This is a genomic window from Thalassolituus sp. UBA3500 (assembly GCF_002377545.1).
Taxonomy (GTDB): domain Bacteria; phylum Pseudomonadota; class Gammaproteobacteria; order Pseudomonadales; family Oceanobacteraceae; genus Thalassolituus.
Genome location: NZ_DFQB01000004.1, coordinates 47,235 through 90,329, shown reverse-complemented (window position 1 = coordinate 90,329; position 43,095 = coordinate 47,235). Strand labels below are relative to the sequence as shown.

40 protein-coding genes are annotated in these 43,095 nt (G+C 51.0%); 19 read left to right on the top strand and 21 right to left on the bottom strand.

What is annotated here, in order from left to right:
* Positions 1-332, bottom strand: a 332-nt coding sequence (locus tag B2R29_RS02110) for a transposase (protein WP_301179573.1), incomplete at its 3' end; no start/stop codon positions are given.
* Between the two features lie 363 nt (positions 333-695).
* Here B2R29_RS02110 and B2R29_RS02105 point away from each other — a divergent pair.
* From B2R29_RS02105 to B2R29_RS02095, 3 genes are all read left to right on the top strand, one after another.
* The gene (locus tag B2R29_RS02105; protein WP_156873299.1) at positions 696-920 is read left to right on the top strand and encodes a helix-turn-helix domain-containing protein; all 225 of its coding nucleotides are present in this window, start codon (positions 696-698) and stop codon (positions 918-920) included.
* Between the two features lie 422 nt (positions 921-1,342).
* Complete coding sequence (locus B2R29_RS02100; RefSeq protein WP_204995690.1) at positions 1,343-1,765, top strand: DUF1249 domain-containing protein; 423 nt, start codon at positions 1,343-1,345, stop codon at positions 1,763-1,765.
* A 143-nt stretch (positions 1,766-1,908) separates the two neighbouring features.
* Positions 1,909-2,142, top strand: a complete 234-nt coding sequence (locus B2R29_RS02095) for a helix-turn-helix transcriptional regulator (protein ID WP_156873349.1) — start codon at positions 1,909-1,911, stop codon at positions 2,140-2,142.
* Here the strand turns inward: B2R29_RS02095 and B2R29_RS02090 are convergent.
* The 6 genes from B2R29_RS02090 to B2R29_RS02065 form a co-directional block, all read right to left on the bottom strand.
* Positions 2,105-3,322, bottom strand: a complete 1,218-nt coding sequence (locus B2R29_RS02090; protein WP_156873301.1) for a tyrosine-type recombinase/integrase — start codon at positions 3,320-3,322, stop codon at positions 2,105-2,107. The genes B2R29_RS02095 and B2R29_RS02090 overlap by 38 nt on opposite strands.
* Positions 3,323-3,630: 308 nt before the next feature.
* On the bottom strand, positions 3,631-5,208 hold the full coding sequence (gene guaA, locus B2R29_RS02085) for a glutamine-hydrolyzing GMP synthase (protein WP_301179572.1): 1,578 nt from the start codon (positions 5,206-5,208) through the stop codon (positions 3,631-3,633).
* Between the two features lie 79 nt (positions 5,209-5,287).
* Positions 5,288-6,772, bottom strand: a complete 1,485-nt coding sequence (guaB, locus tag B2R29_RS02080) for an IMP dehydrogenase (protein ID WP_301179570.1) — start codon at positions 6,770-6,772, stop codon at positions 5,288-5,290.
* Between the two features lie 54 nt (positions 6,773-6,826).
* Entirely contained in the window at positions 6,827-7,741 is a 915-nt protein-coding gene (locus B2R29_RS02075; RefSeq protein ID WP_301179569.1) for an alpha/beta hydrolase, read from the bottom strand.
* Entirely contained in the window at positions 7,725-9,641 is a 1,917-nt protein-coding gene (locus tag B2R29_RS02070; protein WP_301179568.1) for a DUF4105 domain-containing protein, read from the bottom strand. The genes B2R29_RS02075 and B2R29_RS02070 overlap by 17 nt, the downstream gene beginning before the upstream one ends.
* Before the next feature lie 66 nt (positions 9,642-9,707).
* Positions 9,708-10,181, bottom strand: coding sequence for a DUF3015 family protein (locus B2R29_RS02065; RefSeq protein ID WP_301179567.1), 474 nt, complete (start codon positions 10,179-10,181; stop codon positions 9,708-9,710).
* Positions 10,182-10,332: 151 nt separating this feature from the next.
* On the opposite strand from B2R29_RS02065, the gene xseA reads away from it, so the two are divergent.
* The 3 genes from xseA to B2R29_RS02050 are packed head-to-tail and all read left to right on the top strand — an operon-like array spanning position 10,333 to position 12,734.
* Positions 10,333-11,685 (top strand): exodeoxyribonuclease VII large subunit, encoded by a 1,353-nt coding sequence (xseA, locus tag B2R29_RS02060; RefSeq protein ID WP_301179566.1) that lies wholly within the window; start codon positions 10,333-10,335, stop codon positions 11,683-11,685.
* On the top strand, positions 11,675-12,478 hold the full coding sequence (locus B2R29_RS02055) for a M23 family metallopeptidase (RefSeq protein WP_301179565.1): 804 nt from the start codon (positions 11,675-11,677) through the stop codon (positions 12,476-12,478). The genes xseA and B2R29_RS02055 overlap by 11 nt, the downstream gene beginning before the upstream one ends.
* Positions 12,479-12,491: 13 nt before the next feature.
* The gene (locus tag B2R29_RS02050; RefSeq protein WP_301179564.1) at positions 12,492-12,734 is read left to right on the top strand and encodes a hypothetical protein; all 243 of its coding nucleotides are present in this window, start codon (positions 12,492-12,494) and stop codon (positions 12,732-12,734) included.
* Here the strand turns inward: B2R29_RS02050 and B2R29_RS02045 are convergent.
* The gene (locus tag B2R29_RS02045; RefSeq protein ID WP_301179563.1) at positions 12,724-13,323 is read right to left on the bottom strand and encodes an acyl-CoA thioesterase; all 600 of its coding nucleotides are present in this window, start codon (positions 13,321-13,323) and stop codon (positions 12,724-12,726) included. The two genes, B2R29_RS02050 and B2R29_RS02045, sit on opposite strands and share 11 nt — an antisense overlap.
* Complete coding sequence (locus B2R29_RS02040; RefSeq protein WP_301179562.1) at positions 13,320-14,198, bottom strand: acyl-CoA thioesterase; 879 nt, start codon at positions 14,196-14,198, stop codon at positions 13,320-13,322. The genes B2R29_RS02045 and B2R29_RS02040 overlap by 4 nt, the downstream gene beginning before the upstream one ends.
* Positions 14,199-14,370: 172 nt before the next feature.
* On the opposite strand from B2R29_RS02040, the gene trmA reads away from it, so the two are divergent.
* From trmA to B2R29_RS02025, 3 genes are all read left to right on the top strand, one after another.
* A complete protein-coding gene (trmA, locus tag B2R29_RS02035; RefSeq protein WP_301179561.1) occupies positions 14,371-15,477 on the top strand; it encodes a tRNA (uridine(54)-C5)-methyltransferase TrmA in 1,107 nt (368 codons plus the stop codon).
* Positions 15,474-16,847, top strand: a complete 1,374-nt coding sequence (gene dbpA, locus B2R29_RS02030; RefSeq protein WP_301179560.1) for an ATP-dependent RNA helicase DbpA — start codon at positions 15,474-15,476, stop codon at positions 16,845-16,847. The genes trmA and dbpA overlap by 4 nt, the downstream gene beginning before the upstream one ends.
* 182 nt (positions 16,848-17,029) lie before the next feature.
* On the top strand, positions 17,030-18,364 hold the full coding sequence (locus tag B2R29_RS02025; protein ID WP_301179559.1) for an SLC13 family permease: 1,335 nt from the start codon (positions 17,030-17,032) through the stop codon (positions 18,362-18,364).
* A 99-nt stretch (positions 18,365-18,463) separates the two neighbouring features.
* Here the strand turns inward: B2R29_RS02025 and B2R29_RS02020 are convergent, their stop codons facing one another.
* From B2R29_RS02020 to B2R29_RS02010, 3 genes are all read right to left on the bottom strand, one after another.
* Positions 18,464-18,736, bottom strand: coding sequence for a hypothetical protein (locus B2R29_RS02020; RefSeq protein WP_297531869.1), 273 nt, complete (start codon positions 18,734-18,736; stop codon positions 18,464-18,466).
* Between the two features lie 142 nt (positions 18,737-18,878).
* Positions 18,879-20,117 (bottom strand): DUF3800 domain-containing protein, encoded by a 1,239-nt coding sequence (locus B2R29_RS02015; RefSeq protein WP_301179558.1) that lies wholly within the window; start codon positions 20,115-20,117, stop codon positions 18,879-18,881.
* Positions 20,118-20,221: 104 nt separating this feature from the next.
* Positions 20,222-20,977: a DUF6602 domain-containing protein gene (locus B2R29_RS02010; protein WP_301179557.1), complete on the bottom strand. Its 756-nt coding sequence runs from the start codon at positions 20,975-20,977 to the stop codon at positions 20,222-20,224.
* Between the two features lie 385 nt (positions 20,978-21,362).
* Between B2R29_RS02010 and B2R29_RS02005 the strand changes: the two genes are divergently transcribed.
* From B2R29_RS02005 to B2R29_RS01990, 4 genes are all read left to right on the top strand, one after another.
* A complete protein-coding gene (locus B2R29_RS02005) occupies positions 21,363-22,040 on the top strand; it encodes a DNA-3-methyladenine glycosylase I (RefSeq protein ID WP_301179556.1) in 678 nt (225 codons plus the stop codon).
* Between the two features lie 94 nt (positions 22,041-22,134).
* A complete protein-coding gene (locus B2R29_RS02000) occupies positions 22,135-22,854 on the top strand; it encodes a VC0807 family protein (RefSeq protein ID WP_301179555.1) in 720 nt (239 codons plus the stop codon).
* A 112-nt stretch (positions 22,855-22,966) separates the two neighbouring features.
* Positions 22,967-23,188, top strand: a complete 222-nt coding sequence (locus tag B2R29_RS01995; protein WP_301179554.1) for a TA system antitoxin ParD family protein — start codon at positions 22,967-22,969, stop codon at positions 23,186-23,188.
* A complete protein-coding gene (locus tag B2R29_RS01990; RefSeq protein WP_301179553.1) occupies positions 23,181-23,483 on the top strand; it encodes a type II toxin-antitoxin system RelE/ParE family toxin in 303 nt (100 codons plus the stop codon). Before B2R29_RS01995 ends, B2R29_RS01990 begins: the two co-directional genes overlap by 8 nt.
* A 3-nt stretch (positions 23,484-23,486) precedes the next feature.
* Here B2R29_RS01990 and B2R29_RS01985 read toward each other — a convergent pair whose 3' ends face one another.
* From B2R29_RS01985 to B2R29_RS01975, 3 genes are all read right to left on the bottom strand, one after another.
* Entirely contained in the window at positions 23,487-23,888 is a 402-nt protein-coding gene (locus B2R29_RS01985; RefSeq protein WP_301179552.1) for a PaaI family thioesterase, read from the bottom strand.
* A 1-nt stretch (position 23,889) separates the two neighbouring features.
* Positions 23,890-25,332 carry an exodeoxyribonuclease I gene (sbcB, locus tag B2R29_RS01980; RefSeq protein ID WP_301179551.1) on the bottom strand — a complete coding sequence of 481 codons (1,443 nt, stop codon included), beginning with the start codon at positions 25,330-25,332 and terminating at the stop codon, positions 23,890-23,892.
* A gap of 117 nt (positions 25,333-25,449) precedes the next feature.
* On the bottom strand, positions 25,450-26,469 hold the full coding sequence (locus B2R29_RS01975; RefSeq protein ID WP_301179550.1) for an alpha/beta fold hydrolase: 1,020 nt from the start codon (positions 26,467-26,469) through the stop codon (positions 25,450-25,452).
* A 186-nt stretch (positions 26,470-26,655) separates the two neighbouring features.
* On the opposite strand from B2R29_RS01975, the gene B2R29_RS01970 reads away from it, so the two are divergent.
* A complete protein-coding gene (locus B2R29_RS01970) occupies positions 26,656-29,253 on the top strand; it encodes a DUF349 domain-containing protein (RefSeq protein ID WP_301179549.1) in 2,598 nt (865 codons plus the stop codon).
* Positions 29,254-29,354: 101 nt separating this feature from the next.
* Here B2R29_RS01970 and tusA read toward each other — a convergent pair whose 3' ends face one another.
* The 4 genes from tusA to B2R29_RS01950 form a co-directional block, all read right to left on the bottom strand.
* Complete coding sequence (gene tusA, locus B2R29_RS01965; RefSeq protein WP_076518202.1) at positions 29,355-29,600, bottom strand: sulfurtransferase TusA; 246 nt, start codon at positions 29,598-29,600, stop codon at positions 29,355-29,357.
* Entirely contained in the window at positions 29,600-30,808 is a 1,209-nt protein-coding gene (locus B2R29_RS01960; protein WP_301179548.1) for an MFS transporter, read from the bottom strand. Before B2R29_RS01960 ends, tusA begins: the two co-directional genes overlap by 1 nt.
* Positions 30,792-31,433 carry a hypothetical protein gene (locus B2R29_RS01955; protein ID WP_301179547.1) on the bottom strand — a complete coding sequence of 214 codons (642 nt, stop codon included), beginning with the start codon at positions 31,431-31,433 and terminating at the stop codon, positions 30,792-30,794. The genes B2R29_RS01960 and B2R29_RS01955 overlap by 17 nt, the downstream gene beginning before the upstream one ends.
* 62 nt (positions 31,434-31,495) lie before the next feature.
* Positions 31,496-31,966, bottom strand: coding sequence for a GNAT family N-acetyltransferase (locus B2R29_RS01950; protein ID WP_301179546.1), 471 nt, complete (start codon positions 31,964-31,966; stop codon positions 31,496-31,498).
* Positions 31,967-32,072: 106 nt separating this feature from the next.
* Here B2R29_RS01950 and rlmF point away from each other — a divergent pair, with 106 nt between their 5' ends.
* Positions 32,073-32,996 carry a 23S rRNA (adenine(1618)-N(6))-methyltransferase RlmF gene (gene rlmF / locus B2R29_RS01945; protein WP_301179545.1) on the top strand — a complete coding sequence of 308 codons (924 nt, stop codon included), beginning with the start codon at positions 32,073-32,075 and terminating at the stop codon, positions 32,994-32,996.
* A gap of 378 nt (positions 32,997-33,374) precedes the next feature.
* Here the strand turns inward: rlmF and B2R29_RS01940 are convergent, their stop codons facing one another.
* Positions 33,375-34,670 (bottom strand): acetyl-CoA C-acetyltransferase, encoded by a 1,296-nt coding sequence (locus B2R29_RS01940; RefSeq protein ID WP_301179544.1) that lies wholly within the window; start codon positions 34,668-34,670, stop codon positions 33,375-33,377.
* Between the two features lie 283 nt (positions 34,671-34,953).
* On the opposite strand from B2R29_RS01940, the gene B2R29_RS01935 reads away from it, so the two are divergent.
* The gene (locus B2R29_RS01935) at positions 34,954-36,372 is read left to right on the top strand and encodes a 3-oxoacyl-ACP reductase (protein WP_301179543.1); all 1,419 of its coding nucleotides are present in this window, start codon (positions 34,954-34,956) and stop codon (positions 36,370-36,372) included.
* 86 nt (positions 36,373-36,458) lie between these two features.
* Here the strand turns inward: B2R29_RS01935 and B2R29_RS01930 are convergent, their stop codons facing one another.
* Positions 36,459-36,641 carry a tRNA (uracil-5-)-methyltransferase gene (locus tag B2R29_RS01930; protein WP_076518218.1) on the bottom strand — a complete coding sequence of 61 codons (183 nt, stop codon included), beginning with the start codon at positions 36,639-36,641 and terminating at the stop codon, positions 36,459-36,461.
* An 82-nt stretch (positions 36,642-36,723) separates the two neighbouring features.
* Here B2R29_RS01930 and hrpB point away from each other — a divergent pair, with 82 nt between their 5' ends.
* The 3 genes from hrpB (at position 36,724) to B2R29_RS01915 (ending at position 42,971) form a co-directional block, all read left to right on the top strand.
* On the top strand, positions 36,724-39,171 hold the full coding sequence (hrpB, locus tag B2R29_RS01925; RefSeq protein WP_301179542.1) for an ATP-dependent helicase HrpB: 2,448 nt from the start codon (positions 36,724-36,726) through the stop codon (positions 39,169-39,171).
* 76 nt (positions 39,172-39,247) lie between these two features.
* Positions 39,248-39,670: a hypothetical protein gene (locus B2R29_RS01920; RefSeq protein ID WP_301179541.1), complete on the top strand. Its 423-nt coding sequence runs from the start codon at positions 39,248-39,250 to the stop codon at positions 39,668-39,670.
* A gap of 532 nt (positions 39,671-40,202) precedes the next feature.
* Positions 40,203-42,971: a tandem-95 repeat protein gene (locus tag B2R29_RS01915; RefSeq protein WP_301179540.1), complete on the top strand. Its 2,769-nt coding sequence runs from the start codon at positions 40,203-40,205 to the stop codon at positions 42,969-42,971.
* The last annotated feature ends 124 nt before the right edge of the window (positions 42,972-43,095 follow it).

The window sequence follows — 43,095 nt, the reverse complement described above, 5'->3', positions numbered from 1 at the left end:
GCACTATGAGAAATCCGGGCTAGAATGGCCGCTTCGCCAGTCGCGGTCTGAAGTGCCTGGTCAGCGCGTAACGTTTCGTGATCGTTCAGATCTTCGTATCCGGCGGCTACGCCAAAGACCCGTTGCCGGATCATGGTTTGAAGCTTGTGGCGAACCAGTACCGGATTACGGGCATCGTCCAGCACCGTAGCCAGGCGCTGAGTGAGCTGGTGTTGGTTGTCGACTTCGCGAAGCAAAAGCAGGCCGGCATCGGAGGTGATATGACCACCGGAGAAATCGGCTTCAATTTGACGGCGAGACAGTGGCGAGAAGGTCAGTTTTTCAGGTACCATTTTGGATAGCGGCTGTTGGTGCTTGGTGAACGGTGTAAGGTCCTGAAACTATAGCACTTTCAGCCGCTTTCTTTTATCCCCTCATGAGAAATCCGGGCTAGGACCGCGGCTGACTAACTTCCAACGATACCCGCACACTAGAAAAATTTCTGCAGATTAGACCCAGTGTAACCATTGGGCGACTCATCACACCTTGTGACTGTATGTCAATACAGTCACAAGGTGTGATAGATCCTATAAAAGCTCGATTTCAATAGATAGCACTCATGCTTGAAATATATTTCTTTAAGGGCTGAAAACAAAAGTATGACTATCGACTAACTATATCGCTAATGTGCTCGTGACTCTTTCGGGAACCAAAATATGAACAACACCACAGCGGCTATTACTGACCGTGAACTCACCACCAAAGAGGCAGCTTCCCTACTCGGCCTGTCGCCCAGCACACTGAGAAAATGGCGCTGTACTGGAGAGCGCCCGGAATTACCCTGGTGTAAGCGGTTTCGCAAGGTTTTCTATCTGGAATCCGAGGTCATTCTTTTCAGGGAAAAAAATACTACATCCAATTGCGATGAAACCTACGTCTAGCTGTTATTTCAACCATTCTAGAAGTATCTTGATTTAAGTATGTTGGCGTTTACCGAGCTTGGCCGGGTTCGCTAATCGCTCATTCCCCGTTGGGGAACTGCCGCCCTATCAATCCCTAACGCTTCAGCCCTCCAGGCTGCAAAATCATCGAAACAGTTTTCCTCACCTTCATCCACCTCTCAGCCAAATATCAACCCAGATGCTCAAGCTACTTTGCTAAGGGGCCTTGCCCCTCGCGCATTGCAAGTGCAAGGCTCCGCGCTTCCTCACCCGTTCAGATTCCTTCGCGTTGCTCAGTCACTTAGCTGCGGCTTCCGGTGAGCCACTGGCCATTTGCTACCCCCACGCTTCGCCAGCGGTGCAGGAGCGCAGACGGGTGCTGCGCTCGTTAAGCACAATTCACGAACTCAAGGGTAACCATTATGAGAAAGACCATTTATGAAACTAACTATGACCGGCTGATTAAACTGGGTGTTATTACTAATGAGAGGGCTGTACCCAATCAATGTCGCCGCAGTCAGGTGGCGGGGTTAATGGATTGGGTGGTGGAGCGTTTACCCCATCTGGACGGTGTTTCAGGCAATGATGAGGGTATTGCGGTGTCACTGGCGCATTACTTTGAGCAGAACGGCGATCTATGCAAAGATCCGGAGATGGTTGTACTTATCTACCCATCTCAACGAATGGCAGAAGCCTTTACCTTTGAAATGTCGATACCGCCTATCTATCAGCAAGTCTTTCCAGAGCCTGGCAAGTTCCACCCTCAACAGCGTAAAGAGCTTAATTCGTTTCTTCGGCAATGGCTGAATAACCTGATTGCACAGCAGCATTCCCTATCAGAATAATTTTTTATCGCATTGAAAGATTTGCAACGGAAAGTCGATACATGAATTGTTAGTGTTCTCGCTCGACATCCGTAAATTGAGTAGATGGAATAATAGCCGTGGGTAACACCAGAGAAACCAAGCATCGGGATAATGGAAGCACCTTGAATTCAGGAAAGACGCTGATCAACCGCAGAACATTATTAACGATGATTCCGCTCTCAGATCGCACCATCTACAATCTGGAAAAACGCGGCGAATTCCCTCGCCGCATCGTATTAACAAGCCGCAATGTCGCATGGGATTTAGCGGAAGTAGAAAATTGGATTGAAGAGCGTAAACAATCAGACGCTAAAGCCATCAGGCCTGGTATGCCTCTACTTCTCGGTTCTCGCTAGTCCATTCATCAATCATATTCGCCCAGTCCTGTAACATTTCTGTTCGCTGTTCTCGGTATTCCGCTTTATTGTAAATTGCCCTAACTCCCTTCTGTTCATGGGCAAGACTTTTCTCTATCCAATCCGTGTTGTAACCAGCCTCATGCAGCAGCGTACTGGCTGTCCTGCGCAAATCATGAGGACCGAATTTAGCAAGCGACTTTCCATCTTTCTGAGCAGCTTTGTAAGTATATGTGAGCACCCTATTTAGCGTGGCATTGCTCATAGGTGTATCCGAATCATACCGCGAGGGAAGCACATACTTTGAACCAGCAGCAAATGTTTTCAATGCAATAAAGATATCCATTGCTTGTTGAGATAAAAAAACTAAATGAGGCTTACGTCTTTTCATGCGTTCTTTCGGAATAGTCCAAAGCGCTTCGCTAAAATTAATTTCATCCCAGGTTGCATTGGATAACTCTGACTTTCTCACTAGAGTGAGCAACAATAGTTTAATCGCCGCGCGGTATTGAGGTGATGTCCCTATTCGATTCATGTACTTGTACATCAGATCAATTTCAAACGGTGTTAATGCTCTTTCACGCGGTACAAATTTAGCTATAGTGGTTGGACGTACCATTTCAGCCGGATTCTCTACATTCTGTCCTCGCTCAATCGCCCAACGATAGACGTTTAAAACGACTTCGCGCGCATGAACAGCGGTTGCTGGAGCACCCCGCTCAACTATTGCGTCAGTCAAAGAGCGTAGATCTTCATGGGTAATCTCAACCAACTTCTGATTTCCAAAAACCTTCTTCAATTCTCGGTGATAGACAGACTTGCGCATATCGCGGGTTGAATCCGCCATCTGATACCCACGCAGCCATTTATCTGCCCAAGCACCAAATGTTTCGGCACCTTTCACCCGCGCCCTATCGCGTGCCTTTTCTCTCGCAGGAGACTTACCAGAAGCAATCATTTTCTTTGATTCGTTAAGACGCTCTCTAGCCTCTGCCAAGCTAATACCACCCACGCCATAGCGCCCAAAAGTCAGCGTTTCTTGGCGACCATTTAATGAGTAGTTGTATCTGAATGAGACTGTACCAGTCTTGGATACAGCGACGTAAAGCCCATCGCGGTCAACAACTTTGTACATTTTGTCTCTGGGTTTCAGGTTTCGAAGCTTGGTATCAGTCAACATAAAGGTACCCTCTCAAAACGCCCCAAATACCATGATAAAAACTAGCGATTTTTAGGGTGTTTTTCTTTTAGATAACAAAGAGTTAACGAAATCCAATACCATGAAGACCTTAAAAATCACTGCATGGTATTGTCTTTGGTCATCAACATTGAAAAAGACGATACCATGGAAAATCCCATGAAAAAAGTTTGCTTGGCGGTGCTAGAAGGTGCTTGAAATCACCATGCCTAGAAAGAAAAAACCCATTGCAAACAATGGGTTATAGTAGGTTTACTGCTTGTAGGTGCCTGGTGTTGCCAGACGTCGAATCATTCCCACTCAATGGTCGCTGGCGGCTTAGACGACACATCGTAAGCTACGCGGGAGATATGCTCGATCTCGTTAATGATACGGTTCGAGACTTTCTCCAGCAGTTCGTATGGCAGATGCGCCCAACGAGCGGTCATAAAGTCGATGGTTTCTACCGCACGCAGTGAAACTACCCACTCGTAACGACGCTGGTCACCTACGACACCCACCGATTTAACCGGCAGGAAGACTACGAATGCCTGAGAGGTTTTGTGGTACCAGTCGAAGTTGTGCAGTTCTTCGATGAAGATGGCATCCGCTTCACGCAGTACGTCAGCGTATTCTTTCTTCACTTCACCGAGGATACGCACGCCCAGACCCGGACCCGGGAATGGATGACGGTAAACCATGTCGTAAGGCAGGCCCAGTTCCAGACCGATCTTACGTACTTCGTCTTTAAACAGTTCACGCAGTGGTTCCACCAGATCCATCTTCATGTCTTCTGGCAGGCCGCCCACGTTGTGGTGTGACTTGATCACGTGTGCTTTACCGGTTTTCGCGGCAGCAGATTCAATCACATCTGGGTAGATGGTGCCCTGCGCCAGGAAAGGAACGTCTTTCAGCTTGCCGGCTTCTTCATCGAACACTTCGATAAAGGTGTTACCAATGATCTTACGCTTCTGCTCTGGGTCAGAAACACCAGCCAGCTTGCCGAGGAACAGGTCTTCAGCATCGGCACGGATCACTTTGACGCCCATGTTCTTGGCGAACATGTCCATCACCATATCGCCTTCGTTCTTACGCAGCAGACCATTGTCAACGAAAACACAGGTCAACTGATCGCCGATGGCTTTGTGCAGCAGCGCCGCCACAACCGATGAATCAACACCGCCCGACAGGCCCAGCAGAACTTTCTGGTTACCGACCTGCTCACGCACGCGTTCGATCTGATCTTCGATAATTTTTGCTGGCGTCCAGAGTGCTTCACAGCCACAGATATCCATGACGAAGTGTTCAAGCAAACGCTTACCCTGCAGGGTGTGCGTCACTTCTGGGTGAAACTGTACGCCGAAGAAACTTTTCTCAGCATGGAACATACCGGCAATCGGGCAGCTCGGCGTGGTTGCCATCAGCTCAAAGCCTTCAGGCATGGTGGCAACTTTATCGCCGTGACTCATCCATACATCGAGCAGGCTTTTGCCATCTTCACTGACATGATCTTTGATATCTTTTAACAGAGCGTTGTTCGTCTCAACCTGAATCTGGGCATAACCAAACTCACGGATGTTCGAGCCCTGCACACTGCCACCCAACTGCTCAGCCATAGTCTGCATGCCATAGCAGATACCGAGAACAGGTAAACCAAGCTCGAACACCACCTGAGGGGCACGCGGAGAGCCTGCTTCTGTCACAGACTCAGGGCCACCAGCGAGAATAATACCGGACGGGTTGTACTCGCGGATTTCCGCTTCGTCCATGTCCCAGGCGCGGATTTCAGAGAACACACCGATTTCACGCACACGACGAGCGATCAGCTGAGTGTACTGTGAACCAAAATCCAGAATCAGAATACGTTGAGCGTGGATGTCTTGTGACATTGGGCTTTCCAGAAAAAAGATTTAAAAACAAAAGCGGGGATGACTTTCATCATCCCCACATCTTAGCAATTGCCAGCGATCAGCCTAAGCGATAGTTGGGCGCTTCTTTGGTGATCTGAACGTCGTGAACATGCGATTCAGACATGCCCGCCGATGTAATACGCACAAACTCAGGTTTGGTACGCATTTCGTCGATCGTCGCGCAACCGGTGTAGCCCATGGAAGCACGGACACCACCCATCAGCTGGTGAACAATGTTCGTTAGCGGGCCTTTCACGGCAATACGACCTTCGATGCCTTCCGGAACCAGCTTATCAACACCGGCTTTTTTGTCCTGGAAGTAACGGTCAGACGAGCCCTGGCTTTGGCCCATAGCGCCGAGAGAACCCATGCCACGGTATGCCTTGTACGCACGTCCCTGGAACAATTCAACTTCACCCGGAGACTCGTCAGTACCTGCCAGCATGGAGCCAACCATCACAACACTTGCGCCAGCAACGATGGCTTTCGAGATATCACCCGAGAAACGGATACCACCGTCAGCGATCACAGGCACATCGTATTTCTTCATAGCCTCAGCCACGTTAGCTACCGCTGAAATCTGAGGAACACCGACACCAGCAACGATACGTGTAGTACAGATAGAGCCTGGGCCAATACCCACTTTCACGCCATCGGCCCCGGCTTCGGCAAGAGCAATCGCAGCTTCAGCCGTCGCGATATTGCCACCGATCACCTGAACCTCAGGGAAGTTTTCTTTCACCCAGCGCACACGATCAATAACCCCGGTGCCGCTTGGGTTCGATGTATGACCGTGTGCTGTATCAACAACAATCACGTCAACACCCGCTTTTACCAGAGCTTCGACACGCTCTTCGGTGCCTGCGCCAGTACCGACTGCAGCACCAACACGCAGACGACCCTGATCATCTTTTGCAGCACTTGGAAAAGCTTTCGCCTTCTCGATGTCTTTCACGGTCATCATGCCAACGAGCTGTTCGTTGTCATCAAGAACCAGAATTTTCTCAATGCGGTGAACGTGCAGCAGATCCTGAACGTCCTGAGGGCTGGTGCCTTCTTTCACGGTGACCAGTTGCTCTTTTGGTGTCATCACCGACGCCACCGTAGCATCCAGATTTTTCTCAAAACGAACATCACGGCTAGTGACAATCCCCACCAGCTCTTCGCCATCAACCACAGGCATACCAGAGATGCTGTGCTGTTGAGTCAGTTCGAGAATTTCGCGGATGGTGCTCGTACTCGGCACAGTGATCGGATCTTTGACCACACCGCTTTCGTATTTCTTGACCTTACGAACCTCAGCAGCCTGTTCCTCGATGGTCAGGTTTTTATGGACGATACCTAAGCCACCTTCCTGAGCAATTGCAATTGCCAGGCGCGCTTCAGTGACCGTATCCATCGCGGCAGAAATAAGGGGAACGTTCAGCTCAATGCCTTTGGTCAGGCGGGTTTTCAGACTGACCTGATTGGGCAGTACCTCGGAATAACCGGGAACTAACAGCACATCATCAAAAGTGAGTGCGTCCTGAGCAATTCGCAACATAGAAGAGCCTTCCAGAATGAGGTTGAAGGAAAGGCGGGGCATTATACCGGAAGGTCATTCGTCGGTAAATCCCGCGACGCTTTCTGTTTTAACTGTATCCGCTTCGACCTGCGGACACTCTCCCCTGACCAGAAAATCCGCCACCTGTTCCCGAAACTTGCTGTATCGAAAACTAGCGATATGCGGCCCCTGCGAAGCAATAAAACACCGTTTATCTGCAGGCAAGGCTTCGAAAAGAACCTCTCCTTCAGACAGGGGAACGATCGGGTCCATAGGACTATGCAGCTGCATGACCGGAATATGGATATTGGGAGCGCGGTCCTTCGGGTCCCAGTCTGATGGGATCAAGTAAACAAGGGGTGAGACAATGGTACCGACGACGGTACGCTGCAACATCTCTCTGGCCACACTGCGAAATCCAGCAAACGGCGCTTCGAGTATGAGTTGAGAAACGTCATAGTCGCGACCATAGTCTGCAACGAAATTGACCGCGAGCGCTGCGCCCATTGATTGGCCAAGAACAACCAGAGAGTGATCCGGGTAAGCACCCCGCAGCCAGCTTGCGCCAGCTTTTGCATCCATAAGTACATCCGGCAATATCGGCCGTCCCTGCGATGCGCCAAACCCGCGATAATCAAGAGCGAGGACAGTGTACCCCTCCTCTACCAACCAGAAGACACTGCGCGAATGCGTCGAGATATTCTCAGCATTCCCATGCAAGTAGAGAATAACCTTAGTTTTCTCAGTCGCTGGGGCAGGCTTGAGTAACCAGGCATGAAGTTCTGTGCCGTCATCCGCAGTCAGCCAGACATCTTCATAATCGATATCAAAACGGTCCGGCGTCTGTAACCAGACTTCTTGCGGGTGAAAATACAGGGTCGTCAGCGAGGCGCAACCGCTTAACGTTGCAGCCACCGCAAGCATCAAGGAAATCCGAACCAGCCTGAACGCTTCAGAAATACCAGGCATAGGTTAGCTTCCAGCTATTCACCGCCTCCGAGGACGCCCACTGACGACTGAAACCAAAGCGAAGTTGAACATCATCGAAGCCATTGAAGGCTTCTTCGATTGTCAGTTCCCGCCGCGGAGTGTCATCCCCCAGCGCAACAGGCTGCCAACGAAACTGGATCAGTTCCTGATTCAGACGCCCCTGCCATAGCCAGCCAGCACGCACGCCAGCAGATACCTGATAGCCATCGTCAAATTGATTATCAGCGCGTGCGGTCATATCGCCGAGGGCGAAGACACGTGCGCTGCCCAATCGCTTACCGTCACGTAGGCCAAACGGCAGCTGCCAGGCTCTGCCGAAACCGAGGTTAAACCGGCTGAAAAGCTCACTGTCCTCGTGATTAAACCGATCAAGACCAGCACTCACCGTCCATGCAACTGGGTTTTGAAAACGCGTTTTATGACTGAGTGACAGCACATTCACCAGCGTCAGCTTTTGCAACCGAACATCACCGTCTTCCGTGACGCGTGCATAGAAATCTCCCATTTCTATCTGAGCACCGGGTGAAAAGCCCTTCGATGGATCAAGGACGTCGTGGTAAGCAATGCGCCAGTTAATATCACCGTGCCATTGCTCTCCGGTATAACCACCACCCACACTTAAGCGCGATGTACCGTGCCCCTCATCATCACGAAACTCTGGCTTTCGTGGTGCAGGAAACACATCGCCCGCTGGCAGCTTGCTACGAGCAGACAGTATCTGCAGGGTTCGCTTTCGTAATACCGGATTCGCCTGCTTTTTCTTAACTGACAGATAGCGTGCATAACTGTATGCCAGCTCCAGGACACGAATCTGCGACTCTTCAGGCAGGCCCGCCAACAAGGCATCAATCGGGGGGTCACCCTCAACAATGGTACGGGCAAGTTCTGCTTCCTGCTCTGAGGCCAGCGCCGCATTGGACTCCATCACCGACGCAGCAGAAGGTCGATAAAACTCTCGCGACACAAAGCCAGCATCATAAAGAGCACGAATAGTATCGACCGGTACCGCCTTCATTTTAAAGTCGGCTGCCAGGTCTGACCGGGACGATGCGGCATCAAGCATCGTCAGTAACCGGTATGAGCAATTTTCATCAAAAAAGAAATAATCGAACGCCGTATCCTGAAGCTCCCAGACATGACGCACAAACTGATCCACTTCAGCGCTACCAAAGTCCAGCTCATATTCCCATGTATCACGGTACTCCATGTGCTGGTACTGGTTAGTTTTTACGTAGTATGGCATCACCGAGACTTCACCCGGATAGCCACCGGACAGACCCTTATAGCTGAACACCAACTCGTTGTCGGTTGGGTCCGCATTGGCCGCAAAATTTACGCTGTAAGCGAGCAACTTACTGCTGGACGGATCTTCTCTGTCCATTCGCACCAAGGTATGCCCGTACATCGACGATGGCGAATTAATATGAGAGGCCGGGAAGATCAGCGTCAGACGGTGGGCATTTAATTCATTGCGCCACTCATCAAATTCTGAGCATGGCTGATCAACGAAACCAACCTGCGGAAGCCTGTGTTTCAACCAATGATAACGCGCCGGAAAACGACACTGAGCGGAGGCATTATCCGCCTGATCCGTCAGCAGAAACGCATTCAGGTCGGCAACCAACTCATCGCGCGCATCACTCTTGCCCTTCTCAGCAAGAAAGAACTCAGGTGAATCATTCTGACTGATAAAACGAAAGGTATAGGGGTGTTGTCGATAGTGCAGCAGATGCAGCCACTGCTGATGCGACGCCAGAGCGCGAAGTTCATCAGCCGGAATAGCTTTGAAATGACTGGTATCAGAAGCAGCAAGAACAGATGAGGAGGAGAACATTGCCAACAAAGCGGCAAGAAGAATCAGCTTAAACTGATGACCCACGGAAAATCCTTAACAAACAACACTGAGACGCACATGATGCGCCTCAGAGTATGACAGACTGAAGTATCAGCCTACGTATTTCTGCAGAGCTTCGTCCTGAGACATTGCTTCAGTCAGAGAACGGAACGCATCACCAGCAGTCGCTTCGGTAGTAAACATGCTATCGAAGTTAGACTGAACAGTTGCGCGGAACGCTGCAGTGTCAGCCGCTTCTACGCCCATAACCTGAGCCAGCGCGTCCAGAGTTTCACCCTGACCACGTGCACTGTCAGCAGCCAGCTGATCCATATTGTCGTTCATGAACGCTTCAGCCGCTTTCAGAGGGCCATTAGCTGATTCGCAACCCAGGGTACCTGAAGTCATACCAAAGGTCTGGTTACCAGAAGTACCGTTGGTGGTCGCAGCCAGTACGTGCTCGTGCCATTCGTTAGCATCCGGGAAGACAACCGCAGTACCCAGACCACAGCCCGCAGGGCCGTTGTCAGCCATTGCAAAAGAAGACGCAGAAATCAGTGCTGCCGCAGCAATCAGTTTTTTCATGGATCATTTCCTTGTTCTGATCAAATTAGGTCGTTTCGAAACGACCCGTCTAACCTAGAATGCTTTTACGCCCCTGTCTACAGGTAAGACAAAAACTGGCCAAAAACACCGCCTTATGTCAGCCTTTGACCATCGAACCAGTAGATTGTTTATGTATCAGACAGACCACCCCCGTGATCCCGGTATTTTTACCGTATCCGACCTCAACCGCCGGGCTAAACAAATGCTCGAAGTATCGTTTGCGTCTGTGCGCGTCGAAGGCGAAATATCCAACCTTGCACGACCATCTTCGGGTCACTGGTATTTCACGTTAAAAGACAGCGGTGCTCAGGTGCGTTGTGCCATGTTCCGTTCACGGGCAGGCATGGTGAAATTTCAACCAAAAGAAGGCGATAAAGTTGAAGTCCGCGCCAAGGTCAGTCTGTATGAAAACCGCGGTGATTATCAGCTGATTGTCGATGCGATGAAGCCAGCCGGTGAAGGTGCCCTGCTTCTCGCGTTCGAACAACTCAAGCGCAAACTAACTGCAGAAGGCTTGTTCGCTGAAGAGCGTAAAAGGCCACTCCCCTCGGTCAAACGTGTAGCAATTATCACCTCACCCACCGGCGCTGCCATCCACGACATGCTAACGGTACTGAAACGCCGCTGGCCCTTGCTCGAGGTCGATCTTTACCCTGCTGCAGTTCAGGGGGAAGAAGCGCCACAGCAGTTGATCAACGCGCTGTACCGGGCAAACCGCGACAACACGGCCGACGCCATAATTATTGGTCGTGGAGGCGGCTCACTTGAAGATCTCTGGGCATTTAACAATGAGGTTCTAGCGCGCGAAATTGCCAACTCTCAATTGCCTGTTATCAGTGCTGTGGGTCACGAAGTCGATTTTACCATCGCAGATTTTGTCGCCGACATGCGGGCACCGACTCCGTCAGCAGCAGCCGAACTCATCAGCCCCGACGGCCAGCAGATGCTGCGCTACGTTAATGACCTTCAGCAACGTCTGGTCCGCAACCAACGGGAGCGCTTTCATCACGCCCAACGCTCGCTGACGCAACTGCAATCCCGGCTACGCGGCCCGCGACAAGCGCTGCAATCAAGAGCCCAGCATCTCGACCAGCTGGAGATACGTTTGCAACGTGCAATGACGTCACGACTGAAAGAGCCTCAACAGCGCCTGCAGCGACTCCAGACATCATTAGCGCACCTACACCCACAGCGTGGACTGACACAAAGCCAGAACACCTTGAATCAGATCCGTAGTCGCCTCGAGCGCGCGATGCAGCAACAACTGCAGAAAAAGAAAACGGAACTTGGTGCCGGTATGCGGCTTCTCAACTCCGTCAGCCCGCTTGAAGTCCTCAGTCGCGGCTATTCGATAACCCGCAAAAACGATGGCTCCGTCGTGCGTGACACGAGCGAACTGAACACCGGCGACCAGATAGAAACTCTGATTCGCTCCGGCAAACTCACCAGCACGATTATTGATATTCAAAACGATGATGATTAAACAATTAAGCGTTGCCCTGCTCTCTCTTTCAGCGTTACACACATTAGCCGAAATACCGAATAATCCAATTGCTGGCGGCATCATTTCACTGCCTGTAAAAAGTACCAATGCGGTGACCTTAAACGACAAGCCGGTTCTCACGACCGTCATTGACGGGCAACGTTACGCTGTTATTGGCGTGCCACTCAGAGCCGAAGGCGCGCTGACATTGGAAATCGATGGCAAAGAACAGCCTCAAATCCTTGAGGACTTCGCCTACGAAGAGCAGCACATCGAAATCAAGAATAAGCGCAAGGTAAATCCGCAGAAAAACGACATGGATCGTATCGGGCGTGAATATAACCAGATGACTCCGGTGTACACGAGCTTCTCTGCTGATTTAACTCCTGACTGGAATCAGATGATTCTGCCGACCACCGGGCCATACAGCAGCGCATTCGGACTCAAGCGCTTCTTTAATGGTCAGGCGCGCAACCCTCATAGCGGGATTGATATAGCCGCCCCGGAAGGCAAAGATATCGTTGCTCCGGCAGGTGGCACCGTTGTGTTAACGGGTGATTTTTTCTTTAACGGTAAAAGCGTCTTTATTGACCACGGCCAGGGACTGATCAGCATGATGTGTCATATGAGTCGTGTCGATGTAAAAGAAGGTGATGTGATCAAGCAAGGCGATTTACTGGGAGCCGTCGGAAAAACAGGCCGGGCCACGGGCCCACATCTGCATTGGACCGTCAGCCTCAATAACGCCAGGGTGAATCCGAAGCTGCTACTACGTGAAGATCAGCCGAAATAAACAAGGTACTGATATGAAAAAGTCGCCAGGAACTTCCGGTTTAATGCCAGTAAAAGGCAGTGGATGTGGCATACGCCCGAACATTGAAGAGATGGAGGATTCTGAAGGCTTCGATTTTTCTGCAGCAAGCGAACTACTGCAGAAAAATGAAAGCGATGATCAGGCGTCAGAGGAAAATTCTGACCATCGTCTTCAAACGAAAATGGAAACCAAAAAGAAGCTGGCAAAAAACCTTAAGGAAGAACCTAAGGAATAACCTTCTCGTCTTCGGAATCTTTTTCGGCCTCTGCCTGGGCTCGCGCCAGTTCAGCGTCACGCTTCAAGGTCAGCAGATCAATTTTGGCCTGAATTTCAGGCGTTGGTTCAGGGGCGATGTATTCCCCCGGCTCTCGGCCATGATACTTATCAATGGATTGCAGTAGCGAACTGAAACTGCGCACACGACCACCACGAACCAGAGCAATTCGCCCCAGCGCTTTGCAATGCAGCTTGCCTTCCACCAGAAAACGATGCTCTGAATAGAGGTACTTTCTGTCCCAATACAGAACCCGGCTCTCGATATCCACCTTAGTGAACGGCTTAATCTCACGCACAAAGGTCACCGTCTGACTGGCAACCACTGTGCGCCAGCCGTTGCTCATAATCAGTGGCAACAAGCCAATTTCTGCAAACCACTGCACCCGGCCAACGTCGATAAACGCAGGGTAACGTGTATTCGTCAGATGCAGGTTCAGATCCATGTCCCAGGGCATTACCCGGAAACTATAGGTCGTCAGAGCAAGAGGATCTTTATTGTCGTTCCATTTCTGGCGGAAAAAAATAAAGATAAAACGAAGCAACATCATGATTTTTCTTCCGGTTCACGGTAACGGATCAACCCTTCCTGCGCGACAGACGCTACCAGCTCACCTTTCTGATTAAAAACCTGACCGCGGCAGAACCCTCGACCTCCACCCGCATTCGGGCTATCAATCGCATACAGCAACCACTCGTCCATTCTGAACGGACGGTGGAACCAGACACTATGATCCAGACTCGCCATCTGCATACCTTTCTGGCCATATGAACGCGCATGAGGGTGAAGCGAAGTCGGCAACAGATTAAAGTCAGACGCATACGCGAGTAACTTAGCGTGGAGATCAGTATCCTCTGGGAGCGAGCCGTCGGCTTTCATCCAAAGATACTTCACTGGGTCTTTCCTGGTCGGCGCGAAAATATTCACCGGATCGAGCACACGCATCTCGATGGGCTTGTCGGCGGTATAAATGTCGCGGACTTTTTCAGGAAAGTAATCCCGGAACATACGCGCCAGATCGACCTGGGAAGGAATGCCATCTGGCCCTTTTACCTCAGGCATAGGCGCCTGATGCTCAAAACCTTCTTCTGTCTGCTGGAAAGAACAGATCATGGTCAGAATGGCACGGCCATTCTGAATGGCTTTTACCTGCCGCGTACAGAAACTGCGGCCATCCCGCAAACGGTCCACCTCAAACTCAAGATGATCGGTGACGGTACCCGCCAACATGAAATACACATGAAAGGAATGCGCGTGCCAGTCGCCCTCTGGCAGCGTCTTTAGTGCAGATGACAGACTCTGCGCCATGACCTGACCGCCAAACAGCGCACGGAACCCAAGGTCCTGGGTCTCACCGCGAAAGGTGTTTTCTCCGATTTCTGTGGGTTCAAGTAACTCGACCAACCCTTGCAACACATCACTCATACACACCTCTCTTACTCATCAGACTATCAAAGCACATTATTTGTAGCTATGACTGGAACAGTACCCGATAAAAATACCCAATCATTGGCCGAAATGACATTATGCGCCATACTCGCACTCTGTGCGGGGCCGCGTATAATACCGGCCCTCACGCTTCATCACCGGTTATCTCATGTCAGAAATCTTTCCAGATCCTATCAATCCTGCCGAATACGATACCCAGCTTGCCGAGAAAAAGGCACGGCTGAACAGTCTGTTCGCCGAGTTCGCACCACCCGCTCTGGAAGTCTATGACAGCGCCGTCAGCCACTATCGCCTGCGCGCCGAGTTTCGCCTCTGGCACGAGGGAGACCGCTGCTTCTACGCCATGTTCGAACCGGGCAACCGCAAGAAGGCATTGGAAGTACGTGAATTCAATATAGCCTCTCCACTCATCAATGAACTGATGAAAAAGCTGCTGGCCGAAATTCACACCAGCGAGCTGCTGCGGCGCAGGTTATTTCAGGTTGAATTTCTGACGACATTAAGCGGCGATGCCCTGATTACCCTCATTTACCATAAAAAACTCGATGAAAGCTGGGAAGCAGAAGCCCGCAAACTGCAGGAACGCATTGGCTTCCCGATTATTGGTCGCTCCCGTAAACAGAAGCTGGTACTTGAGCGCGACCACGTGACCGAAGTACTCACCGTCGATGGCAAACAATTCAGCTACCGCCAGATCGAGGGCGGCTTCACTCAACCGAATGGCGAAGTGAATCAGAAGATGCTCAGCTGGGCGCGTTCGGCGTCAGACGACATTGGCGGCGACCTGGTCGAGATGTATTGCGGCAACGGCAACTTCTCTGTCGCACTTGCCGATAAATACGAGCGCGTACTGGCCACCGAAATATCGAAAACCTCGGTGAATGCCGCGCAAGTAAACATCGCCGACAACCAGATCGACAACCTGATCATCGCGCGCCTGTCGTCTGAAGAATTTGTGCAGGCCCTGCGCGGCGAGCGTAAGTTTACCCGCCTCGAAGGCGTTGATCTGAGCAGCTACGATTTCCGCACCGTGCTGGTCGATCCGCCACGCGCCGGCCTCGACGATGAATCAGTAAAACAGACCGCCGGATACGACAACATCATCTACATCAGTTGTAACCCGGATACACTGCACGCGAACCTGACGGAACTGATCAAAACCCACGACATCGTGCGTTTTGCCATGTTCGATCAGTTTCCGTACACCCACCATATCGAAACCGGCGTGGTTCTGAAGCGCAAGGCGACCTCATGAGTATGTTTGATAGTATCAGCGGCATTAACCCAGCCATGCTGAGTAACCTGGATCAGTTAGGTTTTAAAGAAGCCACCGAGATTCAGGCACAGTCGCTGCCCGTCAGCCTTGCTGGCAATGACCTACTGGCGCAGGCAAAAACCGGCAGCGGCAAAACCGTGGCGTTTGGTATTCCGCTACTGCAGAGCCTGAATCCTAAGTTCTTTGGTATTCAGGGATTGGTGCTTTGCCCGACCCGTGAACTGGCGACACAGGTCGCTGATGAGCTACGCAAACTCGCCCGTTTTACCCAGAACATTAAAATCGTCGTGATCTCAGGCGGTGTATCGATTGGGCCTCAGATCGGCTCGCTTGAGCGCGGCGCGCATATCGTTGTGGGCACCCCAGGGCGCATTAAAGATCACTTGCGTAAGAAGACCATGGTGCTCGAGAACGTCAACACCCTCGTGCTTGATGAAGCCGACCGCATGTTAGAAATGGGCTTTGCCGACGACATCCGCGACATCGCCTCGCACACGAAACACAACCGCCAGACACTGCTGTTTTCGGCCACCTACCCCGACAACATCAAAGCGCTGAGCAAAGACCTGATGCACGAGCCCGAGACGATAAAAGTCGAAGCCGTACACAACACCAACCATATTCAACAGCAACTGATTGGCTGCGATAAACACAGCCGCACCGATGCGCTGTTAAAAGCCATGCAGCATTTTGCACTGGAGCAGGTGGTGGTGTTCTGCAATACCAAACAATCGGTGAATGAAGTATCACAGGCACTGCGCCATGCCGGGTATTTATCACTGGGATTACACGGCGATCTCGATCAGCGCGACCGCGACCAGACATACATCCGCTTCAAACAAGGGAGCGCTCACTGCTTAGTCGCCACCGACGTTGCCGCACGCGGCCTGGATGTCGATGATCTGCAAGCCGTGATTAACTACGAGCTTCCACGCGACCCCGAAGTGTACGTACACCGCATTGGTCGTACTGGCCGCGCCGGGAAAGAAGGCCTGGCACTGAGCCTGTTCAGCGAACGGGAAACCTACAAGCGCGAAGCCATCGAAGACCTGCTGAAGCACAATATCGAGGCGATGCACGAAAACGACCTGACCGACAAACACGAACCGGCCAAGCCGCCGTATGTGACCCTGTGTTTTGCCGAAGGCCGTAAAAACAAACTGCGCCCGGGTGATATCGTCGGTGCGATCACGGCGAAAGGCAAAATCCCAGGATCAGTCATTGGTGATATCACCGTGCTGGATTTCGTTGCCTTTGCCGCCGTTGAGCGTGAATACGCCAATGAAGCCCTGCGCCTGTTAGAAAAAAGCCGCATTAAAGGGCGGCAGATCAAGGTCAGACGCATCTGATTTATCGGCGGGCAATGCCCGCCCTACAGCGGCAACCATCCATGTCCTTCCGAAGCGTAGGGTGGGCACTGCCCACCACTTGCGAAACCTAAGGGCAGCTGATCAAACCCTGACCTGCCCCCTTACCTGCACCCTCATTTTTCTTTACTCTCTACCAATAAAAAGAAAACAACGAGACGTCTATGCCCAGCTCAACACTCATTATCATTGCCAACGCATTACTCTTCGCAGCCATGCAACTCTGGCTACCGTTTGAGCCTGCTGTCGTTGACGGCCTCAGCATATTAGTATTTGTCGCCGTACTCTGGCTCACCGAAGCCTTAGACGTCAGCATTACCGCCCTGCTCGTCCCCGTGCTAGCGGTAGCTCTCGGAGTACTGGACACCACCAAAGCACTCGCCAGTTTTGCCAACCCGATTATCTTTATCTTCTTAGGCGGCTTTGCTCTCGCCTCAGCCCTGCACGCCCAGAAAATCGATACAGCGATTGCCAACAAAGTGCTCGATCTTGCCAGAGGCCGATTTAACGTCGCCGTGTTTATGCTGTTTGCCGTCTCCGCAGGCCTGTCGATGTGGATCAGCAACACCGCCACCACGGCCATGATGCTGCCTTTGGTATTAGGCGTACTGCATCAACTGAATGAAGAAGAGCAGCGCCCCACTTATATTTTTGTGCTGCTTGGTGTTGCCTACTGCGCCAGCATCGGCGGCATCGCTACCTTAGTTGGCAGCCCGCCCAATGCCATTGCAGCGGCACAGAACAACATGACCTTTGCCGACTGGATGACTCTGGCTGGCCCTTTGTCATTATTACTACTGCCAGTCATGCTGGCCGTATTATTTGCAGTTATCCGACCCGACCTGAAACACAGATTTACAGCTGAACACGAAGCCCTAGAATGGACGCAGCCACGCCTGATGACGCTGGGGATATTTGGAGTAACGGTACTCTGCTGGATATTCAGCTCACCGCTGAATAAGTTCCTCGGAGGCCTGCCCAAGTTCGACACCATCATTGCCATCAGCGCCATTATTGCGCTGGGCTTAAGCCGCGTCGTCACCTGGAAACAAATAGAAAAAACCACCGACTGGGGCGTGCTCTTATTATTCGGCGGTGGTATCTGCTTAAGCGCCGTACTCAAAGCGACCGGCACCAGCGTGTTCTTAGCCGATCATATTGGCGACTTCTTACAAGGCGCCCCGTTGATTCTGGTGATTATGGCCATCGTGACCTTTGTAGTATTCCTGACTGAATTCGCCAGTAACACCGCCAGTGCGGCTTTACTTGTGCCCGTGTTTGCCGCCATCGCAGAAAGCTTAGGGATTCCGGCAGTAATACTGAGTGCGTTAATCGCCGTATCGGCGTCCTGCGCCTTTATGCTGCCGGTCGCGACGCCGCCAAATGCCATTGTTTATGGCAGCGGCCATGTCGCACAGAAAGATATGATGCGTGCAGGATTCCGGATCAACCTGAGTTGTATTGTCGTGATCAGTGGGTATGCGTGGGTGGTTTGGTGAGGTTTCCGAAGCGGATGCTATCTAGTTCAACTTCGGTGTCCGTTTTATCGGGGCAAGATCAGGGAGCGATTGATACGCATTGTTGTGTGATCAGCTATATTATTTCCAGTTCCCACCATCACTCTTGCCGTCTTCTGGACCAACGAAAGATGTTACCCTTTCTTCTAGAATAGCCTTTTTTGCTTCAGTTAGTGCTGCGGACTCAGTGGGAAAAGTATCATCCCATACTGTCGAATTATTGAATTCATCAACGATCTCGAGAGCCCACTCTTCATCACCCTCAAGACGGTAAATCTCAACAGATACAGTCCTTCCACCACTCTTCAATTCCTGGGATAGGATCGATAGTTCTAGTTCGGGCTCATCATTCATATACTTTACTCATTAATTAATTTGGTCTTGAAAATAATTCGATCACGACGAAAATCGGAATCCTATTTTCACATAACGCCTTGCTCACCGGAAAATTGGGAGCGCAGCGAGTAATTTTTCCGTGTGCAGCAACTTGTTATATTCATTTTTTCATTTTTCGTAGTTGGTTGGCCACAATTTGTTTGTTGAGTTGTTTTCCTGCCTGCATCTGTTCAGGCGTTATGTCTTGTTGCATTACTTGATGATGCCTCGCTTTAACAATAGCTAGCGACATATTTCTAGAAATAAAATAATCGTCACAATTTTCTAGGATTAAAGCTTTTGTTTGTTTCAGATCTTCGTCGTTAACATCACGCTGAACTAACCATAAAAACAAGTCGGCTACTTGTAACCCGTAGGAGTTCTTAGAGGACTCAAGCTTGAAAGTACCTAGCTCATACTCAACTTCTTTAAACTGTGGTATCCCACCAAACTCATCTTCCTCATAATCTACCCCAAAGAACATGCGATGATATTCCCTCATCGTGCCTTTAAACTCATCACTTTGATCATGTATTAGCTCAGATACGCTAGTACCAAATTTATTGCAAAAGCGATGAGTAGCCGTTAAAAGACTAGAGAAGGCAACAATATTAGGAGTTTGTTTTTTATATGCACTTTTACCTTTGGCTGCAATTAGGGTGAAAATATCTGGGTTTTGAATTGCATATTCCAAGCCATCTGTTACCACCTCGCAGGCTCGCTTATCAAATATATGTGGTGCTCTTTCTAGTAGTATCCCGCAAATTTCAATTAGCCCATCCACATCATCTGCTAGGTAATACTGCCAGAACGCCACATCAACACCTCCCTCCATCATGTCGTCGATCAATATACACAAAGTGTGACGGAACAACTCTGTTGTATACCATAAGGGGTGAACTGCAGGGTTGTCATAACAGTCAAACACAGTGTCTACAAACTTGGTAGGTGATATATATCTCTTTTCAATAGCGGTATAGTGAAACTGCCAGTCGACACCTTCTAAGGCTTTAATTAAATCGATACAGATACTGTTTACTACTGCTTCGCCCAGCTCGTAACCGTGTAGCCTCTCTAAGTTATTCTGATCACAGTAACGTTCGATTATAGGGGCAACGGCGTTATCAATTTCACCAACTGAAAGAATCGCGCCTTGATAATAAATTGGTGATTGCTCACTAAATATACCTTTGCCTGAATTACCAGATTCATCTGCATATACATATGCTCCTGGTTTACCTAAGGCATGGTTTTTTTCTGATGCTTTCCTGCTCACTTTCTTCCTTATTTTTCTACTAACAGACCGATAAGTACAAATATCTGGATACTTTCTTTTTAGTGATTTCCATAAATTATCCATGATTTAGTCTCGCCGCATAGCGTGAATATAACGCCGCGAGCACGCGCGGCTTTGAAATGGAGGCGGCAGCCGCAATGGAAAAGCCGTCGCCGTGCCTGGCCTGGTTATGTGCCTGACTCCACATCTGATACAGGCATGACTCTCTGATCCTCCGCCCTCATGTAGCCACCAGGAGAAAATGGTCTCATAGCTGTTTCCTCAGCTGCTAATGTATTCATAAATCCTGTAATAAAACCACAGAATTCGGAATAAGGTTCGTTCTCATCAGCTGCGAACCCATGCCACCGACCGCCATGAAAGAACCAATAGCCTTTACCCAATACGCACAACACTGTACAGGCGGGGTGAACGGACGATTCGTATTTCAGAAAACGAGTAATTTCACTTCCTGAAACATCTGAGTCAAAAGCAAATAAGACCGCTACAGGTCTTGGGCCTCCATCCTCTATGCTTCCATCGTCCTGGCGCTTCGGATATGACTTTAAAGGCCAAAGTGATTTGAACTTTTTTATTGCATCCTTTATCTGAGAAGCCGTTAAAGTTGACTTAACCTCAAATGCGTAACGGCAGCACTCAACTGGAAAAAATCCAAGGTCTTTATTTATAAGAATAGGTGGCGCGGCTTTCGTCTGGTAAACAATGAGGTCTATTTGGTCAGACTGACTTTGAAATATGTCTATCATTTTCCCGGAACTACACTGAAAGCTATGCGTCAAAAAAGGCTCTACACATTCTTTCAGTGCAAGTTCGCGAATTTGACCTTCTAGGCCATGATGTCCTACCTCTTTCGCCAAATCGTCAGCTGTCTTTTTCGCAGCCGATATTTTATTGACGATGTAATCATAATATCGCGTAGTCAAGATCTCTCCTCAGCACATAACAGTTTGTTAGTGTGCGTGCGCATTTATCCTGGGACACTCTTTCGAGCTTTCCGGGATAACTCTTTGACTCAATTGAAAAATCTTCCATAACTCAAATCTCCCTTCCAGAAAAACGCGCACGCCTGTTATTTCGGCGAGTGCTTGCCTATAAACTTGTAAACCAAGCTGGCAACTCTTTGATTCGATTGAGGTTTACGGTACCCCGCTCTGACAAAACGCGCAAGCACGAAAACAAAGCGTGCGCGCTTTGCTCGAAAAGTCCGAATCATACTGTATGGATAACCATGTATTCTTTACATTCAGAAGCGGTTGCCCATATCATGGCGAGACACTATTTTCTGTTCATTCTTCATAGGCTATTCGCATGCTCTCTTTCAGCCATTACCTCGAACAAGCCGCTGCTCAGCATCATGACTTCGATCTGAAGTTCAAGCATGCAATGAAGCCTGTATCCGCCAAGAAGCTGGCCGCGATTCCCGATGACCGCTGGTTGTCCTGCCTGTCGCAGTGTGTGTTTCAGTCTGGCTTTAACTGGAAGGTCGTTGCGAATAAGTGGCCGCGTTTTGAAGAGGTGTTCTGCAATTTCCGCACAGACGTGTTGGTCATGTGGCCACAGGAGCAATACGAGCAGTTTATGCAGGATGACACCATCATCCGGCATATGGCGAAGATCAATTCGGTGTACGAGAACGCTCTGTTCTTTACGGACCTCCAGCATGAGCACGGTTCAGCGGCTGAGTGGTTTGCGTCATGGCAACCGGAAGATTACGCCGACAACCTGAAAGTATTCCGCAAGCGCGGTAACCGTGTCGGTGGTCGTACCGGTCAAATATTCCTGCGTCGTATGGGTGTGGATTCGCCAATATTCAGTGACGATATGATTCTGGCGCTCACGAGCAAAGGCGTGATTGATGGTGTGCCGTCATCTAAGGCGAGCTGGAAAGCCTTTATGGAGGCCATGTTGCGCTGGCGCGACGAAACCGGTTACAGCCTCACAGAGCTGAGCCAGATTCTGTCCTGGTCAGTCGGACCCAGAAGGTAGAACTCTCATAGCCCTGGCGGGGCGGTAACGTTCCTGCCGTGATCGTCGTATACTCTCGATTGCTTTCTAATTGTGTTTATAAGGTTACTGATACATGTCTGCTCCAAGCTCAAATACGCCTGATCATCAGCCACGTCCGTTTGTCGACCTGATGGTCAGTATTGTGATTCCGTCCATTATTCTGATGAAGTTCAGTGGTGACGAGCATCTCGGCAGTGTGAATGCGCTTTTACTCGGTCTGGCATTTCCTTTGGGCTGGGGCCTGTTTGAGCTGGTTAAGTACCGTAAGAAAAACTTTATTGCGTTACTGGGCATGGTCAGCGTCGGCCTGACGGGTGGTATCGGTCTGCTGGAACTTGATGCTGGCTATCTGGCCATCAAAGAAGCTGCGATTCCTGCCATTATCGGCCTGGCGGTTCTCATTTCGACCCGCACTCGCTATCCACTGGTGCGCACTATGCTGTACAACCCAAGCGTACTGGATGTTGAGAAGATTCAGACTGCTCTTGAAAAGAATAATGCTACGGAAGAATTCGAGAGCCGCTTAATGAAGGCAACGTATTTCTTTGCCGGTACGTTTTTGTTTTCGTCGATTATGAATTACGTACTGGCGAAGTGGATTGTCGTCAGCCCTTCTGGCACCCAAGCGTTCAATGAGGAGCTGGGCCGCATGACGCTGGTGAGCTACCCAATGATTGCGATTCCTTCTATGGCAATGATGCTACTGATCTTCTACTACCTGTGGCGCACCATTCGTCGCCTGACAGGCTTCACTCTTGAAGAAGTGATGGCACCGCATCTGGCGGATAAGTAAAGCCTGACGGGCAAATAGTACACAGTTGCGAAAAGAGCGCGCAATGCAAGTTGCTACAATTGTGGCAACTTGCTACATTTTTAGCCAACAATGAACTCCTAGGTATCCAATCATGGCAACTACCAGTATCCGACTTGATCAAGAATTGGTCGAAAAGGCCACCGTCATGGCCAAAGCTCTAAACCGGACGCCACCCAAGCAAATTGAACACTGGGCTAAGATCGGTGAAATCATGGAGGACAATCCAGACCTGCCTTATGAGTTTGTAAAGCAGGCAATTATCTCTCAGGCTGAAAAAGAAGCCGGCAAGCAGGAAGATTACGACTTTGGCTGAGCCCACTCCCAAAGTCACCCGCGTTTTACAGACGCCCAGTTTCAAAAAAGCAGTTAAGAAACTAAAGACAAAACAGAAATGTGATCTTGATGACGCGGTGAGAGATGTCATGCGCGACCCTTCTATTGGGGAGCAGAAGAAAGGCGACCTGGCCTTCATGCGCGTTTATAAATTCAAGATGGCAAAACAGCTGACTCTACTCGGATACAGCTATCAGGATGGTGCTGTGGTTCTGGAGCTGATTGCTCTCGGTTCTCACGAGAACTTTTATCGCGATGCAAAGCGCAATATCTGAAGCTTATTCCTGGCCGGTAACAATACTCTTCGTCACCCGGGCTGTGGCGATGACTTTCTCATTGGCGCTGGCCGTGACATCCAAAAAACACAACTGACGACCGCGTTTCACGACGTCAGATCGGAAGGTCACCTCATCCCCCAATTTAGCGGGGCGCAGTACGGACACATGAAGGTCGTGGGTAACCGCCTCTTCACTGTCTTCCAATAAACTCAAAAGCCCGGCGTAGGCGCAGACATCGCTAAGCACATAGACCACGCCTCCGTGAAATAAACCGGCTGGATTCACCAGTTCTTCACTGACTTTTATACGAATTTCGCCTTGCCCATTCTCAGACGAGATATCTGCGACGCCCAGAAATTTATGTAACGGGTGATCGAGTACTTTTCTCAGACGTGGGTTCATTTTAATAGTCCGTCACCGGAAAAATGGATTCCGCATACATCTGCAGTTCGTAGATCCACTGCAACTTCTGAGGGTCATCGGCAACACGCTGGGCGGCCTGCTCCAGTATTGGCGCGAACTGCTCGAAGGTCAGGAGTGGTGAGCCTGATACACCCTTCATCAGTCTTTCGATGCGATATTGTTCCCAACGCTCGCGCTCGTCTTCGCTCAAAGTGTCAGCGAAGTTGCGAGCGCGGTAACGGAAGAGCATTTCTTCGCCCCGCTCGTCCTGAAATGGATTCGGATAATCCGCCAGATCCCAGCCCTGCATTCGCTGAATTTCGTCCATTGCCTGCTTGTCAGCATTCGAGAAAAAGCCGTCGTACAAACGGGCATCAACGTCAGTAATCTCAGCAAACTGTCGACCACCAAAGACTTCAGCCATTTTCGCGGTTAATGGCCCTGCATCACGAAGTATCTTCAGGTGCCTGCGCAGGTTGTCGCCGCTGATACTCCAACGCTCGGCCTGATCCGGTGTCAGGGTATTCGCAGGTGCGATCACCGGCGATTTATTGATGTGTATTTCTTTCAACGGCAGGCGCGTCATGCCCTCGGGCATATCTGCGGCTCGGGTGAATACACGCTGCGCGATCTGCTCTGCGGTCAGGTCGTAAAGTTCGGTGGGATCAACCGATAAATCCCAGGCAATAAAGCTGTTTTTGTTCGTCGGGTGCCAGCACAGGGGCGCCACCACAGCCATACAACCCTGCTCTACCGGGTACATGCCTGACACATGCATCAATGGCTTATGGGTGCCGACGTCAATCAGGCCGCCCAGCGTCTGCTTACTGCGATGCTGATATAGATAACGGTATAACTTAGGTTGCTTGTCTTTCACCAAACGTGCCAGAGCAATGGTCGCACGCACATCGGAGACAGCATCGTGGGCCTTGCCGTGATCGAGACCATTAGCAGCCGTCAGGTGCTCAAGTTTAAAGCTGGTCTTACCCAAGTCATTCTTCGGCCATTCAATGCCTTCCGGGCGCAGTGCGTACGCGCAACGCACAACATCAAGCAGGTCCCAGCGGGAGTTACCGCCCTGCCATTCGCGTGCATAGGGGTCAAAGAAGTTGCGGTACAGGGTGTAACGAGTAAATTCATCATCAAAGCGGATGCTGTTATAGCCCGCAACACAGGTACCCGGCTGACTGAACATCTCGTTGATGCGAGCAATAAAGTCTTTCTCTGGGATGCCTTTGCTCTGGCAGTCTTGTGGCGTAATGCCGGTGATCAACACGGCTTCCGGATGCGGCAGGTAGTCATCCGACTGACGGCAGAATATTTCGACCGGTTCTTCAATTTCATTGAGGTCTTCGTCGGTGCGGATAGCAGCAAACTGCGCTGGGCGATCCCAGGCTGGGTTTGCGCCAAACGTTTCATAGTCGTACCAGACGATGGTGTTCACTCAATGCTCCTGTATGCAGATCAAAACGCTAGTTTACCGATTATACGGCACGCATAAAACAAAACCCCCGGAGGATGACCTTCGGGGGTTTTGTCTTTGAACAGATCGGACAGCCGCTTACCAGCCTTTGCGCGGATTACCCGGTACGATCCAACCCTGCTCTTCCTTACCTGGAAGTTGGGGCAGTTCGCCGAACATCAGGTAGTAATGCGCATCGCGCGAAGACTGACGTGGCAGCTCTTCCATTGGCAGGTGGCCAGTCACTTCGTACGAAACAAAAGTCATGTTCGGCAGGTGTGTTTTGAACTGCTTCATCACGCGCTCAGGCGTCCATTCGTCATCCTCACCCCACATCACGAGTGTTGGTGTCTGGATGTACTTAATACGGTCGCTTTCGTTGTTGCCTTCTTCCAGTTGGTCTTCCATGGTACGGGCAACGTCGATAAATGCGGTGCGGTTGCCCTTACGCAACATCATGTCCTGATTGCGACGGACAATCTCGTCGGTGACCTTTTCATCATCGGAGTACATTGACTCAATACGATCACGGACTTTACCGCGTCGTAGTGTCCAGGAATTGAGGCCAGCCAGAACAGGAATGGTGTTGTAACCCAATACCGGATGAACCTCCTGATCAAAGCCGGTGGAGTCAACGAGTACCATGGAGTCAACACGCTCTGGGTATTCTTTGGCGAAGTTCCAGGTAATGAAACCGCCGTATGAGGCACCAACCAGCCTTACGCTGTCGAGGCCGAGCTTATCCATGAAGGCTTCAACTTTGCCCATCATGTACTCAACGTCGTATGTTTCGGTTTTCGGGTCCGGGCCAGTCAGGCCGTGTCCAGGGAGATCAAGGCGGATAACGCGGAAGTCGGTCGCCATACGGTCAACCCAAGCGTCCCAGACATGCAGAGATGAATGTTCGCCATGGAGCATCAACACGGCTTCATCGCCAAACCCCTGATCGGTGTAATGCATCACAAGACCGTCGACAGCGGTAAATTTAGAGCTTTCGTCGGTGTACTTTTCAGTGAGTTCAGAGAGCGGGCGAGAGCCCAGGCCGAAGTAAGCACAGCCTGTAGTTACAACAGTGGTTGCGACCATACTGGCTACCAGCAGCAGCTTGATGAGTTTCATCGTGATCCCCGGATCTTATTATTGTTGTCATATTACTAATACTAGTCTCGTTACCTTACCACAGCTTTACTGGGTCGTCTCGCCTTCTGCATCAATCTGCTGCTGACTCAATTCTGCGCTTCCCCTCTGCTGGTATGACGTTAGAATGATCATCCTTTTCGAGAACATTTGTTGTAAGCGAACTTCATGGCTCTATTCAAAAAGTTATTCAACAGGGACAAAACCCGCAACGCGACCGACACTAAGAAAGCGCCGGCCGCGAAAACTGGGCGTCAGTTAATCCTCAGCGAGAAAGACAGCGATCGCCGTCTGGTGCTGATCAGAGAAGTAACCGATGAGACTGAGCTGGAAGCTCTGATCCGTGAAGCGGACAAAGAGACCCGTCAGCAGATTGAAGCCGTCTGGCTTGAGCGTCTCGCACCGTCAGGAACGCTACCCTCTGGCGCGAATGATCAGGTACTGACCCGTATCGCATCACTGACCCGCGATGATGCATTGGCGAAGTCTGCCATCGCCGCCATTGGCGACGAACCAGCTCGTTTGGCCCTGGCCAAAGAGCATCCCCTGGCCCGCGTGCGTCTGGCTGCGGCAGAGACAATTACCTCCGCAGAGGCGCTGCACGATTTGCAGAAGCATGCACAAGGCAAAGACAAGGCCGTTTACCGGCATTGCAAAGACGCCCTTGCGGCACTCAATGCCGAAGATGAAGCCCGCCAGAAGGTTCAGGACAAGATCGACTACATCCGCAGTAATGCAGAGACTCTGCTGCGCCTGGGCTTTGGCCCTGAGTTTACCGGCAAAGTACAGATACTCAGTCAGCGTTGGCAGGATTTGAAAGAGTCCACCGAGGGCTTTGAGACAACGGATATTCCTGCCCTGCTGGAACAACTCGAAGCAATCCTTACGGCGAAGAAAGAAGAAGAGCAAAAAGCCGCAGCACTCGAAGCTGAACTGCAGCAAGCGACTGAACAGCAACAGCGCATTCTTACTCACCTGAAGGATGTACTTGAGAGCATCAGTGATGATTCGACAGCAGAAAGCCTGAAAGAAACCCTGCTCAGCGAAGAAAGTGCCTGGGCAGCAGCCACGGCCAAGCACTCAGCATCAGCAAGCCAGCAAAAGCAGTACGATAACGCCGTTGCCGAAATTACTACCGCAGCGGCAGCCCTGCAGTACCTCGATGAGCATGACGACATTAAGGGTGAACTCTCTCCGGAGCAGGCCCGTGAACACCTTCCGCATCTTGCCTGGCCACACAGTGCCAGTGCTCCGGCATGGCTGACAGCTCTGAGAAAAGTGGCCGGTGAAAAGCCGAAAGCGGCAAAGCCAGTACCGGAAAAACAGGATGACAGCGAAGCCCGCGCTAAAGCAGAGGCGCTTATTGAAACGCTCGAAAACGCACTGGAAGCAAAGGTCGTTGCAGACGCTGCCAACGCGCTCAAGCAGATTCATCGTTTGAACGACAAGCTGACGCAAAAGACACAGAACCAGATGCAGGGCCGCCTTCGTCTGCTGACCAATCAGCTGAACGAACTCCGCGACTGGCAGGGCTTTGCTGTAACGCCGAAGAAGGAAGCCCTGTGCGAGCAGATGGAAGCCTTAATCGACGCCGATATTGCGCCGGACTTACTGGCCGAGCGTATTAAAGAGCTTCAGACCGAGTGGAAATCTCTTGGCCACTCGAATGACCGGGATCTGTGGCAGCGCTTCCAGGAAGCCTCTGACAAGGCCTTTGAGCCGTGCAAAGCTTATTTTGCAGAACAGGCTCAGCAGCGTGAGAAACTGGTATCACTGCGTAATCAGCTTACCGAAGAGCTACGCCATTACGAAGCCAACATGGACTGGGACAGCGCAGACTGGAAAACGGTGCAGAATACGTTGAATGCCGCCCGTGATACCTTCCGCTCTTATTCGCCGGTTGATCGTGCGTCTCACCAGAAAACCCAGAAAGCATTTAACGACGTCTGCGACGCGATCTATGCGCACCTGAAAGCCGAATACGATCGTAATTTAGATCAGAAGCGTGCTCTGGTCAGCGCTGCTGAAGCGGCTGCGAACAGCGACGATATGAGCGCAGCAGCAGACACAGTGAAGAAAATCCAGCAGGATTGGAAATCCGTCGGCGTGACGCCTCGTGGCCCGGACCAGAAACTCTGGAGCCAACTGCGCAAGCACGCAGATTCTGTTTTTGCTCAATTGAATGACGCTCGCGACGCTCGCAAAGCTGAAATTAATGAAACAGTCGCCAGCGCTGAAGCGATCGTTGAAGAGGCAAAAGCGAACACAGAAGATCAAGGCGTTGCTGCGATCAATGAAGCGCGTGAAAAACTCGCAGCCATAGAGCTTCCTAAGGGTGCTCACGGGCGTCTTGTTAAATCGCTTAACGACATTGAAGAGCGTATTAACTCCGCACGCAGCGCAGCTAAAGCCGCAGAAGAGCGTGGTCGCTGGGATACTCTGCTGGGGTTAATATCGTCGAATGAGAAACCTGAATCTGACGCTGCTCTGCCTTCGGGCATTGAGGCTTCCTGGTTTACTCAGGAAGCAGGTGAAGTCGATGCGAGAAAACTTTGCATCACCATGGAAATCATCGCTGATGTGGAATCACCAGTAGAAGATAAGCCTTCACGTATGGAGCTTCAGGTTCAGCGCCTGGCAGAGGGCATGGGAAGAAACCTGAGCAAAGAAGAAGAACGCAATGCGCTTATTAAACAATGGCTGACTGTAGACGCTGAGCAAGTTTTGACTGAGCGTTTTATTACGGCACTGAAAGCTGTTATTTAAAAAAAATAGGAAACAGTGAGCTACTCACTGCTAACTGAATAAAAACTGGCCTCTCACAGGCCAGTTTTTATTTGTGCCGAAGACCACTATTCTTGCCCTTGCTATTCTTCCTCTTCGGCGCCCTTCACGATCAGAAAGCGATACTCGCCATCCACTTCTTCATTCACCAGCATCTCATGACTGAGAAACGCACAGAAGCGCGTAAAGTCACGCACGGTTGAAGGGTCTGTTGCCAGTATCTGTATGACTTCGCCGATCGCCATTTCATTAATTTCTTTATGAAGCATCATCACCGGCTCTGGGCAAAACAAACCACGGGCGTCGAGTGTACGGGCAATATCAGTCATTATGATCCTCGGTATTGGAGAAACAGGCCACGGCGACTCACCATCACGACCAGTACGATGGCCGCAGCACATAATAGCGCAGCGACACTGAAATGGCCGACGTAGCCAAGCTGCGTCGCACTATACCCCGACAACGCACCAGCGACCATTCCCGTAATAATGACTACGCAGCTCTGAAAGGCATAATCCGCGCCCTCTGAGTGCTCGCGGCAGCGATCCATCATGACCGTAAACAGGGCTGCAGTGGCCATACCACCCGCCACGTGTTCTGCAATCACGGCCAGCCAGATCGTAAACATATCACCTGCAGAAATCAGGGAGTAACCAAGCATTGCGACAGTCTCAAAGAGAAGGAACAAGACTAATGCATAGGCTCGGGGCATCCGGCCGGTCAGCCAGCCTCCCAACAAGGCGCCAGAGAGCCCCGCAAGGAATCCGCCAATGCCGAGCAAAGCTCCCATCTGCTCAAGTGTGACGCCCAGGTCAGACAGGTAAGGCCTGATCATCTGAGTCCCGAACGCATCACCAAACTTATAAAGCGCAATCAACGCCAACCATAACCACGGACCATCGAGACGAAAGAAACCAGACCACTGCTTCCAGACGCCCTGCTCTGCTTTGGTATGAGCTCTGGGCTTCCAGAAATACAGCGGCAGACTGCCGACAAACATCAGAGCCGCGACAGACAGCAACGAAAACTGCCAGCCCAGATGATTAAAGAAAGACAGCAGAACGCCACCGGCCAGCACCATGCCGACGCGATAGCCACCTACCTGAATACCATTCCCGAGACCACGCTCTGCAGGTTTAAGATTCTCTACAGCCACCGCATCGGTGGCGATATCCTGCGTCGCGGTTAATAGATTCACTGCCATCAGAACAAGAGCAAGCGCCAACACGCCATCACTGGTCAGCCAGGGCAAAGGAACGAAAGACAGTGCGATTAAAACCAGCACAGCGGTGTGGTTCATTGCCAGAATCCAGCTGCGACGATACTCGCCGGGAATGATGGAAACCCGATCCAGCACTGGCGCCCAAATAAACTTCAATGCCCAGGGCAACGCCACCAGAGACATTAACCCAATCGATTTAAGATCGACGCCCTGCTCTCTCAACAGCACCGGCATCGCCTGACCAAAGAAGCCGTGGGGTAAACCCTGCACCAGGTATAACGAAATCAGGGCGAACCATTTAAGAGGTGAGTTCATTCATTAACCGCTTTTCATAAATTGTTCTGATGACTATTAAATCCGTAATCACAAATGAAACCAGAAGATGCAACCACATCCATGGAATAACTCGCCTGCTGTGCTCAGAGTTGGAAAGCCACCGCTGTCGCCACTGAATTTCCATTGGGGTCGGCGCATAAGTTACCCGCACACCATCACAGCTGACGACTTCTGCTGTGACTCCATGCCCTCGATAGATCTGCCCAGCTATAAACGCGGAAGCCCGACATTGCTCTTCCAGAGTTGAGTCATCTCTGGCATTCACAGTTGCAAGCATGGACGTTTGTTTCTCTAATGAACCTGCAAGAACCTTATTTACATCGAGTTGCTCGTACATAAGATGCAGTTTAAAGCCAAGAAATGACGGGTAAACAAACGTGACGACCAACCAAAAAAGGGAGCCTACGACCCTGTAGTTTTTGTTCTCGTACGTCAGATAGAGGTGACGCATAAAGAGTGCAGTCGCGAAGGATATCCAGATCACCCAAACCATAAAGGTAATATCAACCAGCCCTGATCCTCCCCAGAGAGAGAAAGCACAGCAGACAATGAGACCTGACAATAATCCTGTCGCTTCGATTCGGTTCACTCTGGATAATTTCACTGAAGGCTAACCCTGATGAAAATTGACCCGAAGGTCAGTATCACTGTTAAGAATTTGATACTTCATTCCTCTGTAGAAAGTATATAAGTTCTGAATTTTCGTCCCATCCATTCACTCTCTTTTACTTCTTTCGCCATCTTTTCAAGTGCACGATATTTACGGCGGGTCTCGAGTAGATGAAACACTACCTCTTGATGACCAAGCTCCCGAGACCAGCGGATCATATCCCTGAAGACCCTTAAGCCTGAGCCCCAGTACGAACTTGAGAGGATAATCGCAAGTTCAGCGCCTTCGCCATCGGGTTGTATGCCACACCAGCCTGCAATATTACCATTGACCAGTATTGCACGGACACGATACCCATTCGCTGCATCTATTCGGGTTTTCTCCATAACCCAGAATTCTAGGGTTTCTTCAGTAAATTTTGGATGATCCACGAGGTGTGCTCTGAGTTTCTCGTCGTTCATCAAATCCAGCAGTACTGTTTGACTGACCTCTCCGAGAGATGCGTAGGTTACAACCTTCTTGTTCATTCTTTATATCCTGTGTGGATGACAGCATTGCACAGCCAAAGGAAAATAACGCTCCTGGCGGTATACTATGTCGCTAACCTACGGCAATTGCTTACGAACCTCAGATATGAGCCTCTTAACCACGAACAAGAATGATGGCAAAGGCCTTCACCCGCGTAATCTCCATAATCGTAGATACGACTATGAAGTCCTGATCAAAACGCGACCTTCACTCAAAAATCATGTTGAGTCAGGCCCTGAAGGACAAAGTACCATCAACTTCTCAGATCCGCAGGCGGTAAAGGCGTTGAACGCTGCTATCCTTGAGCAGCATTACGGAGTAACTGGCTGGGATATACCCGGAGGTGCTCTCTGCCCTCCAATTCCGGGCCGAGTTGACTACATTCACTACATTGCCGACCTACTGGATTCGATAGAGCCCGATAAGAGTATACGCATGCTGGATATTGGCACCGGAGCAAACGGGATCTACCCGCTTCTGGCGAGCAGCGTTTATGATTGGGAATGCGTTGCGACCGACATCAGTGAGGCTTCATTAGATAACGTCGCGAAGGTTTTAAAAAGCAACGCGGCTTTGCAGTCTCGCATCAGTCTTCGATTACAGCACGACAAACACAAGATGTTTGAAGGCGTCGTTCTGCCGCAAGAGCAATTCGACGTGTCGGTTTGCAACCCGCCTTTCCACGCGTCTGCTGAGGAGGCTCTGCGCGGAAGTCAGCGAAAAGTCGCCAATCTAAATAAGGACAAAGCAGAACCGAATAGCAAGCCTCTGCTCAACTTTGGCGGGATGGAAAACGAACTCTGGTGCAACGGCGGTGAAGCACTCTTTCTGAAAAAAATGATTAAAGAAAGTAAACAGTTTGCTTCCCAGGTTCGCTGGTTTACCAGCCTGGTATCAAAAGCGGAAAACGTGAAGCCACTGTCAAAACTTGCGAATAAAGCAGGCGCAACAGACGTTAAGGTCATTGAGATGACGCAGGGCAAAAAGCAGACCCGTATTCTGGCGTGGACGTTTCAAGCGATAGGTTGAGCGAATTGATTGATCGCGAATAGCCTCCGGCTGAATCGCTCCTACAGTTCAGAGGCCGTCGTGATGTAAGTGAATGATCAGAGCACCGTAGGAGCGCTTCAGCCAGCTTGCCTGGCTATGCGCGATATTTCTCTGCCCAGACCACAGCAGATACCAACTCAGGACCGTGTACCGCACGGAAGCGGTACCCGAGCTTCCAGGGATGATTAACAGCGTGTCCTGAGGTGGTATCTGCTGAGGGCTATTATTCCGCTAAATGTCAGCTCACGCCGCTATCGGGAATAAGATTCCCTCCTACAAGCTCCCCCAGAAACGAAAAAGCCCCGCGTTGCGGGGCTCTTAATGAAGCGTTACGAGCGAAGCGCAGTAGCTCCGAACTTACTTCTCAACGATAGCTACAACGCCCTGACCACCTGCTGCACAGATGGAAATCAGGCCACGACCAGAACCTTTCTCGTCGATCATTTTCGCCAGAGACGAAACAATACGACCACCGGTCGCTGCGAATGGGTGACCTGTTGCAATAGAAGAACCATTGATGTTCAGCTTGCTGCGATCAATGCTGCCCAGTGGCTTGTCACGGCCCAGACGCTCTTTACAGAACTTCTCGTCTTCCCATGCTTTCAGAGTAGACAGTACAACACCCGCGAACGCTTCGTGGATTTCGTAGAAGTCGAAGTCCTGCAGAGTCAGACCAGCGCGGTCCAGCATGCGAGGAACTGCGTATGCAGGCGCCATCAGCAGGCCTTCTTTCTCTTTGTTACCGTCTTTGCCGAAGAAATCGACAGCAGCAGTTTCGTAGAAAGAAAGATAAGCGCGTACTGGCAGGTTGTGCTCTTTCGCCCACTCTTCAGACGCCAGCAGTACACAAGATGCACCGTCAGTCAGGGCTGATGAGTTAGCAGCAGTCAGAGTACCTTTACCAGACTTCTTATCGAATGCAGGCTTCAGTTTCGCCAGCTTGTCCATGTCTGGTTCGCGAGCCAGGTTGTCTTTTTCCAGGCCCTGGAACGGAGTCACCAGATCATCGAAGAAACCACGATCGTAGGCAGCCAGCAGGTTCTTGTGGCTGTTGAATGCGATTTCGTCCTGCTCTTCGCGGGTGATGCCCCACTCTTTCACAGTGATCTCAGTGTGATCACCCATAGACAGGCCAGTACGTGGCTCGCCGTTACGAGGAATCAGAGGTGCCAGGTGCTTAGGACGAATCTTAGCCAGCTGCTTCAGTTTGTCCTTGGTGGTCTTCTTGCGGTTCGCTTCCAGCAGGATCTTACGCAGGCCTTCGCTTACGCCGATCGGTGCATCAGAAGTGGTGTCAGAACCACCAGCGATTGCTGAATCGATGTGACCCAGAGCAATCTTGTTAGCCGCCATCATCAGTGCCTGCAGACCAGTACCACACGCTTGCTGGATGTCAGTTGCTGGCGTTTGTGCGTCCAGAGCAGTGCTCAGTACACACTCACGAGTGAGGTTGAAGTCACGGCTGTGCTTGATTACAGCGCCAGCGATCACTTCACCGATACGCTCGCCCTGCAGGCTGTAGCGGTTTACCAGACCATTCAGTGCTGCAGTCAGCATGTCCTGGTTAGAAGCATAAGAGTACGCAGTATTAGAACGTGCGAAAGGAATACGGTTGCCGCCAATAATAGCGACGCGACGAACAGTCTGTGTCATGTCTCAATCCTGTCGGTGTAAAAACGGGAGCTTGTATAAAACTTGCCTATATAACGGCAGAACGCAAAATATCACAATATTCTGCCCAGTGCTGCGCAAGTCTATCGAACCAGCAACTGGCAGCATTGGCTGAAGTGACATAAGACCGTATGCCTGAGGTCAATTTCAGGGGTTATTAATGTTGGTCTAATCTGTTACCTTCCGGCGCTGTACATCGTGCCGATGTGATCCAAGTATCAACTCCCGTAACCCAAACGCATGTAAGAAACGAACGGAACGGACCATGAGCAACTTTTACGAAACAATGTTGAACAACAACCTGGGCCGCAGCCTGCTGAAAAACGTTGGCCTGCCTACCCCTATCGAACTGAAGCGCTACAACCCAAATCAGGAAACTTACTTCGAAGGTAAGGTTCTGGTTGGTACCAGCAAGGGCGGTGCTCTGCTGAACGATCTGATGCGCAACCTGAAAGAAGCGAAAGCGACTGTTTACTTCCCAGCGGCTGCACAGACTGCTGCTGACATCCTGGCCGCTGCCGACAAAGCAGGCGTTCGTGCTATTGGTGTTGAAACCAAGAAAGGCATGGCTGAAAAGTTCGACGCTCTGGTATTCGACGCTTCTGGCTTTGAAAGCGGCGCTGACCTGAACCAGCTCTACTACTTCTTCAACCCAGTTATGCGTCAGCTGAACAGCAACGGTCGCGTTATCGTTCTGGGTCGCCCACACATGAAAGCAAAGACTGGTGAACAGGCCGCAGCAATGCGTGCACTGGAAGGTTTCACCCGTTCTGTTGCTAAAGAAATCGGTAAGAAGTCTGCAAACGCTACTTCTGTTTACGTCGAAGAAGGCGCAGAAGCGAACATGGACTCTGCGTTCCGTTTCGTTATCTCTGCTAAGTCTGCGTACATGGACGGTCAGGTTCTGACTGTGTCTAAAGCTGACGCGAACACCTACCCAGACTGGCACAAGCCTCTGGCTGGCAAAGTTGCTCTGGTGACTGGTGCAGCACGTGGTATCGGTGAAGCAATCGCCCGTACTCTGGCTCGCGACGGCGCTAAAGTGGTTGGTCTGGACATTCCACCAGCAGAAGCAGATCTGAGCCGTGTTATGGCTGAAATCGGCGGCGAAGTACTGCTGGCTGACATCTCTTCTAAAGAAGCGCCTCAGCAGATTTCAGACAAACTGAAAGAACTGGGCGGCGGTGACGTGATTGTTCACAACGCAGGTGTTACCCGCGACAAGATGCTGGCGAACATGCCTGAGCACTGGTGGAACATGACCATCGACATCAACCTGCTGGCTGAAGAGCACATCAACGATGCACTGATCGCCAACAAAACCATCAACAAAGGCGCAAGCATCATCTGCGTATCTTCTATGAATGGTATTGCTGGTCAGCTTGGTCAGACCAACTACGCAGCGTCTAAAGCAGGTGTGATCGGTTACGTTCAGTACATGGCGCCTGAACTGGCTAAGAAAGGCATCACCATCAACGCAGTAGCTCCTGGTTTCATCGAAACTCAGATGACTGACGCTATTCCGTTCATGACTCGTGAAGTTGGCCGTCGCCTGAACTCTCTGTCTCAGGGCGGTAAGCCAGTAGACGTAGCAGAAACCATCGCGTTCTTCGGTAACCCGGCGTCTAACGGCGTTAGCGGTAACGTGGTACGTGTATGTGGTCAGTCTCTGGTTGGTGCGTGATTACGCAGAATACTAGACACTGAAACGAAAAAGCCGGCAATTGCCGGCTTTTTTGTGTCTGATACTCGGTCAAATTATTAATCCATTCACCGCTTCTTTTTCGCTTTCTTCTTACGTAAAAAATCTTTCACGGGCGTCTTCTTCGTAGGCAGAGCACCTTCAAAACGCTTGCGCATCTCTTCAACTTTTTCTTCTTTGTCTTTGTGTGAGCGCTCTGCACGGTGCTTCTCACCCGCTTTTGCGAAATCTACTACTTTCGAGTCTGCCAACGCTGCCTCCGCTGAAGCCAATAACGATGATGACCTTCATGCTATCATCAAGGTCTTTCAGTTCCAGTAGCAAAAGAGTGCAATGTCCACAGTTTTACCCATTGATGCGGTTCTTGACGACCTGAAAGCCGCACTCGCAGTGAATGCCAATACGCTGCTGATCGCTCAGCCCGGCGCCGGTAAAACAACTCGCGTCCCTCTGGTTCTTCTTCAGGAAGAATGGCTGGCTGGAAAGAAGATCCTCATGCTCGAACCTCGTCGGGTTGCTGCACGTAATGCCGCAACCTTTATGGCAACGCAATTAAATGAAAAAGCCGGCGGCACCGTCGGTTATCGTATGCGCCTTGAAAGTAAGGTATCGGCAACGACGAGGATTGAAGTGGTCACGGAAGGTATCCTTACCCGTATGCTTCTGGATGATCCGGAGCTTTCAGGAGTAGGCCTGATTATCTTTGACGAATTCCATGAGCGGAATCTGGCCTCAGATCAGGGCCTAGCTCTGTGTCTTCAGGCGCAGCAGGTGTTTAATCCTGAATTAAAGCTGCTGGTGATGTCGGCCACGCTGGATGCCCCGGAGTTGTCGGGTCTGCTGGACGCACCTGTTATCGAATCGGAAGGTCGCACGTTTCCGGTAGAAAACCATTACCGCCCTCCCCGCGATGCCAATGAGCGTTTGGTGCCTCACGTTTGTCGAGTCATAGGTGAAGCCCTGCGCGATACGGAGGGCGATATTCTGGTCTTTCTGCCGGGCGCAGGCGAGATCAGCCGGGTGCAAGAATCGCTGGCTGGCACCATAGACAATATTCTGATCACCCCACTACATGGCCAACTCAGTGATAAAGACCAGAAAGTCGCGCTGACGCCTGATTCTGAAGGTCGCCGCAAAGTCATTCTCTCAACAAACATTGCTGAGAGCTCGGTGACGATTGACGGAGTGCGCACCGTAATTGATTGCGGGCTGGAAAAACGCGTTCGTTTTCGCGCAGTACTTGGGATGCAGGAGCTGGTCACACAGGACATCTCCCAGGCCAGTGCTGTCCAACGTGCAGGCCGTGCCGGACGACAAGCCCCCGGTGTCTGCTACCGCCTGTTTACCGAAACCAGTATGCAGCAACGTCCTGCCCATATCCGCCCGGAAATTAGCGGTGCTGATCTCGCGCCTCTGCTGCTGGATCTGGTGCAGTGGGGAGCGTCTGCCGGCGAACTCGACTGGCTGACACCGCCTCCTACAGGGCACCTGAATCAGGCAGCTGATCTACTGAGTACCCTTGGCATTCTGCAGGAAGGTCAGCTGACCGGGCATGGCCAGCAATGCATGCAAACCGGGCTGGAGCCACGACTGGCCAATATGCTTATCCGGGGAGCCAGCGCTGGCATGGCCACCGCCGCCTGCGAGCTGGCAGCACTGCTGCAAGAGCCTGCGCTGCTGCGCCAGCAGGACGATATCGAGCGGATCATCCACCACGAACGCGGTTCACCGCGTTGGAAAGCGCGTATTGCTCCTCGGGCACGGCGATTGGAGAAATCGCTGCCCAGTAAAAGCGCAACGAGCGCCCATGCTGACACTGGATTTCTGTTGGGTTGCGCTTACCCAGACAGAATCGCCCAGAAACGCAGCTCAGACACCCAGTATCTGCTAGCGTCGGGCGCAGGCGCTGCGCTCTCTGACCACAGTCCGTTAACGGGTCAGGCGTGGCTCGCCTGCGCTGATATTGCCGCAGGACAACCCAACCGTATCCGTACCGCGGCGACGCTTTCAGAACAGGCGCTGTCGCAACTCACCGAGCTCCATCCGCACATGCTCAGCCGCCATATCGACGCGCGCTGGCTCGATAACGGCCAGCTTCAGACAGAAGAACAGCAGTGCCTCGGTAAGCTCGTGGTGGAACGTAAAAAGCTCGACTCCATGAGCGCTGACGACTGGCAGCAAGCCTGGCGCGACCTGATCAGCGCGAAAGGACTCAACATCCTCAACTGGGATGACAGCGCGACGACATTGCGTGCACGCATGCAGCTTGCCCATCAGCACGATTCAAGCGCGTGGCCGGATGTCTCAGATGAAGCACTACTGCGCCGGCTCGACGACTGGCTGATGCCGTTTTTAAATAGCGCACGGAACCTGCGCGATCTGAAAAAACTGAACCTGAACGACGCACTGCTCTCAATACTGGAATGGAACCAGCAACAAGCGCTGGCATCACTGGTACCGACGCATATTAAAGTCCCCAGCGGATCGAATATCCGCATCGATTACAGCCAGAACCCTCCGGTGCTGGCCGTCAAACTGCAAGAAATGTTCGGTTTTGAAGGCCAGCCGTCCATTCTGAATGGTCAGCTGCCACTGATGATTCATCTGTTATCACCGGCACAGCGCCCTCTTCAGGTCACTCAGGATCTACCCCATTTCTGGCGGCACACGTACGCTGAGGTACGCAAAGATATGCGCGGTCGCTACCCGAAGCATCCCTGGCCGGAAGACCCGATGTCGGCGGAAGCGACCAGATTTACAAAACGCCGACCTCAATCATGAACTGTCGTACAGTATTTGAACGAAATATCGGATACAATGCGCCATAAAGATTATAAAAAAACGATGGAGGGACCCCATGCGACAGCTCATATTGGCTGCTGCCATCATCATTGCCGTTCTTTCTGCCGTCTGGTTTACCCAGCCACGGCTCAGCGAAAATCTGAATAACCCATCGGATGCCGTAACAACTGAAAATGAAACGGCTGATGAAACCAGCAGTACTGCAGCTACTCCAGATTCAGCCTCATCCAACGCACACAGTGATCATGACCATGATCACGACGGCGAACTTCCCGCCGAGCTCGAGGAGTACATCGAAAGCCAGCGCATACCCGCCAGTGAAATACCGATTACCGTTCATGGAGATGGAACTGCAACCGCCCACACCGGAAAACAATACTCAACTGTGATGATGATGATCATCGATGAAGATGGCACGCGTCGAATGGTCGAGCGGCAAATTACCCCTGAAGGAACCGTGGTAGTACCCAATGAATAAGTTTTTGAGCCTTTTATTCTTGATTGCCTGTAGTGCACAAGCTGACATTATCATCGTGAATCAAAATGATCCTGATGAGGGCCTGAACGACCCCTCTGAACGCACTCCAATAGGTGGAAACACGGGTGAGACTCTGGGTGAACAGCGACTCAATGTTTTATTTGAAGCTGCCCGTATTTTAAATGAGAGCCTGGATATAAAATACGATGTCCACGTCGGTTCGCAATTTACAGTTCTACCTTGCTCAGACGATGGTACGGTATTGGGTCAAGCTGGAGCTTCTGACTATTACCTGGATTATTCAAATGGGAGCGTAGTTCCATATGCGCTGGCAAATCACATACTCGACAGAGACCTGAATGGCTCTGGGCTAGAAATTGACACCCAGTTTAACAGCGCGCTCGACAATCAAAATGGCTGTACGGCCGGTTTGAGTTGGTATTATGGTTTTGATTCAGCGCCAGATGACAGCACATCATTTTTAAGCGTTGTCTTACATGAAATAGTTCATGGAATGGGATTCATCGGGTTAATGAGATCGTCTGCGCATGCTCCTTTCAGCTGGCCTGATGGTAAAGAAGGCTTCAGCCTGTTATCTAAAAATCTCGGACGCGCAGGCTTATCAGCTACGTTAGACGAGATGACTCGCGGCCAGCGTATTACCGCAATGACATCTGGCGACAGACTGACGTGGAAAGGCGATTCAGCCAATAACAAAACCAGCAATTATTCTAGCGGCGTCAATCAGAATGAAATTCAGTTTTACGCACCTTCCAGTTTCGATTCTGGCTCTTCCCTGTCCCACTTTGATGTTGACTTAGCACCAGACGAGCTCATGGAGCCGATATACACTGACACTTTCTCTGATATCGGACTGTCGCTTGAAGTATTGATCGACATAGGCTGGTCGCCAAATCCGGATAACCTTCCGAACTACCCGCCCGAGTTCACAGAAGTACCCACACAGTCGACAACTGAAGACACCTCTTTCGATGTCGAACTCAGTGCTACAGACATCAACGATGATGAGCTGACCTATCATGTTTCAAGCGTTTCTGCGGGCTTATCAGCAAGTGTCAGCGGAGCAACTTTAACTGTCTCACCCGACGAGAATTTTTTTGGTGAAGGCTCTGTTACTGCTTCCGTTTACGATGGTGAAAACACTGTGACAACCAGCTTTAGCGTGACTGTCACACCAGTGAACGATGAGCCAGCGATTTCTGAAGTTGCGGATGTCACATTCCCTGAAGGGGATACTGCTTCCTTAACGATCTCAGTGTCAGACGTCGATAATGCCATGAATGAATTGAGCGTCACGGCGACAACGACTAACACAGAGCTTGGTATGACCTTGAGCGATAAAGAAATCTCGTTTACTCCAGACGAGAATTACTTCGGCCAAGGTGTCGTAACCGTGACTGTAAGTGACGGAGATAAACAAAGTAGTCTTAGCTTTAACGTCACAATCACCAACATTAACGACGAACCGGTGCTTTTGACGGAATCACACCAAACATTAACAGAAGACACCCCTCTGACACTGACACTGACTGCAGTGGATTTGGATGGTGACGCTCTGACCTACTCAATACTGGGAACTCGTCAAGGTGTCAGCGCAGCCATCAGTGGAGCAGAACTTACAATAACTCCCGATGAAAACTTTAATGGTAGCTCAACACTGACTGTGATCGTCAGTGATGGAATCGCAGACCGTGGAACTGCGATCAGCCTGACAGTTACGCCAGAAAATGATGAGCCGGTACTCGACGCTATAACAAACCGCTCTTTCGAACAGGCATCGGGCGCAACGATTGCCCTCAGTGGTAGTGACGTCGACGGCGACGCTCTGAGTTTCAGTGTGGAAAGTCTTAACCCGGAACTAGTAACCGCTACCGTCGAAGGAAGCACACTGGTACTGGCTGCCGCCGATGAGTTCAACGGCAGCGCTACAATATCGGTAAGTGTTACTGACGGTGAGTTATCAGACACAAAAACCTTTATTGCAACTGTTATCGACGGGACCGAGCCGTCTCCCCTATCCATCCTGGTGAATGATCAGGTCGTAGCATCTGGCTCGCGAATTGAAGTGGATTCTCTTTCAACCGTAGAGTTCGAGGTATCAGGAGGTAACGGACAATACAGCTTTGAGGTTTTCTATCAGGGTAACCGCCCTGACCTTCTTGAAGGGGAAGGTAATCGCCGTGAACTTAGACTGCCGACAGCCGGTGCCTTTGCTGGTGATTACCTCATTACTATCGACGACGGTCTGGCGAGCGTAGACGAGGCAACAGTTACCCTAAGCCGACCTTTACTGCTTACTCCTTCAGTTACTCCTGTGATGGCGGGATCAAGTCAGGCCAGACTGCTCGCAACAGGCGGCACTGTTGGCTCGGACGTGACCTTCTCCGTAGACAGTGGCGAACTACCTGAGGGCAGCACTGCCCCGGTATTCACTGACAATGAGGGCGGCACAGTCATTACTGCAACTGCGGCGGATAACTCTGAAGCTAACAACCCGGCTTCTGTTCATATCGATGCAACAAATGCCACCCCTGGGCTATACGCAGTAGAGGCTAGCGTCAGTTCTGCGCCAGCCGCGTCGTTTGACTTACAAGTCGTTGCGAGAAATCAGGTAATGTTCAATGTCGTAGATAGTTCAGGTATTGGATTAGAAGCCCTGGTTACGGTCGATGACGAGCGCACAAATGCATGGGGCATAGAGCAATCGGTAATGACAACAGACGATGGTTCGGCAGAGCTGGCTCTGCCAGATACCAGTCTCAATCTGACCGTGAGCAAAGAGGGATATAACTCCAAGATAATCGAGTATCAGGGCTCTTCTCAAGTGACAGTTACCCTCGAAGTGTCAGATGGATACTACCGATTGACTGGTCTGGTTACCGCAGAAGGATTTGATTTCCGCTTTATACGCCCTGAACTGAAGCTGACCATGTCGGATGAATCAGTACTATCGATCCGGCCGACAACAGTCGCGGATAATCAGGTACAGTTTGAATGGATCGGTGACGTTCAGGAGCTTTCTCCACAGACACTGACAGTTAGCCACCGAAGTGCAGATGCTGTGGAAGTGACTTTGCGACCTGACCTCGGAGAGGAGGAGGTTTCCATCTCTCTGATCGGTCCCGATGTGGCCCCGGCACCGGGCAACGATGACAATGAGTCCGGTCAAACAGATTCAGGCAATAGTGACTCCGGCGGCAGCTCTGGCGGCGGCAACGCAGCCTGGTTGCTTGTAACGGCAATGGTATTGATTGGTCGCCGTCGTCTGAAAACTTCCTGATAACGCCCGAAAACAGTGTCTCTGTAACACAGAGACACTAACAACACTTACATGGATTAACGGAAACGCACTGGTGTGCGTTTCCGTCCCAGCTACTCTGTGATGACAGTACTCTGCAGGTAGC

Bases quoted from the DNA above. Each gene is read 5' to 3' on its own strand.
- tusA (WP_076518202.1), bottom strand. From the start codon at position 29,600: ATGACTGATATTGCCCGTACACTCGACGCCCGTGGTTTGTTTTGCCCA.
- B2R29_RS02040 (WP_301179562.1), bottom strand. From the start codon at position 14,198: ATGAGTGATGTGTTGCAAGGGTTGGTCGAGTTACTTGAACCCACAGAA.
- B2R29_RS02015 (WP_301179558.1), bottom strand. From the start codon at position 20,117: ATGGATAATTTATGGAAATCACTAAAAAGAAAGTATCCAGATATTTGT.
- B2R29_RS01915 (WP_301179540.1), top strand. From the start codon at position 40,203: ATGAGATCGTCTGCGCATGCTCCTTTCAGCTGGCCTGATGGTAAAGAA.
- B2R29_RS01940 (WP_301179544.1), bottom strand. From the start codon at position 34,670: ATGACACAGACTGTTCGTCGCGTCGCTATTATTGGCGGCAACCGTATT.
- B2R29_RS02100 (WP_204995690.1), top strand. From the start codon at position 1,343: ATGAGAAAGACCATTTATGAAACTAACTATGACCGGCTGATTAAACTG.
- B2R29_RS02075 (WP_301179569.1), bottom strand. From the start codon at position 7,741: ATGCCTGGTATTTCTGAAGCGTTCAGGCTGGTTCGGATTTCCTTGATG.
- B2R29_RS02025 (WP_301179559.1), top strand. From the start codon at position 17,030: ATGCCCAGCTCAACACTCATTATCATTGCCAACGCATTACTCTTCGCA.
- B2R29_RS02050 (WP_301179564.1), top strand. From the start codon at position 12,492: ATGAAAAAGTCGCCAGGAACTTCCGGTTTAATGCCAGTAAAAGGCAGT.
- B2R29_RS02000 (WP_301179555.1), top strand. From the start codon at position 22,135: ATGTCTGCTCCAAGCTCAAATACGCCTGATCATCAGCCACGTCCGTTT.
- B2R29_RS02065 (WP_301179567.1), bottom strand. From the start codon at position 10,181: ATGAAAAAACTGATTGCTGCGGCAGCACTGATTTCTGCGTCTTCTTTT.
- B2R29_RS01970 (WP_301179549.1), top strand. From the start codon at position 26,656: ATGGCTCTATTCAAAAAGTTATTCAACAGGGACAAAACCCGCAACGCG.
- B2R29_RS01985 (WP_301179552.1), bottom strand. From the start codon at position 23,888: ATGAACCCACGTCTGAGAAAAGTACTCGATCACCCGTTACATAAATTT.
- B2R29_RS01935 (WP_301179543.1), top strand. From the start codon at position 34,954: ATGAGCAACTTTTACGAAACAATGTTGAACAACAACCTGGGCCGCAGC.
- trmA (WP_301179561.1), top strand. From the start codon at position 14,371: ATGTCAGAAATCTTTCCAGATCCTATCAATCCTGCCGAATACGATACC.
- B2R29_RS02020 (WP_297531869.1), bottom strand. From the start codon at position 18,736: ATGAATGATGAGCCCGAACTAGAACTATCGATCCTATCCCAGGAATTG.
- B2R29_RS02005 (WP_301179556.1), top strand. From the start codon at position 21,363: ATGCTCTCTTTCAGCCATTACCTCGAACAAGCCGCTGCTCAGCATCAT.
- dbpA (WP_301179560.1), top strand. From the start codon at position 15,474: ATGAGTATGTTTGATAGTATCAGCGGCATTAACCCAGCCATGCTGAGT.
- B2R29_RS01920 (WP_301179541.1), top strand. From the start codon at position 39,248: ATGCGACAGCTCATATTGGCTGCTGCCATCATCATTGCCGTTCTTTCT.
- rlmF (WP_301179545.1), top strand. From the start codon at position 32,073: ATGAGCCTCTTAACCACGAACAAGAATGATGGCAAAGGCCTTCACCCG.
- B2R29_RS02090 (WP_156873301.1), bottom strand. From the start codon at position 3,322: ATGTTGACTGATACCAAGCTTCGAAACCTGAAACCCAGAGACAAAATG.
- B2R29_RS01975 (WP_301179550.1), bottom strand. From the start codon at position 26,469: ATGAAACTCATCAAGCTGCTGCTGGTAGCCAGTATGGTCGCAACCACT.
- B2R29_RS02055 (WP_301179565.1), top strand. From the start codon at position 11,675: ATGATGATTAAACAATTAAGCGTTGCCCTGCTCTCTCTTTCAGCGTTA.
- B2R29_RS02105 (WP_156873299.1), top strand. From the start codon at position 696: ATGAACAACACCACAGCGGCTATTACTGACCGTGAACTCACCACCAAA.
- B2R29_RS01950 (WP_301179546.1), bottom strand. From the start codon at position 31,966: ATGAACAAGAAGGTTGTAACCTACGCATCTCTCGGAGAGGTCAGTCAA.
- B2R29_RS01995 (WP_301179554.1), top strand. From the start codon at position 22,967: ATGGCAACTACCAGTATCCGACTTGATCAAGAATTGGTCGAAAAGGCC.
- hrpB (WP_301179542.1), top strand. From the start codon at position 36,724: ATGTCCACAGTTTTACCCATTGATGCGGTTCTTGACGACCTGAAAGCC.
- B2R29_RS02045 (WP_301179563.1), bottom strand. From the start codon at position 13,323: ATGATGTTGCTTCGTTTTATCTTTATTTTTTTCCGCCAGAAATGGAAC.
- guaA (WP_301179572.1), bottom strand. From the start codon at position 5,208: ATGTCACAAGACATCCACGCTCAACGTATTCTGATTCTGGATTTTGGT.
- B2R29_RS01960 (WP_301179548.1), bottom strand. From the start codon at position 30,808: ATGAACTCACCTCTTAAATGGTTCGCCCTGATTTCGTTATACCTGGTG.
- xseA (WP_301179566.1), top strand. From the start codon at position 10,333: ATGTATCAGACAGACCACCCCCGTGATCCCGGTATTTTTACCGTATCC.
- guaB (WP_301179570.1), bottom strand. From the start codon at position 6,772: ATGTTGCGAATTGCTCAGGACGCACTCACTTTTGATGATGTGCTGTTA.